The sequence below is a fragment of the Kineococcus rhizosphaerae genome (assembly GCF_003002055.1).
GTDB classification, from domain to species: Bacteria; Actinomycetota; Actinomycetes; order Actinomycetales; family Kineococcaceae; genus Kineococcus; species Kineococcus rhizosphaerae.
In genome coordinates, this window is sequence record NZ_PVZF01000019.1 from 1 (window position 1) to 45,587 (window position 45,587).

The following is a 45,587-nucleotide window of genomic DNA, read 5'->3' on the forward strand; positions in this document are numbered from 1 at the left end:
TTCAGCACTGGACCCGGCTCCGCAACCAGCAGCATCGACCCGTCACCTTCACCTGGCAACGCCCCGGGGCACCAACTTCAGCCGCAGATCACTAGAGCTGCGTTGAGCAGCGAATGTGACAGAACGAGGGCAAAATCTCTTAGATCGGCCACGGCGAGCGACACCTGTTGCTCAGTTCACGAGCTGCGCACCTAGTACGTCACCGAAGGTCACCTCACGGGCCCAGACACACACCCTGGGTGACGGTACGACGATTCTCGCGAGTGGTTGGCGAGCATCAAAACCGTTGAGAGTCGGACCAAATGAGCGCATCGGCCGCTGCCTGCGACACGTCGACGGCCACCCACTGGCTGAGACTGTCCGTGGCTTCTCGGCCAAGTCGCGACCTCGTTAGGTCGTCACTGATGACTGCGACCAGGTGTCATCCCAAGATTCGGACGATGGCCCTTGCGACTGTTGCAACTGCCGCAGAGCGTTTGCAGATTGTCGAGGTCGTTGGTGCCTCCGAGGACCAGCGGGACCTTGTGGTCCACCGTGAGACCTGCGCAGGTACCGCAGTAGCAGCAGGTGTAACCGTCTCGAGCGAACACCGTGGCCGACATCCGTTTGGCTTGTCGTTCCCACTCGCGGCGCAGTTGTTCGTGAGGTGTCGGGATGTGCGGGAGCATCGTCTGCACGTGGAGGCGGTCCATCACGTTGCTGACGAGAGTGGCGGCGTCGGCGGGAGCTATCCCGCTGCCGGCTGTTTGGCTGTGAAGTGCATCGACAAGTAGAGCAGCCAGGAGGTGGTGGGCTCGGTAGGTCGCGTCCTGCCGGGTGAGGGCTTCCGCAACGCCGGGGGCATGCTCGGGCCGAGTGATGAGGGCACCGGCCCGTTCGTACGCCTCCGAAAGACTTACCTGAGGTACCGGCATACCGAGAGCGGGATCGCTGTCGAGTAATTGGTCGGTGATCGGAGTCGGAAGGTGCTGCAGGATGTCGGCGAGGGCCTCAAGGACCGCCCCTCTGGATGTAGCCGACCCCGCGGTGGCAGCCGATTCGAAGGCGACCGCATCAAGGTCGCTCTGGGAGGCGTTGGGCGAAGCACCTGCTGGTTGCGTCACGATGCGCCTCGCTCCATGTGCTCGGCGAAATCCAACCGCTCACAGTCCTGGCACCTCGGAAGCGTCAAGTCAGGGAAGCCTGCCTCGTCCAGCGGTCGACGAGTCCGCTCGTCGCAGTGTCCACACCAGGGCGCCTTCGGTGCCTTGGACCCGCTCGAGCCTCGCACTTCGCGGTGTACTTCGCGGTCGGGAGCCGTCAACGGGACCAGGGTCGTCGCGAACAGACCGCAGGGATTGTCCAGCTGACCGCCAGGACGCAGCTTCCGCTCGACAGCCTCCAAGATCTCAGGACGGGTCCAGCCCAGCTCCATCCGTTGGACCACGAGACCACGTAGCCGTCGCGCTTCAGCCCGAGACGGCTGCAGCCGATCAGGAAGACGGCCCATCACGCGATCGACCTCATCTTGATCGACCGCAGCGCTTTGCCCAGCTTTCGGGAACGGCAGTACCGAGCGATCGTCGTGGGCAAACGGGCGCTCCTCACGCCGGGAGACCGGCTCAACCTCCATCGACTTATCCACAGCCGCCACGTCAGACGTAGACGTCACGTACTTGGTCTTCTTGAGTGGTCTTCTAAGGGGCGGATTATCCGGCGACGGGTTATCCGGTGACGGGAAATCCGCTACCGGCTCTGACCTGCGAACTTGCCGTTTCGCGGTCTCCCCAACCGGTGACGGATTTTCCGCCACCGGTCCTGAGCTGCGGCTTTGCAGTGTCGGCTCCGGAGACGGAAAATCCGTCACCGGCTCTGACCTGCGGCGACGTTGCGCAGAACGGGCAGACTCCTCGCCTTCAGGAGTGGCGCCCTGGTCCTCTGCGGACAGCTTGCCCGTCAGGACGTAGTCGACCTCGGTCATCTGCCCGTTGTCGCCGCGGTTCTGGATGACTCGCATGTAGCCGGCGTCGACAAGCTCACGCAGACCTGCCTTGACGGCATCACGGCCGTCCTTGCCCTGGGCGACAAGCTGCTGCAGCGTGAGGCGGTAGCCCTGCTGATGCGAGCAGATCGCCAAGAGGAGGCCCTTGGCCTTGTACGACAAGCTGACATCACGGGCCCAGTCGTTGGAGACCATCGTGAAGTTGTCGGTCGGCAAGGCGCCGCGGATGACCGCCATCAGCCCATCCCCCTCTGCGCCAGCAGGGGGACAAGCGCGTAGGGACCGTGGGCGACTGCAGCTGGGCGTCTGGAGCCTGCCGCTGTGATCAGGGGTACAAATGGGGTGACTGGCGTCGACACGAAGGTGTGTCGCGCGCTTTCAGGTTCCCCAAATCGGGTATGAGCGTCTACGCTCATGGTGAGCTCCTGATAGATGAACGGCTTAGAGGTGGTTCGTAGGGGCTTGACGGCGGCGGAGTCGGTCAGTACGGGAGTTGCGAGCTCCCGACCGGCGAGGCCGCCGTCGTCGTGTCTGGGGTCAGGCGGACATGCGTAGCTCCTCTTGCACCGGAGCGTCCCCGCTCGGCAGCTTGATGAAGGCGGGGTCGGCCAGGTGGTGCGCACGCGCCATGACCAGCGCGACGTAGTCGGTGAGTGGGATCCCCATCGCCTTCGCCTGCTCGACGTAGAGCTTCCGGTGATCAGCGGGCACGCGAGCAGTGATCGGCTCGCGGACACCGCGCGGCTTCGGTCCCGGCTTCCTGCGTTCGGCCATGAGCAAGTCCTACCGTGACGCAGATGCAGCATCAGGGACGATGGGCGCGACACGCCGCCACGAACGATCACGACGAGTGTCGCGGCAGCAGCACTTGGCGCGCCGGCCCCGACGTCGATGAGCTGTTTGGTCCTCACGTCGGTGAGAGCCGCGCCTCCGGCCGAATGTGACACCTCCCGGAGCAACTTCTTCTGATGTCGTTGTCACGCAAGCCGGTGTGCGGCAACTTATTAGCGCAGTCGTGATCACCGTTTCTGTCGCGATTATGAGCGAGACTCCAAGGCGGCAGGCCGTTCGGCCGCGATCACAAGTGCGCTCACAAGACCGATCACAGAGGCGCTAAAAAGAGCGGCTCGTGTGCTGCCTCAGGCGGCCACGACGCAGGCCCACCCGGCAGTTGTACATCGCCGACGCAGAGCTCACCGCGATCAGGCCCCGGCAGCGACCGCGAGCACCGACGCAAGGAGCATGTACGGCCCGAAGGCCACCCGGCTCTGCAGCCGCGTGCGCCGCAGCAGCAGCTGGGGAAGCCCAACGAGGAAGGACAGGACGAAAGCGCCGAGCGCTCCGATGAGCAGGGCCTCCCAGCTGATCCATGCCAGGGCTGCGCCCAGCACGCCCGCAAGACGTACATCCCCCAAGCCCATGAGCCCGCCGGGCATCGCGCACAGCACCAGGTAGACCCCGCCCAGGACCGCGCAGCCCAGGACCGCGTGCAGGAGCCTGGACCACTCCCCCGTCATGACGGCGTCGGCGAGGAAGGCGACCGCAGCCACGGGGTAGGCCGGGGCGATGAAGCACGTCGGCAGGCGGTGCAGGCGCATGTCGCACACCAGCAGCGGCAGCAGAACCGCGCCGAGGTAGACGTACAGGAGCAGGGCGGGACGCTCGCCGATGGTCAGGGTCGCGCCCACAGCCAGTACGGCGCCCGCGGCCACCAAGCTCCAGCGTGGCCACCGCGCCCCAGGCGAGCCCCAGGTTCCTACCCGCGCCGCCTCCGGTGCTCTCGCGCTGAGCGTTGCGGCTGCAGTCTGAGAGGGCGCGGTGGTCATGGACTCCGTCCGCGACCTCGCGAGACCTGCAGGGCTGACCCGGACGTCGGCCCCGGCTTCGGCGACCGCATGCTCGTCGCCTCGGCTGCTCGAGGAGCTGGAGGCCGAGGACTCGGTCAGCAGCTGCTGCTCCCAGCGCTGCCAGCGGTTCAGCGCGACGTAGCCGGCGGCGACGGCCGCGGCCGCCGCGACCAGCGCCGACACCAGCCAGCTCACCGTGAGACTTGTCTCACGCGCCGGCGCTCGCCGGGGGCTGTCCTCATGAGGACTGCCCGTAGCCGGTGATGAGGGCCTGGGCCTCACCGATCGGCAGGTGCCCCACGTCCTGGGTCGTCAGCGTCGTGGCGCCGGTGTCGGACCCGGTCCAGGTGACGTCCCACGTCGCGGTGGCGGTGATCGTGTACTTCAGGCCCGGCTGCTTGCGGCTGGTCTTCTGGTAGCCGTCGTACCCGCAGGTGGGCGAGGGCTCGATGCCGTTGGCCTCGGTGTAGGGGGTGCCCACGTTCCCGTTGCTCATCGGGGTGCAGCGGATGACGTGCCCATCGCCCATGTCGTAGGAGATGTGGTCCAGCGCGGCGGTGGCCGTGACCGTGAAGGGTCCAGCTGCTGCTGTCGCGGTGCCTCCGTTGAGGTTCTGAGTCCAGAACCACAGGGGCATCCCAACCAGCCCGAACGTCTCCGTCCCCTTGCGCCCGGTCATCTCGTCGGTGCCCATGGAGCTGTAGATGGTCGGGACGTCCGGCTTCAACTGCGAGACAGCCATCTGCGCCACCTCCCCCGGGGTGACAGTGACCGCCACCGGCTGAACGCCAGCGGCGGCCGGCTGCCCGGGAATCCGCAGACCAATCGCTACTGCGGCTAAACAAGCAGTTGGGGTCAGACCCGTGCACGCCGGGGGTTTCAGTGCATTGCTGACGTCAAACCGGGTCAACGAATCCGACCCAGGCGAGGACGGCGCCGCCGGCTTCGCATTGACCGGTCTCACCGGTGCGGTACTCGACTTCCCAGGAGTACCCGGGGTGTCGGCCACTAGCTGACAAGACCTAGCACTGCACACAATGTTCGCGGCAACAGGTAGGGCGGCATGGGCGGGCGCAGGCACGAAAAGCAATGCTGCGATTGAAGTACCGGCGGCCACCACAAGAGGCCAGCCCCGTCGACTACCTGTCAGCATGGAGTCTCAGTTCGCTGACCGCCGTCGACCTTCCAAGCGCCGTCCTCGTCGTAGGCCCAGAAGTTCACCACTAGACGGGTGGCGTAGATCGTCGATCCGTCCGGACCGAGGCGGACGTTGTTGCCCGCTTGGTCCAGGATGCGGTAGTCCGAGGTGTCGTAGCAGGTGGAAACGCGCACGCGAGCAGGAGCGAAAGCATCAGGCGCAGCTGCGTTGTACTCGGCCGAGATGAGCTCCGCCCGGCTGGTGCCGTCGCCTCGCGTACCGGTGGCGATCTGGTTGTCGATCCAGGACTGCTCCGACTTGATTGCGGACTCGATAGCGACGGAACTGAGATCGATGCCGCTGAGACTGTTCACGCGTTCGGCCTGCAGGGTGAGCTCGTTGTAGGCCTGCACCGACTTCCACGCGGCGTCCTTAGCAGCTTGGATTTCCTCGGCGCTGGGACCAGACGAAGCCGTCGGTGCGGCGGGGGCCGGGTCGTCGTGGCCCCCGAGAAGGTTGACGCCGGCGACGGTGCAGCCGGCTAGGAGAAGAACGGCGCCGGCCGCGGGCAGCACCCAACGACGACGCGGGCGCACCTGGGGTGCTTCGTCGCTGGAGGTGCGCAGGTTGCGGTCGGTGAGGCTCATCGTGGTCGTTCCCATCGCTGGTGGCGTCCGGTCACCGGTCATCCTCCCCGGTGCGGCCGCTGTGTGGCTACCGAGGTGGCCCCCACCGCCCTCCACGGCACCTCCCCCGCGGGTCGAGAGGTCCTCACCGACCGTGTCGCCGGCGGGCTCACCGGACTTTTCATGCCCCTGGCGGAGGGGGGTGACCAGGCCTTCCTCGATGCTGTCGAGGGGCTGACGTGGGGGTGTCATCGGGTCTCCAAGGCGGCGAGCAGGTCGGCTTCAAGGCGCAGCGTGCTGCTGGCCGGCTCGAGGTCGTCGGCCTTCAGCTGCAGGTGGTGGTCGATGATCATGCGGTTGACCTCTTCCTCATCGCCGACGGCCGCGGCCGCGCGCAGGGCGGTCTCGATGAGCAGCGTGTGGTGCGGCTCAGCGCGCAGCCCCACCGCTGAGGCACGTCGGGCGGTGGTGAAGTCCTCCCGGTGCAGAGCCACGCTGGCCACGTGCACGGCGACGTCGACGATCTGCATGCGCACCTCCTGACGCAGGTCCTCGGTCCAGGGGCCGTAGTGGGCCTTCAGGACCTGCACCTTGGCTCCCGCGCCGGAGGCATCGGCGTTCCGCTTGTGCTTGATGTCGTGAGAGCGACCCCCCTCGAAGGGCAGCCCTCGCACCAGCTGCAGCGCCTCGATGAGGTCCGGGAGCGGAGCGCTGGCGACGTCGCACCCGACCAGCTTCAAGAAGACGTCGTGGTCGGTGGCCACGCCCTGCAGCTTGATCTGCTGGTTGCGGGGCACGTACGGCTGACCGTCCTCATCCACACCCAGCCAGCGCCGCATCCGCGACAGGCTCCCCGCGCAGTTCTTCCCCGCCCCCCGGTCCATGACCGGCAGGTCCCAGAACGTCGTCGTGAACGACGCACGGGAGGGGTGCGGCATCAGCGCCAGGTAGAGCATCTGCGCGACCAGCACCGTCTTCTTGCTCGCATCCCCGCCGGTCGGCTCCTCCCCGCGAGCGCCGAGCAGGACCGGAGGGCCCATGAACGCCAGGACGGGACCGCTGGTGTGCTCGGTGAGGATCTGCTCGGCGGTCTTCGTCGTCCAGGTCGTCGACGTGGGCTCGACGTCGCAGACCCCGGCGGCCCGGGGAGAAGTGGCCGCGGCGCTCGCCGGTGAGGCCAGGTGCGGGCCGGACGCACCACCCGGACGCGCGCTGAGGTGCTCGGCGCGGGTCTCGCTGTGCGGGACGTCTTCAGCGCGCGGCGCCTCACGCAGGTCGATGGTCGGCTCAGGCGCAGGATCGGCTGCCCCATCGAGGGGGTTACCGGTGCGTGCAGCTTCGGAGGCGAGGTCGGTCTGGGCATCGGCGATGGTGTCGTGGTCCGCGCTGGGCTGGTCCGCAGCGTCCGTGTCTTCGCCAAGCTCGGGGTGGAAGGTCGGGGCGCTGTGGTCGCTCGCGGCAGCAGGGGCTGTCACCGGCGCCTCCTCGTGCGCCTCTTCGTGCGCCTCGTCCTGCGCCTCGTCCTGCGCATCGGAGAGGAGGCCGAGCGCCCAGCTGGGGCCGGACGTCCACTCGCGGCTGCTGGCCGCCTGCAGCTCGGTGAGGATCTCGGTGTAGCTGGCGTCATCCAGGCGGGTCGGGTGCAGCGGCACCGGCCCCGGGAGCAGCTCGGCGTCCTGGGTGCGCGCGTGTAGTCCCAGGACCCACTCCCCTAGGGGTTCACCGTGGGTGGTGATCGCCGCGAGACCGACGCGGGGCAAGTGATGCACGACCGCCTGAAGTCGGCGGTGCTGGTCGCTGTCCAGGGGCTGACCCAGCAGGATCAGCTGCGGTGTCCAGGCGTCGGTGTCCAGGCCGTGGGCGCGGGCGGTGGCCAGGTCCGGCACCTGGTGCGTCTTCATCAAGGTGCTGACGTCGTCCGCGCTTTGCTCTAGGGCCCGCAGCAGGTGCTCGACGTCCTCGACGTGGGCCAGGCGCTCGGTGCCAAGCACTGCGGGCAGTTCGGGAGCCAGGTCACCCACGAGGGTGACGTGGAGGTTGTCGGCCCAGCTGCTGGTGGCCAGCTCGATGGCGATGGCGCGCAGCACCTGGTGGGCCATCGCGGTGGGGCCGGTGATGGCCAGAGAGGACAGTTCCTCCAGGTTCAGCATCACGATCGCGCCGTCGGGGTCGGTGCCGATGGTCGTCAGCGTCGGGTAGGGAGCCTCGACCGAGCGCAGCGGCAGGGGCTGGGCGTACAAGTCGCTGTAGGCGGTATCCGTCAGGGACGGGTCGCCGCCGGCGGCCTCGGTCTCGGCGTCGACGAGGGCAAGCACGAGCTCGGCGGCTTCGGTCGTGGTCACCAGCCACGTGGTGCCCGCAGCTCGTCCCAGACCTTCGCCGTCCAGGGAGCTGATGGGCTCGCCCTCATCGGAGTCGTCGTCCGGCAGGCTCTGCCACGGCAGGGGCAGGACCGCGGGGTGGGCCAGGTACAGCTCGATGCCGTTGGCGTCGAGGCGGGCGGCCCGCACCGGCGGCATCGGGATCTGCTGCTGGTGGGCATCTACCGCGAGCAGTCGCAGCATGACGTCGAGGTGCAGCACCGCCTGGAGGTCAGCGTCTTGGGCGAAGGCGGTGGTGCTGGTCTGCTGCTCTTGGCTGGCGGCGGTGTAGTTGTCCAGCAGCAGGCCCTCGTCCTCGATCTCGGCCGCGGCGGCCTCGAGGTCTTCCTGCAGGCGATCCACCGCCAGCTCATCCAGATCGCTCGCTCGGCGCGCAGCGCCGCGGCCGCGGACAGCCCAACTGGTGCCTGCGCTCGCGCGCGCCGGTAGCCGGCGTCCTGCAGGCCGTGCACGTCGCTGCTGGCGACGGCGTACGGCGATGACGGTCAGAACACCAGCGGCCAGCAGTGCTCCGACTCCGATCGCAGTGGACGTCGTTGCGTCCTGCGCCGCGTCGGGTGCGGAGGTGTCCGCGGCTGGGGCGGAGGTGGGCTCTGGCCGGGGCGAGGCCGGGGAGGTCCCTGACGTGGTCGTCGGGTTGCTCGCCGTGGCAGTCGGGGCGACAGATTCGGTGTTGGTGGTGCTCGGCGCGGTGGTGCTCGAAGGGCTCGCTGCGGGAGCTGGCGCTGCGGCCGTGGAGCCCGGGATCGTCAACGTCCAACCGGGCGCGATGACGTCAGGGTCCTGCAGGTGCTGGCCCCCCGGCTGAACTCGATCGGCCGAGGCCTGCGCGATCTCTGGCCACCGGTCGCCATCGTGCAGGGTCCGCTCGGCGATCTTGGACAGGGAGTCCCCACGCTGGACGACGTAGTCGCCGCCTGTCGAGGCGGCGGGCGGCGTCCCCGCATCCGCCGGCAAGGTCAGGACCCAACCGGGAGTCAGGTACCCGTGCGCCTCCAGGTGGCCCCCATCGCTCTGGGGCCGGCCCTCATTCAGCTGGAGCAGTTCGCCGTACCGGGTGCCGTCGCCGAGGTGCTCGTGCGCCAGGTCCCACAAGGTGTCGCCTGGAGCGACCGTGACCGTCCGAGCCGCTGTGCTCGAGGGCGACGTCGTCGAGGCCGGCGCTACGGACGTGGTGGCAGGTGTCGTGGTTGAAGTCGTGGTTGAGGTCGCCGCAGATGCTGCGGCGACCACGGGTGCTGCGGGCATTTGAGCCGCTGAGGCAGCACCGATGGGACCGGCCAGCAGCACGGTGATCAGCGTCAGCAGCCCACCGGCGCTCTTGCGGGACCAGCCCAGGCCCGGGATGGCGGGCAACCGCACGCCCGGCAGGGCCTGCACCAACTCCAGCAGCAGGGAGAGGGTGAACACCGCCCACGCGACCCACACCACCAGCGCGATGAGCGCGATGACGACCTCAGGTGTGACCGCCCCGAAGGCCAGGTCCATCACCGACCCGGCCGCGGACAGCTGCTTGAAGGGGTTGCCGACCAGCCGTGCCAGCACCAGCGGGATGCCGACGACACCGGCGGTGGTCAACGCGATCAAGACGACGGCAGCCAACCGGCCCCACAGCGTGGGACCGGCAGCGACCGGAGCAGCCGGGCGCGGAGCAGGCCGCGAATGCAACGGCGTCACGTCAGTCCTGCGCGTAGAGGCGCTGGTCCGGGTCGTGTTCTTCGGGGGCGTCGGCATCAGCTCGGCCTACTTTCCACACTCTGCACGAGGGACACCTCGGCGCGACCTTCGACGTTGGAGGTACCCACACCGATGGCGCTGAGGAACTTCGGGGTCCACGGCACCGATGTCGTCACGCTCAGACTCCCGCGCCCACCAACAGCCACCGACCCTGACACTCCCGCGGCCGCCAGGTACGCGTTCGCCGCAGCCACCGCTTGGGTTCCTGAAGAGCTGCGCGCCACCCCTTGGGACTGGATGGGCGTACGCGGCACCGCCTGAGCCCCAGCGCGCGCGGCCTCCGCCGCGGCGTGGTCGGCAGCCTGGATGGCGTTCATCCGCGAGGAGCCGTCCACGACCAACCCCACCACCAGCACCACCGCGAACATCACGGTGATCATCCACACCGACGCCGCTCCACGATCCTCAGCTCCGGGCCGAGCCTGCTGAGACGGGACACGACGCAGGGCCTGGCGCAGGTGAGAGCCCAACGCCGCAACCCGCGCGCGCGAACCGCGAGGCAGGAGAAGCCGCTGCTGGCGAGTTGCCGCGCGGTGGGAGCAGATGCCTGTGCTGGAGTCCACGAGCTGTTCGGTCACTGCGTGCGCTCGCGGTAGGTGTCCAAGGGACTGATCGCCGTCTTCGTGATCGTCTTCGACCCCGGCAGGCCAGGGATCAGATCGGCCAGGGGCACCGTGCATTCCACGGTCACCTCAACCTGGGCCGGCACCCCGACTCGTTGCGCGAAGCCTGCAGTGTTGGCCTGCACCGTGTAGGAACTGCAGGTGTTGGGCTGACCTTGCAGGGACGCCTCGGCACCGCTGCGCGCTGCGGCCTGGGCCGCGGTAGCGGTCCGGCTGATGGAGGCCATCCGCGCGGAGTCGACCGCTGCGGCCTGGACGATGCCCTGGCTGACCGACAACCGCCCCGCTGCGATGACGAAGCCGATGAGCAGCCCGATCGCTGGAGCCAAGACGGCCATCTCCACCGCCATGGACCCCTCCTCCGCGCTGCCACCGGCTCCCCCGCGCAGGCGCCGCCGCAGTGCACCGGGCAGGCGCAGGCCACAGCAGGTGCGGGCGCTGGGATGCCGGCGCGCCAGCTTCTCGGCGCCGGTGGATCCGTTCAGGAGCTGGCCGCTCGTCGGTTGCGGGTTCTTCTGCGGTGTCGGCACAAGGCCTCCTCTCGGACGTCCACGACGAGGTGGTCGATGGTCAGGCGGTCGATGTCAGGTGGGTCAGTCAGCAGGCCGGTGAGTCAGCGGGTCGGCGATGAGTCGGTCACAGGGAGTGCTCCTTCATCTGCAAGAGCCGCACTCGGTGGCGAATGTGACAGGCATGATCCGATCAGTTGGTCGTGAAGCGCTCGGTGGCGCCAGTGACGGTCTGGCTGAACCTGGGCAGGGGCAGGAAGTCGACGATGGAGGTGGACTCCCCGCTGACGGTGACGCTGATGGTGAGCGGGCTGACGTCGACCTGCGTGGAGGGGTTGAGCACCGAGCCGCTGGCGGCGCGCTGCAGGAAGCTGTCGCTGGCAGCGACCGCGGCGGCACTGGAGCCGTTCTCGGCTCGCGCGGCCTGAAGGCCCTCCTCGGCGGCGTTCAAGGCAGCGCTACGGGCGTAGAACCAGATGCCGGCCTGGATGATCGCGAAGGTCAAGATGATCAAGAAGGGGAAGAGGACTGCGGCCTGGACTACCGCCTCCCCTCTGTCCTGGCCGGCACCTGCCAAGGCACGTCGAAGTCCATCTCGAAGCCCACGTCGAAGTCCACGGGCTCCTCTTCCAGCACCCTGTCCAGCATCGGCGCCGAGGTGAGCAGGGCCGCATCGGCGAGCGCCGTCCTGAGACGGCCGGCGCGATCCCAGCATCCAGAGGTGGTTCATGACGTGAGGCTCCTACGACGGCGTGAGGTCGAGTCAGCGGGAGATGAGGCGTGTCACGCCGGCCACCAGCAGAGCCAGGACACAGACCGTGAGGGAGATCCGGAGGAGCCAGTAGAGCAATTCGCCGCCTGCGGCGCTCTGGTGCCCCCAGCGGGGTAGGCGCTGCGCCGCGCGCTGTCGACGTTCTTCACGCCGGGTCGCGAGGCGTCGCTCGGGGCTCGTGTTGGTCATCGGCGGACCTCCTGCCTGCCTCGTCGGGGGGGGCTGCCTCAGGCCCCTTGCTCGCGTGGGTGGGCGCCCGTTCGCGAGGGTCAGCGCCTCGGATGCGCTGGCCCGATGAGCGGGCCGGGGAGGAGAGCAGTGGGTGCGGCTCACGAGTGCCCGCGTGCTGCTCTGCTCTTCTCGCCCGACCCTCTCGCCGGTCCTGCTCATCGGGTGGTGCACCTCAGCCGAGGCTGCCCACCTTGCTGTTGACGAAGGCGGTGATGGCGGCGATGACGATGCCCGCCACGACGACACCGCCAGCGACGATGGCCGCGGTCTGGACTGCGTCGCCGGTGTCGTCGCCCTGGCGGCTGAGGTGGTCCTGGGCCTGCTGGAGCTTGATCTGGCTTGCGGTGAGGAGCTTCAACATGGGGTGCCTCCTGGTTGAACCACTCGCTGCTCGAGTGGACGGTGTGGGTCGGGCTGTGGGTTGGGCTGCTGGTCTGGCTGTGGAGCGTCTTGCGGGTGGAGCTATGGAGTTGTCCTGCGACGACTGTGGGTGTGCACAGGTCGCCAGCGCGCACAGTCTGTTCTGTTGTGTGATCTCTGTGCCAGTGGATCCGTCACGCTGCCGGCTCATGTCGTCGGTCTGCGGTGGCGGGCCTGACCGCGCGCCGCGGCAGTACAGACCTCGCGGAGGGCCGCGGCCGGCGGCGCAGGCTGTGTCGGTCAGGGTCGTCGTCACGGCGTCTCACAGCGCGGTCTGCAGCAGCATGGGCGCCACGATGAACAGGCCGAACATCATCACCAGCAGACCCAGAGGACCGTTGATGCGTTCGGTGACGGCGTTGGCTTCGGTCTGATCGGCGGTCACCTGGGCGTTGCGCATGGAGGTCGCCCGCGCGCGCAGGGTGCGGTAGATGTGCACGCCTTCCTCGGTCGAAAGGCGCATCGTCTCGGCCAGTTCGGCCAGCTCGATCACGCCGACTTCACGGCTGAGCTCGTGCAGCCCGTCCCAGGGGCGGATCCCCGACCACGAGCAGCGCAGCAGCTGCTGCTGCAGGCGCTGGAAGGGCCAGGACTGCCCGATGGCGGCGGCGTTGGCCAAGGACTGCTCCTGGCCCATCCCTGAGCGGCGTTCCATGGCCACGAACTCGATGTAGGCGGCGATGGCCCGCTTGAACTCCGTCCGGGCCGCGCTGACACGGCCCTTCAGCTGCAGGTCCGGCACGAACCACGTGAAGATGCCCACCAGCGGGCCCAGGAGCAGCGGCAGCTGCACGGGCAAGAAGGGTGCTCCGCCGGTCGCCAGCGCCGGCAGGCAGGTGGCGACGTAGAACAGCGCGGGGCTGAGCAGACCCAGCAGGCCCCAGACGGCCTTCTCCCCGAACCACTCACTGGTCGTGGTCCCCAGCAGCCGCAGATCTTGCTGGCGTGGCTGCAAGATCGCGATGTTGCGGACCAGGTGAGCTACGCGGGTCCCGATGCGGTCGCGCAGGTCGGTGCTGGCCGCGACGCGCGAGGCCCGCTGGACACCGCGCGTGGAGGCGCCGTGTTCACCCGTCAGTGCCTGGACGGCATCCAGCGGCGAGACGTGCAGCCGCTCCATGGCCGAGGCCAGGTGCGGTGGGCTGGGTAGCAGTTGGCGCAGTGCCCAGAACACGCTGAAGCCCAGCAGGGCCCCGCCGATGATCAACACCAGGGTCATGGTTGCGGTCCCCTACAAGCCCTTGGGTCCAGCCGACGGCGGCAACAGCCGCGGCGGCGGGACGTTGGAGGCCATGCGCCGCATGAGCAGCAGCAGGCCGAAGTACGCGCCGAGGATGACCACCAGGGCGATCTGACCCACCGGTGAGGAGTAGGCCGCCAGGTAGCTGCGCCCGAAGACCGCGATGACGCCCACCGTCAGCAGGGCCACCGCGGTGACGATGCGCACCTGGCTCTGCTGCTTGTCGCGTTCGATCTCGACCAGGCGGCGGGCTCGTACGGCTTCGGAGACCGTCTCGGCCACTCCGTCCAGGACTGCCACCAGCCCGTCCACGGGCTGGCGTGAGGCGAGGATCAGGGCGCCGACGGCCAGGTCCGCGGTCACGTCGTCGAGGTCGTTGCCGAAAGCGCGCAGCGCTTCCTCGGTGCTCCAGCGCGCCCGCAGCCGCTGGGCCAGGCGCGTGACCTGGGGGCGGATGGGCTCTGGAGCTGAGCGGGCGGTGCGCCCGATGGCCTGCGCCAGGCCGCTGCCGTTGACCAGGTTGCCGGACAGTCCTCGCGTCCAGTCCTCCAAGGCCTCCATCTGCGCGATGCGCGCCTTGGCGCGCTCGTCGTTGAACAGACGAGGCAGCCAGATCACCGCGGCGGGGGCGATGAGGACCATCACCGGCCATCCGGTCAGCAGCCACCCGGCCACCGCGGCCGCGGCCAGCGTCGCGATCCGGATGCTCAGGCGCTGTCCGTGACGGCCGGCGGTGACGGCCTGGACGAACCGGGCCCCCACTCCTGTCGCTGACGCGCTGGTTCGTGCGCGGCGCGGTGCAGCAGCAGCGCCCAGGTCCGGGACCGGGGGGCGGGCCCAGCGCCAGGCGAAGAAGACCCCCACGATGAAGATGGCGGCGCCGGCCGCGGCCACCAGTGCCGGGCTCACCACTGACCTGCTTCGATGCCTGCGACCGGCTGGTCGAGCCAGGCGGGGTCGAAGCCCACCGCGACCAGTTCGTCGAGGAAGCTGGGGGTGTGCTGCGGTTCGACGTGGGTGGTGCGCAGGTGCGCACCCCGCTCCCCCGTTGCCCGTCCGAACAGGGTCGAGCGGCCGACGACCTCCCCCTCGCCCTCGCTGATCTCGAGGATCTCCCCCACCCGCCGCCAGGTTGAGCCGTCGGGCCGGGTGATGGCCTCGATGTGCACGACGACGTCGACGTGCTCACCGACCTGCGAGCGGGCGTAGGCGTCGGAGTAGCCCTCACTGGTCAAGGCGTTGACCAGACGGCTGATGACCGCGCTGGCGGTGCGGGTGTGCACCGTGGCCATCGTCCCGTGCGCGGCGTTCATGGCCTGGATCAGCACCTGGATCTCCTGGGAGCTGCGGACCTCGCCCACCACGAGCCGCGAGACGTTCTGCCGCAAGCCGGCGTACATCAGGGTGCTCACCGAGATCTCGCCCGGACGCGTTCCGTCGGGTCGGTACTCCCCGCTGCCCTGACGAGCGTGCACCGGCTTGACCAGCTGATCGCTGTTCTCGTGCAGGAACAGCTCGAAGTCGGTCTCGATGGTCATGTACAGCTCGTCGGGGTCGATCGTGGCCGCCAGCGCGCGCACGAAGGTCGTCTTCCCCGAGCCGGGGGCGCCGGAGACGATGATGTTGCGCCGGGCCAAGACGCAGGCGGCGAGGAAGCTGGCCTGGGCCTCGGTGCACATGTCGGCCTCGATCAACCGCTGCAGATCGACCTGGGTCAGGCGGTGGCGTCGGATGCTGACGATCGGGCGGTGGGAGACCTCGATGATCATCGACAGGCGCGAGCCGTCACGCAGCGGCATCTCCAGCAAGGGAGTGGCCGGGGACAGCTGCTTTTCGCCCTGACCCACCCGTGAGGCCCACATCGCGACGGTCTCGATGAGGTCCTCGTCGGAGGCGGCGATGGGGCCGACGCGTTCGATCGACCCGTCGGCCAGCGACAAGATCACGTTGTCGTACCCGATGGCGTCGATGTTCTCGACGTCGACGCGTTCGAGGTACTGCGTCAGCAGTCCGTGCTTGACCACGCGGTCGACGGCCGCGTGGATGGTGGCCTGGCGCACTGCCGGGTTGGTGAACACCGTCTCGCCTTGCGCTTCGTGCTCGGCGACGTAGTCGTTGACGACCTCCGTGGCCACCTGCTGGGCCAGCATCTCCTCATCCAGAGCAGACAGCTGCCCCAAGGTGGCGCTGCGGGCGGCCAGCCGCTCCCCGATCCCCAGCTGCAGCACCCGCACCAGCGCGTGATCGGCCAGCTGGTTGCGCCGTCGAGCGGTGGCCGCGGCATCGACTCCCCCCTGCGGCCAGGCAGCAGGCGACACAGCCTGCCCCGAGGCCTGCGAAGCAGTCGGGGTCGGACCCGCTACCGCGGCGGGCGGCGAAGAGGCTGTGCTGGTCGATCGCGCATCGAGTCGCGCGGGATGGGGCACCAACCGAGGTCCGCGAGCGCCGGAGAAGGTGGAAGTGGTGAACCCCGGGATGCTCGATGTGTTCTGAGGGTCTTGGGAGGTGAAGAGGGGCAGCGAGCTCGGGGAGACGGCGCCGAAGGCAGCCGCACTGCCGGGGTCGCCGTCGAAGTCGCCGGTGAAGTCGCCGGTGAAGGCGGTGCTGAAGTCCGTGCCGGGATCGGTCGTGAAGGTCAGCCCGGGCGTCGCGTCGTCCTCGGCGCTGGCGGCCGGCGAGACGCCGGTTCCTGGGGCGGGCGTGCCTTGGTTGCTGCCCACGTGGGGAGCAGTTACCTCCAGCCGGTTCTCGCGCTGGGCCGCGTGCGAGCCTCCGTGCGAGCCGTTGTGATCGGTCTGTTCCAGCTGCTCGTGCAACTGCTGCAGACGGTGGTCTTCAGCGTTGGGGGCGGCTTGGGCCCGGGCGCGGATGATGCCGGCCAGGGCGCGCGCAGTGCGCGGGCGAGGAGGGCTCTGGCGCTCAGACACGGCTGTTCTCCTCCCGATCAGTGGGGTACTGCTCTTCGGGTCGCGTCAGGCGGGCGCGGCGGCTTTCGATGAGCTCGCGTGCGTTGGCTCCTGCGCGGCGCACGCTGCGCAGGTAGTCGCTGTGGTCGTGGCGGCGGTCGGGGCGGCGCCCGTGGCTGTAGACCGCGGCGTCGTTGGTGGCCTGCGGCAAGGTGGCCAGGACCGGGGCTCGCAAGGTGCTGACGACTTGGGCGCGGGCGTAGGCGTCGTAGTCGCCTTCACGCACGATCAAGGCCAGCGCATCGGCGCCGGTGGCGTGAGTCTCCAGGTGCTGCTGCAGGTGGGCGACGCTTCCTCGAGCAGCGTGCAGGGCGGGCAGGCCCGCGCCGGTCAGGACCATGACGGCATCGGAGCGCTCGATCAGCGGCAGGGGCGCGTTCGTGGTGGCGTAGCGACCGGCGTCGACGATGACGTCCACTCCCCCGCGGTCCAGACCGGTCAGGACGTCGGCCAATTCGACCCAGACCCGTTTGGTGAGTTGGGCCTGGGCGAAGGTCGGGGCCGCCGAGAGCAGCGTCTTGCCCTCAGCTCCGGGTAGTTGCAGGCACTGCGACCACAGGACTTCCTCCACCGAGGAGTGAGCTGCGGCCATGGTCAGGCTCAGCAGGGAGCGCTCCTGGGAGACCTGGCCGCGGAAGAGACCGGCCATGATCGCGCTGCCGCCGCTGGAGTCGGCTTCGACCAGCAGCGCCGGTCGCGGCCAGGTCATCGTCATGGCCAGCGCCGTGGTGGTCACGCCCGGGGCACCCTTGATGCTGCACAAGGTGATGAGTGCCATCAGCGTTCCCGGGACTGCAGGACGAGCGCGACGCGACCGGTGGAGGCTTGCGCGGCGAGGCGGGCCGCGTCTCCTTCGGGAACCAAGACGTCGACGGTGACTACGCCCTGGGTGTCGGGGGTCCCCACGTTCTGCACGGTGGCGCTGGTGGTGTTCGGCGCTGCCGGCACCTGGCTGTTGGCGTCGTTGGAGTTCGGGGTGTCGACGATGGACACGGTGTCTCCGGCGACGAGGGGTTCGGTGGGCATCTGGGCGCTGGTCAGGGCCACCCCCACCAGGCTCTGGCCGTTGACCGGGACCACCGAGGAGTTCAGTGCTTCAGGAGTCAGCAGCGTTCCGGCGAACAGCGGCTGCTGGGCGCGCTGACCGATCAGGTCCTTCAGCTGTGCTGCGGGCACCGTCTTCAAGCCGGTGCCGTTGACGTCGACGGTGGTGAGGTCCTCGCGGGTGATGGTCTGCCCGCGCTGGACGCTTTCACGCACTTCTACGACCGAGGTGGTCTTTGTGGCCCCTTCGACGGCGAAGTAGACCGCCACCGCTCCCAGCCCGGCCAGAGCGACCGCCGCGAGCAGGTGGCGGGCACGACGTTGAGGGCGGAAAGCAGCCGGCTGGACGGGCACCCCCCGCGTCGTGGTGGCGGGCTCGGTGGCGGGGGCGCTGCGGCGGCCGCGGTTTGCAGCAGGGCCTCGGCCGTTGGTCGAGCCCGGGGTGGTGGTGCTCACGCGCCCTCCTGGGGGTGCTGGGTCTTCGGGTGCAGCTGCGGGCGGATCGTCGCAGGCGTCGGACTCGCGAACTGAGCTGATCTGGCGCGGTGCGGGCCTGCGCCGAGGAGCAGACGGTCGTAGGGGTGCGGCTGACCCCCGTCACGTTGTAACTCGACGTTACAACGTGACGGGGATGTTGTCACTCCTGATGTCCAGGGCGCCGGAGAGCGCCTCCGGCTGTTGGCGGAGGGCGTGGGTGGGGTGAGCAGCGGGGTGAGTCGCGGGGTGAGTCGCGACGTCCGCGGTCCGCCCTCCCCTGCCGGAGACAACAAGCAGCTCGCGGCCCTCAGGCCTTCCGGCGCCAGCCTCGACCCCGGCGCGCGGCATGGGCCTCGATGACCGCCTGGGGACGCCACACCGGGGTGCGACCGATCGTCGTGGCCGGCGCCGGAAGGATGCCGCGTGAGACATAGGCGCGCACCGACGCCCGCGAGATTCCGCAGTGCTCGGCGATCTCGGCCGTCGTCCACCACTCCTGGGCGGCATCGACCGACGAGGTCGACCTGCCGGTGGGAGTGAGCAGCGTGTCCGGCGAGATGCTGTCGGGGTTCGACGCAGCGCTGCCGGCGGGTTCGAGCGTCGCAGAGCTGTTCGTGTCGTCCTCCTGCTGCGTGCTGCGATCGGACGTTGAAGAGCTCGAGGAAGAACGCGGCACGTTCCGGCCCGCCCCCGGTGGGGACGTTCGTGGCGGGCGCGAGGGCATCGACGAAGCGTAGAGGTGAGCGACCCTGCGAAGTCAGCGCCGGAGGCGCTGCGCTGACACCGTGGCGATCGAGCACGCTGGGAGTGTAGTCAGCCATCAGGTCAACTCCTCACGATCGTAACGCGCGCAACCACTTTGGGGTGCGACACCCTGCCGACCGGCTCGACCCCGGCCCGACGCGAGCCTGGCGCCGGCCCGACGCTGGTCAGGACCCGGCCGAGCTCAGCTGTTGCCGAGCTCGGCGCGCACCGCGAGCGTCACCAGCTGGCCGCGGCTGCTGGCACCCACCTGCTGCTCCACCTCATCGAGGGTTCGCAGCTGCCCGCGCGTCAGACGCAGACCCATCTGGACCTTCACCTCGTTGGTGCGCGCCGGGGCGCTGAAGGTGAACAGGGACCCCGTCTGCGGTTTCAGGGCCTCCTCCACTAGCTGCGGCAACCGGGCGTACTGCGCCTCGATGGCCCGCAGGACGACCTCAGCGACCGTGGGCGCAGGGTCTAGATGGCGACGACGAGCGGCCACCAGCTCCCTGACCTCCACGGGGACGTAGACCGCCGTGGAGACGGGCAGGTGATCTTCTGCTGCTGATGAGGCCGACACCGCAGACTTCGGGCGGCCGATCTTGGCCGCGGGCCGTTCGGTACGCCGGCCTGAAGTGGCCGCGCGCGAGCGTTCAGCGCCCGTCGTCGATCGTGGCCGCCGGGAGCCCGCAGCGACCTCCGACGCAGGTACCGCCGCGGCAGGCGGCGAAGGTGCCGCACTCACCTCCACAGCACCGGCCGCGGGAGCAACCGCAGCGGCGTGGGCCTGATCGTCGTCCTGGGCCCGATCGTCGTCCTGGGCCCGATCGTCGTCCTGAGCGCTGGCCTTGGCCCTCGTCTGGACCCCGACCTCCGTCTTGGCCCCCGTCTCAGTCCCGTCCAAGGCTCGAGCCTGGGCCGCCCCGGCGGGAGAGGCGCCCTCTCCCCCGGGCCCCTCCCCCGCTACGGCAGGGGCCGAGTCTGTGGCGGGCTCGACCTCGACGAGCTGTGATGTCACAGCAGCGCCCAGATCAGCTGCCAGTTCACATGCCAGGTCCGCCGGCAGCTGCGAAGACAGGTCCGCGGGCACCTCGACAGGACGCTGATCCGCAGTGGGCTCGGTCGTCGACGGGGCGGCGGTGGGCGCCGCAGCAGGCAGCAGTCGTGGGCTGCGCCGACCTCTACGCCCCAGCGAGGCGGCCAGCTCCTGCGGGAGAACCGATCGAGGCTGCTCGCTCATGCGACCACGCCCTGTCCCTCACCCGAAGCCCGCCCATCCACCGTGGCCGACTCCCCTCCCCCGCTGGTCGAGTCCTGCTTGCGGTGATCCCCGCTGTCGTCCTGGTCGATCGCCTCAGCGCCTTCGTTGACGCTGTCGTTGGCGCTGTCGTCCTCGCCCGCGCTGGCGCCCTCGTCGTCAGCGGCTCCTTCGCTCTCGGCTTCCAGCAGGGTCTGTACGAACTCCTGGGCCAAGGCGGCGTAGTCCCCGGCCAGAGAGGAGGCGCTGCCGGCCAGCCGCTCGACGGGCTGGCCGCTGCGCATGGCCTCGTACCAGGCGGGCTGGGTGCTGACGACCTTCTCGAGCTCATGGGCGAGCTCACCGCGCTCGCGGGAGTCAGAGGCCGCGGCCTCGGCGTAGCGGATGCGGGACTTGAAGATGTAGGCGTCAGGGCCGAGGTCCTCGCGGACGCGGGCGTAGACGCGCTCGTGGATGCGGGTGGCGCTCTGACTGGTGCCGGTCAGGAGGACACCAAGCAGCTCGACGTCAGGGTTGACCTCTCGCACCGTCTCGACGCGTTCAGCCACCTCCGACATCCCGGCCCGGGAGCTGGCATCAGAACGAACCGGCACCAGCAGCCACCGGGCGACGCCGACGGCGACTTCCTGGACGATCGGCTCCCCCGGCGGGCAGTCGAGCAAGATCACTTCGTAGTCGCGAGCGATGTGGGCCAGCGGGATGACCAGGGCGTCGGCCGCGGCGTGACGCGACTGGCTGCGCTGGGCGGTCAGCAGGGCCCGCAGGTTGTCCAGATGCTTGCCACCCGGCACGACGTCGAGGTTGGGTCGCACGTTGCGGATCGGCAGCAGAGCGGTGGAGCCCAGCACGGCCTGGACGATGCCCAGACCCTTGTCATCGCGCGCGTCCGTTCCGTAGCCCAGGTCCTGAGCGCAGTTGCCCTGCCGGTCCAGGTCGAGGAGCAGGACCCTGGTGCCTGCCGCGGCCAGCTGGCCGGCCAGGTTCGTCGCGATCGATGTCTTCAGCACCCCGCCCTTGTTGTTGATGATCGCCACGACGCGATCCATGAGCAGGCGCAAGATCGCGCGGTCCGTGCTGTCGATCCATCGAGACAGCTCCCCCGCATCCATCTCCTCGACGAAGGCCAGCAGCTCGTCCACGGTCTCGAACTGCGGCGGGCTCTGAGGCTGTGTGTCGGCAACCATCGCGAGAGGGGTCCTTCCCTGGCGGTGTGGGTCGGTCGGTCGGTGGGTCGGTCGGTGGGTGTCGCTCACAGGGATGTGGTGCAGCCCGTCGAGCCGCAGTCGAGGCTCGGGCCGGACGATAGCGCCCGAGACGGTCACAGCCGCCGACCTACGTCGCGACCACCGCCGTGTCATAGGACGCGCCTTAGTCCGTCTCTACGAGCCCACGTATGGGCGCGCTCTCGACAACGTCATAAGCCGCGTCAGCGAACGCAACCACGAACACGCAGTAAAGCGCGGATGTCTGCACGCATGAAGCTGCAACGTACTACACGGCATACGACAAGCGCTCTAGTGCGGCAGAAACCGCAACATATAGCACGCAATAAAGTGCGCTAATAAGTGAGGAGCGTGCGGGTGTGGGCGGAGCTATCGGAAGGGGCGACGCCTGAGGAAGGGTGTCGCTCGCAGTGGACCGCCAGCAGGCCTCCTGGGCGATCCGTACCTAACAGCCCGCTCACGAGCCCGCTCACGAGCCCGCTCACGAGCCCGCTCACGAGCCCGCTCACGAGCCCGCTCACGAGCCCGCTCACGAGGCTGCTCACGACAGCGCTCGCGGTCACGCTCACAGAAACGCTAAAAACATCGCTCACAACTACGCTAACGAATACGCTCACATCGACGCTCACAGCTCAGCTGGGGAGCATACATGCAGGTCAGGGGCCCGCCATGTCCGACCGACAGGTGCGGGCATTGCCCCATCCTGCGAGGGTTGCACCTACCAACCCAGCAGCACGAGCAGACGGCAGCGGCCGTCGGGGCACGCGCAGACGGCGTCCGCATCACGCGCAGGACCGTTCGTCTTGAGGCTCGCTGGCCGCGCACACCGCCTGCGACAGACGTTGCGTTGCTCGCTGGAGCCGCTGGCGGGTTGCCTGGTGGCTCAAGCCCAGCTCGGCGGCCACCTGCTCCAGGGGGGTCCGTCGCGGACCACCTGCAGCGAAGACCATCGTCAGCAGCTCCACATCGCTCGCCGACAGCACCTGCGACGCCCAGCGCAACAGCCCCTCGGCCAAGTCCGCGGCCGACAGCGTGGAAGCGTTGACGGCAGCGGCCGGGTCTGCGCTGAAGGGCTGCATCGACTCCACCATCCGCGCCGGGTCCTCAGCCGCCGCCGCGTCCAGGAACCGCTGCCGGGAGTCCAGCCGGCGCACCACCTCGACGTCCTCACCCAGGCCCCGCAGCTCGTGGCTGGCCCTGTACTCCACCTCGTCGTGACGAATCCTCTTCTGCAGGTCCAGGCGCAGGTTCAAGGCGATGCGGTGCGGACGCCTCGTCAGGGGGTAGTCAGCGGCCAGCAGCCACAACGACGCCACGACCGAGGACATCCCCAGGCCGTAGCGCTCGGCCAGCTTCACCACCACCAGCGCCAGGCGCCGAGTCAGCACCAGGAAGGCCAGCTCACCGCCGGGGCCCCCCTCAGCGATCTCCAGCAGCAGGACCCGCAGCGCCTCGTCCATCTCATCACCACGTCGCTGCAGCCACAGCTTCCCGATGCGTGCATCCACCTCCGCCACCGAGGCCAGGCCGGCCAGAGCGATCGGTGCCTGCTTCGTCCACCGGGCCGTGCACTGCTCGGCCCAGGAGGACTCCTTCATCTCCTCCCAGCGACGCTGGACGTCCCACGGCAAGCGCGTCAGGGCCGCTTCGGCACTCTGCTGGGCACGAGAGACGGCCACGGAGGCGGTGGTGCGGGGGAGTGCGGCGATGTCTGACATGGGGTGACCTCCAGCGGAGCGGTGCGAACACCACCCACGCTGGCCAGCGGAGGTTGCCCCAGAGGTTGCCCGACAGGTTGCCCGCCATGATCTGGTGCAGAACTCGCGTGCCCGCCCCGACCGGGCAACCATCCAGTCTCAGCGCAGGCAACCCCTGAGCCGAAGGCGGACAACGACCAGCTGCAAAGCCGGCGGCCGCGGCTGCGTCGCTCACCACCGACCTCGACACGGCTGGGGCTACCCCGGGGTCTCGACCGATGACAGCTACCTCGACCCGCAGGCTCCGCCCAGATCCACCTGCCACCGCACGATCTCGACCTGCATCCGCACCCGCACCCGCATCCGTGAAGCCCGCCAGTGCGCCCCTGCTTGGACTCACCCACGGTGGACAGGAGGCGAACCCTGCGCATGCAACCCGGCGTCCTCAACGGTCAGCCGCGCCACCTCAGCGCCCAAGCAGCGTCATCCTCACGGCAGCACTCCGCTGTCTGAACGGCCATCAACGCCGGCCGGGAACCCGCAGCTCACACTTCTACGCACCAGCACGCGAGCGCCGGCTGCGACCGCGGTCATCGACGACTACCCACCCAGACCAAGCACCGGACACGACGACACGGGCTGCGCGGACATCAACGGCGAGGGGGGATGCCCAGCAGGGGCATTTAGCGCATCGCCGGATCCAGGCTCCGGTCCGGACGCTGCGCGCCACAGCCCGGAGCCTAATCTGGTGATCAAGCGGGGAGCAAGTGAGCCCACCTGCAACCACGCACCCGAACGCGACGGCGCTCGCGGGCGGCTGTGCCGCCTGTTGCGACGTTGAGGGCTTGCTCGCGAGCGCTCCCACGGTCCGGTCTTCAAGCGCGGCGGCAGGTGCGTCGATGAGCGCGTCAACGAGCGCAGTTATCAGCGGAACCGCGAGCGGGTTGATGAGCGGGACGTCGGGAGGGGATAAGTGCGCTTCTGCCACGATCGCGCGATGGCTGTCCATCACCCGGCGACGATCGCGCCCACCAAGCTGGAACTGCTGCAGGCGTGGGTGCCGCACCAGCCCTGGACCGGGAACGCCGACACCTCCGTCTTGACCAAGCTCGGGTCCTACCGCTTCGACGACCCCGACGGTGAGGTGGGGATGGAGACGCACCTGCTGGCCACCGCCGACGGGCAGGTGCTGCAGGTTCCCCTGACCTACCGCGGCGTCCCTCGCACGGGGGCTGAGGACTCACTCATCACCACGATGACGCACACCACCCTCGGCCAGCGCTGGATCTACGACGGCTGCCACGACCCCGTCTACGTCAACGCCCTGGTCACCACGATCGTGACCGGTGGCCGTGAGGCCGCCCTGTACGCCGCCACCGAGCAGGGGATGGTGCTCGAGCCGGCCACGACGCACGTGCGCGGCAGCGGCTCCTGGACCACGGCCCCGGCCCTGACCGTGCCCGTGGTCTGCCACGAGGGGACCACGACGACGATCTCCGCCGGGGTCGAGGTCGTCCTGCCGCGGGTGGTGGTCCCCGTCGCGCCGGGGACGGGTTTGGTGTTGAGCGGTACATGGCCTGGGCAGGAGACCCCTTGCGTGTTGGTGAGGGTGGACGTCGCCGGCGACAGCGCGCACAACGCGGGATGACCGTGCGTCTGACCATGCGCCGTGATCTTCCGATCACCTGGGGTCATCCATGAGCTGATCGACACCGCGACCAACGGAGGATGGAGCTCGTGGTCCCGTCGGGCAGGGTCAATCGCATGACGCAGCGACGCACCCCGCAGCAGCTGGCACCCTGGACGCAGAAGCCCGCGACGTGGATCGCCCTGGCGGTGGCCTTCCTCGCGCTCTCGACACCGCTGTGGGTCGATGCCCTCAGCGGGGAGAAGACGCTCGGCTACCTGCCGGCTGCGGCCTTCACCGTGGCGGCTGCCTGCTTCGTGGTGCAGGCCCGCCGCAGTGCCCGGCGGCGGCTGGAGCGCTGAGCTGTTGGTGCGTTCACCGGATCCGCGACGCGTGGCGCGTTGACGCCGCAGACTGCTGGCCAGAGGGTGGGCCCTCACCACGCAGATCGCGGGATGACCGTGCGCTTCGCGCGCACCGCGGGATGACCGCAAGTCCACCGGATCAACCGGGAGTGCTGCAGCTCTTTCCCCCCATCTCTGGGGTGATGGCGAAGGTCAGGTCCTCAAGGAGGTAGCCGTGGCCCGGTGTCGGGGTCCAGCGAGCTTCCCCAGGTCTGCCGTAGCTGGCTCGAGCGATCATCTGTCCCTGAGCGTTGAAGGCTGTGATGTACGCGCCGTTGACGGACTTGGTCCGCTGGGCTTGAGGTTGGCTGAGGGCCAGCACGGCCCGGGCACGGTCAGGCAGGTCGCTCGTCCGAAGGCTGGGGTGGGCGGCGAGGCTGGTGTCGATCTGCTTCGCCCAAACAGCCAGATCGGTTTGGGCGGCGTCGAGGTCAGCGACGCCGGCCTCGATTGAGCTGTAGGTGAAGCTGCTGGTGAGGTAGCAGTCGGCGGGGATGCGCTGAACCGGAGGTGCGGTGGCCGGTGCTGTCAGCGAGGCGCCGTCTTGGGCGGTGCGGTGGCTGTGCGTACCGGACAGCAGGAGGAGCGGAGCGAGGGCGGCGACGGCCATCGTCGTGCGAGTCGTGCTCGGCATGCTTGCTTATCGGTCAGGGCTCATCGGTACTTGAGGGCCTCGCCTTGAGCGCCTAAATGGGTGATGACTGCTCGTATGGAAGCGTCGCTCATCGGCAAGACCGCGAGGTCGTCGAGCGCGCGGACGGCGCTCTGACCGCCTTGCCCAGTTCACCTACGGGACGGCGGGCTCGAGTGGCGTCGCTTCCAAATCCGGGCACTAAGAGCGCCACCGCCGCCCGCGCAGATGCCCATCAGGGAACCGCGCACCCACGTCGACCAGCCGAAGCTGTCGGACAGGAATGCCCCGATGAGTGCAAGAACGACCCCCAGGACGAACCACGGCCAGGCTCGACCACGGCTCAGTGCGTCCAGGCGACGCTCAATGGGCCCAGGGTTGTCATCGCTCACTGTTCGACCATGCCAGGACTCTCAGCGCTTGGTCCTGGACATGGACCACCTCGCACCTTTCGACATGACCGCGAGGTGGGTACCGCTCCTGAGTCTCGACCCCTGCTTTTGTGGGCTCTCGACCTTGCACTGTCACGATGGGTGACCGTGGCGAGGATGAAGGGCCCGTGGTCGTGGCTGCTGGCGGTGATCTGGCTGGGTTTCGCAGCCATGGGTGCGGTGATCTTGAGTGAGGACCACACCCCTGGCGGGCTGATCATCGGCGCTGCGGTCCTGGCGATGGGGTTGTTCTGCGGGGTGCGGGCTGCGATCAGCCACGTGCGGCTGAGCGATGAGGGGCTGGTCTACGTCGGGTACGCGAGGACGCGACGTGTGCCGTGGACTCAGGTGAGCGAGGTGGTGGTCGTCGAGCTGGGGTCGGTACTGCCGATCACGACGGTGGGGGTGTCGGTGCGGCTGTACGACGACACCGAGGTTGAGTTGCCTGCACAGGCTGGTTTCGCGGTAGCTGGGCGTAACCGCCGTGTGCAGCGTCTGGTAGATGCTGCGGAGCGACACCGAGCCGGTAGTGGCTGATACGGGCGCTGAGGGAGCAGACGCGGATCGCGATGATATGTGGGTGATCGGGGGCTAACCTCCGGTCCGCGCCATGACCGAACGCACGCGCAGCGCGCTATGGGACTGCGCGAAGTGGCCGCTTTCAGGCAGCGGGCCACAGAGGTTGCGCGCGGGCCGCAGCCTGCAAGAACGGCTCGGCGTCTAGGTCGTGCGCAGAGGCGTCGATGCCTTGGTCGAGCCATTGGCACGTCAGGCGCAGGCGCCCGGCCGGGGGCAGCGGCCACAGCCAGTACTCCTGCTCGACCCACGACTCCGAGCCGCTGCCACCACCGGCGGTCAGCACTGGGGCCGGGGGCAGCCAGTCGGGGTCTGCGGCGCGCTCGTCCCAGGTCGGAGCGTCGAGGTTGCTGACCCGTCGGCCATCGGCCAGTTCCAACCCCCACCGGAAGCGTCCGGCCTCCCATTCCTCGTCCTGGGCGTGCTCGTAGGGGCCGTCGCTGATCTCGGCGAACAGGTCCCCTCGTTGTACGGGACCGCGCACGTGCGTGGTGAGGGTCAGGGACAGGCCGCTGGCGAAGGCCCGGACGACGCTGAGGGTGACCACGGTGCTCGCAGAGCGGCCCAGAACGAGCGCGATGGGTGCGATGCCGGGCAGGACGTTCGCTGGCGCCGCGTGCCACACCGGCAGGGGTGGTTCGCCGTTGGAGGGCGTGGGTTGGTCCGCAGCAGTCTTCATGGACAGTCCTTCCCGAGGCGCCGGTGCCGAGGGTCAGTGTGGCGCAGGCCGTCCGCTTTGGCGATCTTCCTCAACTCGGCATGACCGCGACGTCTAGGACGTCCACAACAGTGTCCGGCTAGCTGCAGCGCAGGCGAATTTCCCTCCGCCGTGTCACATCCGACCGTTCCCGCGGCTCTTGGCGTGCATGACCCCCCACCGGGACAGCCCGACAACCGAGGCTGACGAACAGATCGAGCAGCTGTTCCTCGACAACATCGAGGTCTGGTCCACTCTCATCAGCTCCTCGCCGACTGGTGCCACCAGCAGCGTTGGCGACGCCGTGGCGAACGCTCGACGCACTCGCGCCCGGCTGATGCGATGGGTGGCGGCGCAGTCCATCACCGCCGCCCCGGCGCCGGTACCGGCCTCGCGGTGGCGCTTCGCCGGGCTGGCCGCGGTGGTGTCATGAGGCAGGGACGGACGGTTCTGCCCGGCCCGGGGACATCCCTGCGACGCGATGACGGTCGCAAGGCGGCGAAGCCTGCAGGCGTCGGCCGCGGCCGACCCCGCGTCACCCGCTCCGACGCCCCCGGCCCGGATGGTCAGGAGCAGGGGCGTTCGAGCTCCCGGCACGAGCGAGCAGGACACGCGACTGCTGCAGCTCGTCGCTTCCTGATGGGGCCTCCACGTACCGGTGGAGTGCGCTGGAGCACCGGCTCCGCGCACGCCTCGCGGGCTCTTCGCGTCGTGCTGATCGCTGGCGTGCTGTGCGGACCGGCCAGCTTGGTCATGGCGCTGCACCAGCCGGCAGCGGTGGTCCGCGCGACCACCGACACGGGAGCGTCGGCTCCGCAGCCGCAGGAGGTGGCCGCGGTAGGGGAGTGGGCGCAGTCCTTCGTCGTGGCCTGGCTGACCACTCCGGCCGGACAAGAGCAGAGCTTGAGCTACTACCTGCCCGACGTCTCTGACCTCACCTTGCCCCAGGTTCCCCAGGTCGTCGCCAACCCAGCAGTGGCTGACCTCAGCCTGACGTCTGCCTCGCCAGCAGCCTCAGCGGCAGTTTCGTCGCAAGGCGATGCGAGCACCCAGCTCAGCACCGGTGCGCCTTCGCAGTCGGCGGTCACGGCCACCGGCGATGGCAGCGGCGACCAGGTCACACCTGGTGTGGGGGAGCCCAGCGCTTCGGCCACGACGAGCGAGGACGAGCGAATCTGGCAAGTCACCATCGGAGTCGACGTCCAGGAGCCGGGCCCGCAGGGCAACGTGTTCGTCCGCCGCTACTTCGCGGTTCCGGTGGTCTACGTTCCCGCCCAGCTGGAGCACTCGTCTGCGCTGCGCGCCTTGAGCCTTCCTGGTCCAGTCAGCGCGCCCGTCGCGGGGGAGGGGCCCGAATCCATCTACCAAGACGGCCTGCCCCTGACCGGCGCTGTGGGTTCGTCGGTGCAGGCGTTCCTCAGCGCCTACCTCACCGATCAAGGTGACGTCACCCGCCTGCTGTCGCCGAAGGCGGTCGGCATCTTCGCCGTGCGCCCAGCGGCTTACACCGCGGCGCAGCTGCGGATCCTGAAGGCCGACCGGCGCGACGTGGAGAACAAGCAGCCCACCGACGGCGAACACGTGCAGGTCCTGGCGACCGCGTTGTTGACCGGTCTGGACACCCAGACCCGTAGCGCCCAGTTCGCTCTCACCCTCACCGCCCGCGACGGGCGGTGGGAGATCAACCAGGTCCAGGCCACTGCGGCCGGCGCCGACTCCCGCACCGCTTCAGCGACCGCCGAGGGCGGCCAGAGCACCAGCCGGTCGGCGAGCGCGGACACGATCCCGCAGACCGCTGCGGGATCTCCCTCGGGAACACCGACCCAGACCGGCGGTAGGTGAGGCACGCAGCACCCACCCAGATCCGCGCACCTGACCGCGGCTTCCTCGCCGTCCTGCCGGCGCGTCCCTTCCCTCAGCTTCTCCTCATCTGCATCCCCCTCGTCCTGAAAGGACCTCCCATGTTCAGCACCTCCGCCACCGTCAACACCCTGGTCACCGCTTTGCCCGCCGGCAACGACGTCTTCACCACCGTGGACAACATCGGCTCCTCGACGGCCAACACGATCGACGGCTTGGCCGTCGCCGTGGGCTTCATCGCCGCGGCCGGGGTGCTGTGGGCGACCGGCTTCAAGTTCACGCTCCTGCGCTGCTTCCTGGCGGCCTTCGTAGGCGCCTGCGCCTACCTGGCGGTCTCGGACTGGCAGATGTTCACCGACGTCATCAAGCAGACGTTCCAGAACGCCACCGGAGGGGGGAAGTGAGTCCGCACCCTTCCTGGCCCAGGCCGAGCACCCCTACCCGGAGCCCGCGCTGGGCGGTCGCTCACCTCCTCCAGAGGCCCGCGTCCCACCAGCCTTCCGCCGTGACGTTCTGACCCCGGAGACGGTCCACGATGAGCATCGAACAGCTTCCACCGCACGTGCGGGTGACCCGCTTCTACACCGCCGTGCGCCGCATCCCCACCCTGGTGGGCAAGCTGCCCAACGGCGGCTTCATCCCAGGTGGGCCGTACACCCTGGGCCAGGTCGCCGTGATGCTCCTGGTCGCCGTCGGCGGCTTCTACACGATGCCCTGGTGGGGTGGCGGTCAGGGCGCCAACCTCGGCAACTTCATCAAGCTGGCGCTGGCCGTCGTCCTCACCTCCATGGCCTCCAGCAAGCTCCGCTGGCGTGGTCGGCAGGTGCTCCCCGCGCTGCGAGGGGCGGTGTACTCCTACACCCACGGTTCCCAGCCGCGCCAGGGGGGACGTACGCCCACAGGTACTGGGCCGCAGCGACTGCGCACCAACATCCTGATCATCGAAGAACTCCCCGCGCCGGCGACCCGTGCGCTGGCGCCCGACCCTCGAGCCCAGAAGGTCGAGGGCACCTTCGACCCGGGCAGCGAGGTAGGCCGAAGCAACTTGCAGCCCACCCGGAAGCGCCCGCTGACCACCTCACCCACCGCATCAGCGACCGCATCACCCGCCGCGTCTGCAGTTGCGGCACCGGCTCGTGCTGGTGCGCCCGCCCGGCGGCAGTCGCCGGCGGCCGCCTCCGCCAGTCTGCGGATCGGCGCGCGCCCGCGGCGAACCCTTCACGCCGGAGCAGCCGCGGCTGCCGGGGCTTCAACGGCTTCGCCGTCCCCGGGTGCCCCCACCGCACCGCGGCGACCCGCCCCGGGCTCTGGACGCCGTCAAAGCAGCAGCAGCGACCGCGACGACCGCAACGAAGTCACTGAGCTCGTCGAGCTCGTCAACACAGGGGGAGGGCGCTGACCATGGGCGTGCAGAACACCATCGAAAACCCGATCCAGACCCTCACCGGCAACCTGCTGTTCTCCGCCCACGGCACCTGGTGGGCCACCTACCGACTGCAGGGCCTGGCCTACGGCCGCCGTCCCGACGCGGAGAAGGAGAGCATCCGCGCCCTGCACCAGGGCCTGTACCGGGCCCTGGGGGGTGAATCCCTGCACCTGGGTTTGGCGGTGGACACCGACCCCGTCACCGTCGTGCAGCGCATGCTGCACAACCTCGAGCAGCCGCTGGAGCAGCTGCCGGAGTGGACCGCTGAATGCGAAGCCACGCTGGATCGCCTCGAGGACGACGTCGTGCTGGGTGAGCGCACCTACTGGCTGGCCGTCCCGCTGCGCGGTACCGGCAGCGAAGCCCTCATCGAGCCCTTGCGTGCGGTGTGGACCTGGTTCCTGACCATCATCGGCTTCCCCCGCCTTCCCCCCTCCCAGCGGATGCTCGCTGAACGTCGCCGCCGCGCCGACGAAGTCATGCGCCTGATCCCCGCCCCCTTCCGCCCACGGCCGGCCACCGCCGCCGAGCAGGCCTGGATCTACGCCCACGCCCTGCACCGGGGACTGGCCACTGACCCTTGGCTGCCGCCCACCGCAGCCGACGCCGGCACCAGCGACGCGGCAACCTTCGACCGCCAGCAGGCGCCCGACCCCGCAGATAAAGACCTCCCCGCGGCCCCCACCGCAGCCAGCCTCCTGGCCGGAGGGGCCCTGGGTGAACCGCTGATCGACGAGGGCGCACTCAGCGACGTCCCCGAAGAAGGCTGGCGACGCGGCTGGCGGCAACGACTTCGACAGCTGAAGCCGGCTGAGCGTCGTGTCCTGAAGGTCATCGACGCAGACCGCGACACCGCCTCCTACCAGTCGATGCTGGTGCTGGCCGGTACTCCTGACGGAGGCGCGGTCTTCCCCGGCACCGAGTGGCTGGGCCACGTCGAGAACGCCGGCGTCCCCGTCGACTGGGCCGTGCGCATGCGCAACAACGCTCGCGAAGCTGTCCTGGGCCGCAACCGCCGCGCGGTCACCCGCCTCAACGAGCAGTACGAGCAGCGCGCCGGGGAGACCACCACCGGAGCGCACGAGCTCGACGCCACCGGCGAACTGCTGACCGAGTACCAGCGACGACTCGCCACCGAGAAGTCAGAGGTCGAGCTGGAGACCATCACCTGCTTCTCCACCGCCGCCGAGACCCGCGACCAGGCCCTGGCCCAAGGCGACGCCCTCGTGGCCTGGTTCGCCAGCTTCGAGCACCGCCTGGCCCGACCCCTCGGAGAGCAGGCTGACACCTGGTGGGCAATGCAGCCCGGCGCGGCCTGGCCGCGCAAGCTCGCCGACTTCACCCAGATCTCCCTGTCCGAAGGGTTCGCCGCAGCGGTGCCCATGATGAGCACCGTCTTGGGCGACCGGCACGGAACGCCTCTGGCGCTCAACCAGACCACCCGAGCCCAGTCCGTCGTCTTCCTCGACCTCTTCGGCACCATCGCCGCCGACTTCTCCGGCTGCGTCGCCGTCGCCGGCGAACTCGGCTCGGGCAAGTCCTACACGATGAAGTCCATCGCCGGCGCCGAGTGCGACCGCGGCGCAAACATCATCGCCATCGACAGCTCCGGCACCGGCGAGTACGTCGACTTCGCACGTTCCCTGGGGGACTGCGAGATCGCCGACGTCCTCAACCCGCAACGATCCCTGGACCCGCTGCGCATCCTGCCCGGCGACGAAGGCGCCACCGTCGCCCGATCGCTGCTGGTCACCCTGTTCAACATCGTCTCCACCTCAGCCGATGACACCCTGCTGGGCCGAGTCCTGAAGCAGGAGTACCGCCACCAGAACGGCATCACCGGCCTGGGCAGTCTCACCGACCACCTCATCAACGAATGCCTCCTGGCCGGCGGAGCTGACCTCGGATACCGCCTCGACGCCTACCGCAGCGAAGCCTTCAGCGCTGTGCTCTTCGACGAGACCCTCCCTCCCATCCGCACCGACTCCCGCGCCCTCATCTTCTGGACCCACGGTCTGCAACTGCCCACCAGCAGCGAGCTCAACAACGCGCACCTCTTCGCCCAGCTGAAGATCGAAAAGCGTTTCGGACGCGCCATCTACGCCATGCTCATGGGACTGTCCCGGCGACTCGCCTTTGCCGACCCCACCCAGAAGGTCGTCTTCCTCAACGACGAGATGCACCGAACCACCTCCTCACCCGAAGGGCTGGAAGAGACCAAGACCTACGTGCGCGAAGCCCGAAAGGAGCTGGCCGCCGGGATCTTCGGTTCCCAGGACTGCACCAACGACTTCGGCGACGACACCCTCAAGGGCCTCATCCCCTACCGCATCGTCATGCGCCTGACCGACAAGATCCTCGCCGCCGCCGCCCTGACCTGGATCGGCCTGGAAGCCACAGCCGACCTGGTCAAGGAAGTCACCCAGCAGCTGTCCCCCCGCGACCCCCACCACCCCACCGGCGAGGTCCCGGCAGCACGCCGAGGAGAGGGCCTGTTCCGCGACAGCTACGGCCGCATCGGCCGAGTGAAGATCCTCGGACCGGCGCTCGCGGCCCGACGCAAGGCCTACAGCACCACTGCCACGAGCCGCACTGCTGATCTGCCCACTGACCTCACACCCCTCTCCACCTCCACCGGCGACCACACCCCCGGCCGGATCGACGCGCAGGTTCGACCGACTTCGCCGGCGTCCACTGCGCCGGCGTCCACCGCGGCGACGGCCTCCCTGCAGTTGAGCAAGCCGGTCATGGAGCCGACCTCGACCACCGCCGTCGGACACAACCCGCTGATGAGCACACCGGCGAGCGCACCCATGGGCACACCCGGACCCCTGACCGTCGCCAACCCGGCCGCTGAGCGCCTGCGCCGCATCGCCCGCTCGCACGTGGAAGCGGCCTTGGCCCGCAGCCGCGAGACGACGACCGCAGGCTCCAGTGCCGGCGACGTGCATCACCGCAGCGTCGCCTCAGGAAAGGGCAGCTGATGCACCCGCCCTTGAAGCTGCACCCGCCCTTCCTTGGCGGGGGAGACCACCTCGCTCCGCGAGCGCTGAGCGCCACCAAGAGGTTCGTGGCCCTGCTGATGCTCGTCGTCGCGACGGTGACCGTCGCTGCGAGCCTGCTCCTGGCTCCCGCCTCGGCTCAGGCTGCTACTGAGCCGCAGGTGTCATCGAACGCCCCTGGAGCTCGCCTGGTCGATTCCGCAGCGACTGCTCCTCCTGCTCCTCCTGCGCGTCCGGCGCCCGCACCCGGCGCGACCTCAACCTCGGGTGCCGATGCGGACCCGGGAACGGACGTGGGCACGTCGGCAGCAGTCGACGAGGCCGCCGGAGCCAGCAGCACCACGGATGCAGGCAGTGATGCAGGCAGTAGTGCAGGCAGCAGCGACGACGCTCCTTCCGCCGGCGTTCTCTCGGGCCTGGACGCGAAGGACTCCCACGGTCTCAGCGTCAGCAGCTACCAGCTGTCCACCGACGGCGGCGGAATGACCTCGCCGATCAAGCTCATCACCAACGGCTTCCTGCTGAACATGCTGTGGGAGGGCTACCGATGGCTGGTGGGTCTGGCCGCGACCATGATCAACATGGCTCTGCAGATGAGCTGGGTCGACGCACTGGCCAACGCCGTCCAGCCGGTGGCGACCACTCTGCAGGTCAACATCATCGACCGACTCGGACTCAGCCGGGTCGCACTGTCCCTGTCCGGGCTGGCCGCCGGCTGGTTCATCGCCCGCGGCAAGTACGTCACCGGCGTCGGCAAGCTCGTCTCGGCCGGAGTCTTCGCCGGCCTGGCTGCCACGCTGCTGGCCAACCCCGTCGCCAGCATCACCGGACCCGACGGACTGCTCGCTGGTGCTCGAGACTTGGGCCAAGCCACCTCCACCATCGTGGTCAGCAACGGGCAGAGCGCCGACCCTGACCCAGCGCAGATCCAGTCCCAAACCAGCGCTTCCCTCGTCGACGTCTTCGTCCGCCTGCCGCACCAGCTGCTGAACTACGGGGCCGTCATCGACGGGACCGGCTGCCAGGACGCCTACGACAAGGCCTTGAAGGAGGGGCCACGAGCCTCCGACGACGACGGAGCCCGCAAGGCCGTCGGCGACTGCGACGAGAAGCTGAAGAAGTACGCCGACGACCCAGGCTGGACCGGCGTGTGGTCCGCGCTCATCCTGCTCCCCGCGGGACTGCTGCTGGTCGTGATGGCCATCGTCTTGGCCGTCGTACTTTTCCTGGCCACCGCAGTGGCTTTGTTCTGCGCCCTCAAGCTCATCTGGGACGTCGTCATGGCCCAGGCACCGGGGGAGCGGTCCGGCTTCGCCGGATCCCTGGCCAGTCTCGTGGGCGCGGTGGTGTCGGTCATCTTCTTCATGATCTTGCTGGGTATCTACTGCGTCCTGCTCGGCAAGATGATGGGCGCCAAGGACGGGCAAGACCCCGTGGTCCGGTTCCTCATCGTCGACCTGCTCATGGTGGTGCTGATCGTCGTCACGATCATCGCCCGCAAGCGCATCGCCGAACGAGGACGAGAGTGGGCACAACGAGCCAGCAGCTGGGCCGGGGTCAAGAACGCCAAACCCGTGCAGATGCCGCGCATGTCCCAGCTCACCCAGGCCGGCAGCACCCTGGCCGCGGGCCGGATGCAGGCCCGCCGTCTGGGGCCCTCGATGCCCACCACCGGCAACGCCGCGCAACGCCTCGGCCAGCGGGTGGCGCAGTCCAAACTCGTCAAGACCGGCGTCGCAGCAGCGACCCTGGCCACCGGCGCCGGCGGTCTGGCGCTGAAGTCCACGATCGGGGCGCCGGTCTACGCACCGCGCGCCGCACGCGCCGCCTCCGCTGCCGTCAAGGCCCGCAGCGCAGCGATGCGCTCAAGGCTGCAGACCGCGCGCTCTGGCGCAGGCAGCTTCGCCAAGGAGTACGCCCACAACGTCGGCGTCGTGGCCGGGCCCATCGCCCGGCCCGTCGCCAAGGCCGGAACAGCCGCGGGTAAGGCAGCTGGGCGCAAGGCCGCACCGACCGTCACCGCGGCCGGGATCCACTTCGGCGCCGGACGCGCCCCCGGCGGACCCACGTCGCCGACCTCAACCCGCAAGGCGCCGGTCAGTGCCCCACGCCGCGCCGCCAGCGCCGGGCAGCCCACCCCCGCGAACGTCGCAGCCAACGCCGCCCGCTTGGCCGCTCGCCGCCGCGACCGCCTCGAGAACCCGGCCAGTTCCTCTAGCGACCTGCAAGCAGGGATCGCCACCCAAAGCTTCCGGGTGGCCAAGGCAGCCGCCGCAGCCGCACCTGCGAAACCGCGACCCACTGCCGCCGACGAAGCTGACGTCTCCCGGCTGTACGAGCGCATGCGGGTGCGTACCGCACGCCGCGACAACGGCCGCAGCTGATGGCGCTGCACAGCCCCCCACGAGCACCCGGGCGGCCCTACTCCTCAGCAGCCCAGGCTCGGCCCACAGCCGGCGGCTCCAGCACCGGTCGCCGGGTCCTGATTGCCGCCGGGATCACGTTGGTGCTGGCCGTCCTCGCCGCTGTCTTCGGGCCCGTCCTGCTCATCGCCTCGATGGTCGGCGGCTCCGGCGGCGGGGGAGTCTCGGCGCTGGCCCCCTCGGCGGTGCCCGGCGTCAACGCAGTCCTGCTGGACGCTATGACCAGGGCCGCAGCCGCGACCAACACCGTGGCCCCGCAGTGCACCGGGATGCGCTGGTCAATCCTGGCCGGGGTGGCGCAGGTGGAGTCCAACCTCGCCGCCGGGCGCACCATCAGCCCTACCGGTGAGGTAAGCCCGCGCATCATCGGACCAGCGCTGAACGGCTCTGGGGTCGGCGGCAACCGCACCCCCATCTACGACACCGACGGCGGCCGCTTCGATGGCGACACCGTCTACGACCGCGCCGTGGGGGCCTGGCAGTTCATCCCCTCCAGCTGGGCCATCTACGGCCGCGACGGCAACGGCGACGGCCTCGCGGATCCGCACAACGTCTACGACAACGCTCTCGGCGCGGTCGTGCACCTGTGTGGCACCGGCGCCAAGGACCTCTCGAACCGGGACCAGCTGCGCCAGACCATCTACGGCTACAACCGCTCCTGGACGTACGTCGACAAGGTCTTGGCGAACATCGACACCTTCGACCAGATCGGCGTGGCCGCCGGGGGAGCCGCCGTCCCCGAGGCCAGCGGCCGCGCCGCCGTCATCATCGCCGCGGCCCGCAAGTGGACCGGGACGCCTTACGCCTGGGGGGGTGGGTCGGGACGGCCCGGACCTGGCGGCACGGTCCTGGGCGGACCCTCGCGTGGCTTCGCGCAGGGAGCGGGAACGATCGGCTTCGACTGCAGCGGCCTGACCCAGTACGCCTACGCCGCCGCGGGTATCCAGCTGCCGCGAGTCTCCTCCCAGCAGGCCCTGCAGGGGCAGCGGATCCCACGCTCAGCCGGTCTGGAAGCCGTTGCTCCCGGTGACCTCATCTTCTTCGGCTCCAATCCCGCGGCCGGGACGGGCATCTACCACGTGGCGATCTACCTTGGCGGGGGACAGATGATCGATGCCCCTCGCACCGGCACCTTCGTGCGCGAGGAGGCGGTGTGGATGAGCAGCTACGCCGGCGCCGTGCACTTCGGCTAGGTCCCTGCCCGCGGCGCGACTCGACAGCGTGGTACCGCCCTCGGGTGGCCGGCCGCACTCGAGCGCCCAACGACGTTGAGCTTGACGCGGTACCCGTCTGATCCAACCTTGAACTGGAGCATCACGTGCCTGCCTTCCCCTCCCCTCGCAGACGCTCACGGACCGCTCATGCTGACGCCGTCGACAACTTCGAGCAGGACCTCGAGCAGGACCTCGAGCAGGACCTCTTCGTTGGGCACGACCAGGAGAACGCCCACGACCGAAGCCCGGACAGCAGCTGCTCCACGGAGGCGGAGTGGGATGAGGAACCGACCTCAGCGAGCTCCGATGAGAAGGGCCTCAGCAGCCTGCGGTACTGGCTGCTGTGGGGAGTCCCTATCGCGGCCCTGGTGCTCTTCGGTGCCCACATGATCGCGCCGGCGGTCGGCCTACCCACCTGGAACCAGGCGCTGCGCCACCGCACCCAGGCCGCCTCACCTGCCAGTGCCTCCTCTCAGCAGGTGCCCGCGACTGCGGTGTCGGCTGCTCCGGCACCGACGTCGCCGGTACCGACGTCGCCGTCGACAGACAATGGCTCGCAGGGACAGGATGGAGCCGTCGGCACCCCCTCCGCCTTGGAGGCCCCAGCAGGTACCGACCCCTCCGCCGCCTCCACCGTCGTCCCGCCTGCCGCTTCACCTGCAGACGCCTCACCTGCGGACGCCTCAGCAAGCCAGACCCCGCCGGCGGACGTCTTGGCGGGCCCGGTCGACGACGCGGTCCTGCAGCAACTGCTGACGAAATCCATGCCCGAACGTCTGGGGGTCACAGACCCCCACATCGATGAGTCGCCCTCGGCGCAGTCGACCGTCCAGGCCGCCTGGCAGGCGCTGAGCGCGGACCTGAACGCCGGTGGATGGAGCGAGGCCCACATGCAAGCTCACGAACTCACCAGCGATGAGACAGTCGAGCGCCCTGGCCAACTGCCGTCACACACGACCGTGGTGATCATGTGGTCGGCCCTCAGCGCGGCCGGAGACCTGCAGGACCGGCAGATGTCGGCCGTGAGGATGGACACCACCACGACACCGGCGACCCCCCAGCAGATCACCACGCTCTAGGACACAGCCCGCTACCTGCGGGTGCCCTCCCATCCCTGACAGGGCCGCCCACCTCCTCGGCCCGAGCGCACGCACCACGACCACGACCGTCGGCGACCGCGGATCGAAGACTGGCTTCCGGGCGAACTCCTCGTAAGGAACTTGCCGAGGCGATGTCACATCCGCCTCCGCAGTGGGCTCTTGCCTACCAAGAGGCAAGACCTGCGATCCGGCAGTCCGTGCAGTCGATGGAGGAGTCCCGTGCAAACGACGCGGTCACCACGCGGCAACGCCGCGCTGACGCTCACCGGCGTGGAGAGCGTCAGCGCACCCAGCGCCGCGCCGCGGCTTCCCCCCAGCCGCAAGACTTGGCCCGTCAGCGCCTACAGCTGCTTGGTGGGGGCAGTGGCGGCCCAAGGCGTCCTGCCCCTGGCCGGCTTCTCGCAGATGACGATTCTGGCCGGCGCGGGGGGAGTGGCCCTGGCTACAGCCACGGCCGTCAACGGGCTGCGCAAGGACCGACGCAACGAGGTACGGGACTTGCTGGCCGAGGGCCTCTACCGGCTGATGGAGTTGCCGGCCCCTCAGCGCCGGCGAGTGCGGTGCTGGCGGTGGCGCGGCCTGCTCGTGGGGCACCCACAGCGCATCCGCCTGGACTACGCCCCCATCGTCAACGACACCGACCCCCTGTGGCTGCCGTCGATCCTGGACAAGGTTGAAGCGCGTCTGGGGTTGACCTACCGCCTCGTCGCTCACGACCCCGCCCGTTGCCGGATCATCCTGGGGCTGCAGACCGAGACGGTTGAAACCGAAGAGGAAGAGGTCTTCCCCGAGGTCGTCGAACGAGCCGAACGCATCATCCACGAGCTGCTCGGTGAGAACGCCGAGATCGAGGTGACCTGGGCCGCCGCAGACCACCCGCTGGCCCGCGACGCCGCCGCGGAGGCCGCTTCTGGCGCAGAGCGCGGCAGTGGTGATGACCTGGTCACCCTTCGCGAGCGACCCGTGACCAAGGTAGCCGAGAAGCACCTCATCGCCTTGGAGGTCGAACACACCGCCGGGGCGCGGGTCGCTTCGCTGGCGGTGCGGACCCGCATCCAGCGGACCGTCTCGACGATGCTGCCCGGGCGCTGGCGGGCACTGTGGGACCTGGAGAACGAGGTCGTTCGCTTTGAGGCTCGACCCCGCATGCCCGACAACGTGCCTCATCCGCCCTTCACCCCGCAGCAGGCCGACCACCGTAGGTGGCGCCAGGTCCGCATTCCCTGGGGGGTGGACGAGAACGGCGAGACGCTCTACTGGCGGCCCGCCCTGGAGCCTCACATGGTCGTCACCGGAACCACCGGCGGCGGCAAGACGGTCCTGCTGGACGGCCTCATCCTGGAGATCTGCGCCAACGACTGGCCGTGCATTCTCATCGATGGCAAGGGCACCGAGTTCCTCGGGTTCGCCACCTGGCCCAACGTGCAACTGGTCGCGACCGAAACCTGGGAACACGTCGCTGTCCTGCACCACGTGCGGCGCCTGGTTGAAGAGCGTCGGAAGATGGTCAAGCGCGGCCAGAAGCAGGAGGCCGACTTCAGCCCTCTCTTCCTGGTCATCGACGAGTACGCCGACATCCGCGATGAGGTGACCCGCTGGTACCTGTCGGTCAAACGCTCCGGTGACCCCGCCAAGGCCCCGATGCTGCTGATGCTGGCCTCGATCGCCCGTATCGCCCGCAGCTTCAAGATTCACATCGTGCTCGGCTTGCAGCGCCCAGATACAGAGTTTCTCACCGGAGAAATGCGTGACAACATGCGCGCCCGAGTCGCCATGGGCAAGCTGTCCCCGGACGGGTCGAAGATGATGTTCGACTCCTACAGTGCCGGTGTCGCGGTGCCGAAAATCGCCGGGCGCGCCAACTGTATGGACGGGGACAACCGCATCCGAGAAGCGCAGGTGTGGTGGACACCTGACCCCCGGCGCGTGGAGCCGGACAACGTCGCCGACGTAGAGATCCTGCGGGGCCTGCTGCCGCAGTCCAACAGTCACGAGCGCCTCGTCATCGTCCCGCCCAGCGCCAAACAGAGCGAGGGGAAAGAAGCAGACGCACCGTCCTACCAGGACTATGCCAACGCCGCGCTCGTTCCGGCCCGTGAACGCCCGGACCTGGAGGAGCACGTCATCGACTACCACCGCAAGCTGTTCCTGCAGGCCGACAACCTGCGCGATGAGGCGCATTCGCAAGACATGGGGGTGCTCGTCGAGAATCCGGTCGCCGAACTGCCGGCGGGGTCCTTTGGATCTCCCAGCAACGCGACCTGGGAGGAGGACGACTTCACCACCGAGACGAGCGGCGGTCGTACCAAGGCGTCAGGTTCCGCAGCCGCCGAGGAGGACGCGCAGTGGGCCAACGCGCAACTGGACCCTGACGCGGTGGACGAGATCATCGTCCCGGCCGCCGACGTGCGCGAAGGAGACGTTGCCCAGCTGGAAGGCACGGGCTGGGTACTGATCGACGCGGTCGAGGAGGACCCGATGGACCCCGAGCAGATGTACCGGGTCCTGTCCTGGCGGGCTCTGGACGACAGTGACGCCGGCCTGCACAGCTGCGAAGGGGGACAACTCATCACCGTCCAGCGCGTCGCCTCCGGATTGGACGACCAGTGACCCTCCCAACCACCAACACGACGCAGGCACCGGGTGGAAGCCTGGTCAGGGGACCCGCGTGGCTCAACAAGCCCAGAAGTACCTGCGAGCGCACGAAGGGCCAGCGAGCATGAGCGGCCCGCAGAGCGCGAACTCTGAACCCGACGAACGCATGCAGGTCACGCTGATCGCGATGGCTGTGGCCTCAGCAGTGGGGGTGACAGCGATGTGGAAGGCCGTACTGACCTTCCTCATCGGCTTCGCCGTCCTGGTCCCCGCCGGCGCTGACGTCCTCGTACGCATGCCTGGTGGTGCAGGCGTCGGCCTCGACGCACCCCGGTGCTGGATCGCCGCCGCACTGGTCATGGCCCTCGTCGGACTAGGCGTGAAACATCAGCGCCACCGGCGGCAGCTCGAAAGCCTCTGAGTCGGCGCGTCGAGTCGAGCCACCAGCGGGCAACGCCGCACCGCTCAGACAGCGACTGTCGCAACCGTAGACGAGCATCTCGAAAGGACCCACCGTGATCGATTCCACCCCAGCCGCTACCAGCACACCGAGAACGGCCGGCCGGCGCCTGCCTGAGGCCGGGCCGCGGCGCCAGATGCGCGTGCACTGGTCGGTGCAGTCCGCCTCTCGAGACGCGATCCTGCGCCAAGTCAACGTCCAGCGAGCTGCCTCACTGCTGACCCGCCGCGTCGCGTGTGAGGCAGACCCGGAGCTGTTCTTCGACGACGCCCCGACAGCCCAGCGCGAGGCCCAGCGCATGTGCTGGGACTGTCCTGTACGACGCTCGTGCTTGCTGGTAGGGCTGGAGGCCGAGGCCAACGCTCAAACCAGCAACGGCACCTACAGCAACGGCACGATCGGTGGAGTCACCGCCGCGGTGCGCGAGCCTTGGGTCCGGGCACGACGAGCCCGCCGAACAGGACGAAGAGCCGCCGTCTCTGCAGCGGGCGCGGCGAAGGCAGTACCCGGGGCACTTCCCACACCGTCGTCGCGCTCGACGTCGGAGACGACATCGCGCACCGGGACGCAGCATGCCGGCGAGTCCGCCGTGAGCCCCACCTGGACGAACCAGGCGCCGCACATGCGTAGGTCGGCGTGAACGGCCACGGTGCGCGCATCCCCCTGGCGTTGAGGCAGGGGTGGGCCACCGGCCAGCAAGACCACCCGCGAGTTCACACCACCTCGGAGGACGTCATGCGCACCCCCGCCCCCACGATCGCGTCGAACCGTCCGGAAGGGGTCGATCCCCGAACGGACGCCTGCGGCCAGCAACGGCGTGTGCGCGAACTCAGCTCTGGCGAACGCGCGGCCCTGGGTATCACGTCCAACCTCGACGACCTGGAAGCGCTGCTCGACGACGCGCACTACTTGGCGGCTCGTGAGGATGCGACCTACTGGAACGAGGAGGGCCAGGAGATCGATCCCGATGACTGCGTCGGGGTGGCTGGCTCACCAGCGCTGGAACCAGTGGACCGGGACCACTCGCACACCGGGCCCTTCTCGCTGCGTACCCGGCACGCTCGGCAGTGAGGAAGCGGCCCGGCCAGTTCAATGTGCGCCCGAACATGGGGAGTGAGACGGCCTCGGCGCCGAAGATGAGGTCGCCCAACGCCTGCCGCAGCCTCCAGCGGACTGCCCTCACCCGGCTGCTGGTAGGTAGCAGCGACCAGGACGACGTCGGTAAAGAGGTAGCTGCTCCCGCTCAGCGAGGCGCTGGCGGTCAGGCCCAGGCGGTGGGCAGGTGAGTCGTTGTCGCCGCCGGTCGCCACCGGGCCGAACACTCCACGACCGACGCCGGCGCCGGTTGAGCACTCACCGGTCGCACCCGGCCGTCACCAGAGGGAAGGTGCAGGTGAACGTCAGGCCCTCAGGCCAGGCAGAGTCGTTGTCCCCTGAAGAGGTGGCCCGCGGCCTGCAGATCGCGGCCGGCTACGACCACGCCGCCGCAGGAGACCCGGTCAGTGACGACCCCTCCTACATGCGGTTCGTCAACGCATGGGGCCTGTGTCTGCGCCGTGACCCCTACGGTGCGGGTCTGCGCTGCACACGGCATCGGGGACACGGAGGGCCGCGCTGTGTCGCCGAGGGAGCGCTGAAGGTCCAGGCCGTCTGGCCTGTCCAGGAGGCGTTCCCTGAGCGCTACAGCGACTTCTCCGGTGCCTGACGTGCTCGGAGAAGGCGCCGTTCCAGCAAGGGTCTACGCGCAGCTGTAACCCTCAAACCGCGCGGCTGTGTCGTTGAGGTCGCAACCTCACACGGGCTCGGGAGCCGGATGGGCCGTGCGGGCAGGATGGGTGCCGAGACGATGAGTCAAGCCGCTCGTGCCGGCAGTCGAGTCGGGGCCCAGGATTGCCTCGTGGCCGCGACCCAGCCGTCGTTCCAGCTGCTGCAGCTGTTGAAGCATGGCGATCGCTGTCTCTCGTGCGGCCGGTGACAAGGCCGCGGCGTTCAGGGCGATCTCGCGGACGCTGGGGTCGTTCACCGCTCGAGCGAGGGCAAGGTCGGTTTGGGCCTGTACGCCATCGCGCTGACTGAAGAAGTAGCCGATCCCGACGTCGAAAACGGCCGCGATGGCGAAGAGAGCTTTCAAGGTTGGGTTGACCTTGCCGCCGCGTCGCAGTTCGTAGAGGTAGTTGGATGAGAGCGAGTAGCCCAGTTGAGCCGCACGGGCCGAGATCTCAGGCATCGAGTACGGGCCGCGGTGCGGTGGGTGGACGGTGGAGATCAGCTGGTTGAGGCGTTCGGTGATCAGACGGATCTCGGCCTGGTCTTCATCGCGTGGCTGCGCCTCGAACTTATTCACAGCCTCTTCCTCCACGAGCAGCCATCAGCTTCCTTCTGTCGACCGGCGCTGGGTTGACGCACGCAGCGCCTTGCCGGCATGCCGGTGTGGTCGCAGAGCGTGAGGATCCTAGCGGTCGCCGACCCAGACGTGACCCAGGTCACGTCATCTTGTCCCCCGAAGGGGGGCAGGTAGGTACGCAGCCTACTGCGACACCTACGCAGAGTGGTGGTGGTCAGCTGTGGGTGAGGGCAAGGGTCTGTGCTGACAGCGTGATGTCGGACTACACTCACAGGGTGGATAGAGGCGGCGGGCTGCGAACCCCCACCTACCGAATCCGGTGACGACGGTTGCTGGTTCGGCCACACACCCATGAAACCGATCGATCGCCAGGAGCTCCGCATGGCTGACACCGCTGCCCAGACATCCCCTGCAGCACTTGACGATGCTCACGAGCAGCGTTCTGGTGGACCTGCAGCTGAACGCCAGCCGCAGACTCCTTCTCGCACGCCACGACCGACTCCTGGAGTGCGCTCGGGGTCGCGTCGACCGCTGAAGCCCGCTGCTTCGCGCCCGGACGGTGCCGCGACTTCGACGCAGGCGGCCTCGAGCGAGGCTCCGGACGCGACAGTGGCACTGAGTGCGGTGCGCGGTGGCTCTGAACCCGAGGTGACCGAGGCCGCTGAGTCTTCGGACGACTTCGCCCAGGAGATGGAAGGCGTCCCTGCCGAGCCGGTCGACCAGGTCCAGCGGATCGATCTGACCGCGCTGGAAGGCGTCAGAGAAGCAGCTCAGGGCGAGCACAGCCCCTCCGACCACCTTGCCGGACCCGCCTCGGCGCAGGCGATGGCTCTCGCCAATCGCCTCCGGGTGCGCCGGCACAGCGCAGCGACGGCATCGCTGGCGACGACGGATGTGGAGCGCACGGACGAGCCCACCGAAGTCGCTGCCTCTCCTGAAAAGTCCGCGCCGCGCAAGGTCCCGGCGCGCACACCGGGGGTCACCGCCTTCGCGCCCGCCGCAGCGACCGGTTCAGCGGTAGACGGTGAGATCACCACAGAGCCCGATGACGCGACCGACACCGCATCGGAACCTCAGGAAGCCAGCTCCGCCGCGGCGGCCTCGGTGGTGGCACCCGATGTGGTGGCAGCTGGCGCCGACCTTGCCGAGTCCCAGCTCACGCCAGACCCCAGCGAAGCTCCGGCTGCGGTCAGCGCCGAGGACCAGGGACGGGTTCCTTCATCCGCCTCCGCTCGGGTCTACGTCTTCGACGCCGCGGCCGGTAGCGCCTCGCTCACTTCGACGAAGGGTGCTGCCGCCGCACAAGCCGACAACGGTGAGGGCGGCGACGATGTCGAGGTGGAGGAGGACGTCCAGGCGGGGGACGTCCAGGCGGGGGACGTCCAGGCGGGGGAGTACGTCAACCTCGCCGCCGTGATGGACGGCGTCGACGTCGTCGACCTGCGCGTTCAGCAGGGGACAGAACTCGACGCCATGAAGTACACGCCCAACGACAGCGCTGAGCACTCGCCTGAGACGACGCACGAGGCGCCGTCGGCCCCGCAGAGCCTCCGGCCGTCCACGCCCGTACGCGGAGCCGACGCGGAGGCGAGTTCGCCGGCTGGCGTCGAGGGGCCGAAGCGTGGGGCGAGGCACGGTGAGGACACGACCGAACTCGCGTTGCCGTCCGACGTTGACCTCGATCGACGGTTCCAGAACTGGCAGGCGGGCGAACTCGACGGCGCGGTGGACCTTGAGTTGCCTACCGCGCGTCCCACGGGCGGATGGCGCAAGGCCGTGCTGAGTCTGAGTGACTGTTTTAGATGTGCGGTGAGGGCTGCGCCGGCCTGGTCAACCGGCGCAGCATCATCCGCGTGTAGGCAATCTCAACCATGGCGACCGCC

General features: G+C 69.1%; 41 protein-coding genes. 17 read left to right on the forward strand and 24 right to left on the reverse strand.

Annotated elements, in window-relative coordinates; translation table 11 throughout:
- Positions 1-398: 398 nt before the first annotated feature.
- The 21 genes from CLV37_RS28220 to CLV37_RS24870 all read right to left on the reverse strand — a co-directional run bounded on the left by CLV37_RS28220 (position 399) and on the right by CLV37_RS24870 (position 22,935).
- Positions 399-1,103, reverse strand: coding sequence for an HNH endonuclease (locus CLV37_RS28220; RefSeq protein ID WP_211298936.1), 705 nt, complete (start codon positions 1,101-1,103; stop codon positions 399-401).
- Positions 1,100-2,218, reverse strand: a complete 1,119-nt coding sequence (locus CLV37_RS24760) for a hypothetical protein (protein WP_106215423.1) — start codon at positions 2,216-2,218, stop codon at positions 1,100-1,102. The genes CLV37_RS28220 and CLV37_RS24760 overlap by 4 nt, the downstream gene beginning before the upstream one ends.
- A 300-nt stretch (positions 2,219-2,518) precedes the next feature.
- Entirely contained in the window at positions 2,519-2,755 is a 237-nt protein-coding gene (locus CLV37_RS24765) for a hypothetical protein (protein WP_106215424.1), read from the reverse strand.
- 428 nt (positions 2,756-3,183) lie between these two features.
- Positions 3,184-3,669, reverse strand: coding sequence for a prepilin peptidase (locus tag CLV37_RS27865; RefSeq protein WP_170127488.1), 486 nt, complete (start codon positions 3,667-3,669; stop codon positions 3,184-3,186).
- 397 nt (positions 3,670-4,066) lie between these two features.
- Complete coding sequence (locus tag CLV37_RS24775; RefSeq protein ID WP_106215426.1) at positions 4,067-4,570, reverse strand: hypothetical protein; 504 nt, start codon at positions 4,568-4,570, stop codon at positions 4,067-4,069.
- Positions 4,571-4,974: 404 nt separating this feature from the next.
- The gene (locus tag CLV37_RS24780) at positions 4,975-5,613 is read right to left on the reverse strand and encodes a hypothetical protein (RefSeq protein ID WP_146149576.1); all 639 of its coding nucleotides are present in this window, start codon (positions 5,611-5,613) and stop codon (positions 4,975-4,977) included.
- Positions 5,614-5,840: 227 nt separating this feature from the next.
- Positions 5,841-9,575, reverse strand: coding sequence for a LysM peptidoglycan-binding domain-containing protein (locus CLV37_RS24785; RefSeq protein ID WP_170127489.1), 3,735 nt, complete (start codon positions 9,573-9,575; stop codon positions 5,841-5,843).
- Positions 9,576-9,706: 131 nt separating this feature from the next.
- Entirely contained in the window at positions 9,707-10,090 is a 384-nt protein-coding gene (locus CLV37_RS24790) for a pilus assembly protein (RefSeq protein ID WP_170127490.1), read from the reverse strand.
- A 194-nt stretch (positions 10,091-10,284) separates the two neighbouring features.
- Positions 10,285-10,863, reverse strand: coding sequence for a TadE/TadG family type IV pilus assembly protein (locus CLV37_RS24795; protein ID WP_211298937.1), 579 nt, complete (start codon positions 10,861-10,863; stop codon positions 10,285-10,287).
- Between the two features lie 172 nt (positions 10,864-11,035).
- Positions 11,036-11,572 (reverse strand): TadE/TadG family type IV pilus assembly protein, encoded by a 537-nt coding sequence (locus tag CLV37_RS28925; RefSeq protein ID WP_106215431.1) that lies wholly within the window; start codon positions 11,570-11,572, stop codon positions 11,036-11,038.
- Positions 11,573-11,605: 33 nt separating this feature from the next.
- Positions 11,606-11,803, reverse strand: a complete 198-nt coding sequence (locus tag CLV37_RS24805) for a hypothetical protein (RefSeq protein ID WP_106215432.1) — start codon at positions 11,801-11,803, stop codon at positions 11,606-11,608.
- Positions 11,804-12,017: 214 nt separating this feature from the next.
- Positions 12,018-12,206 carry a hypothetical protein gene (locus CLV37_RS24810; protein WP_106215433.1) on the reverse strand — a complete coding sequence of 63 codons (189 nt, stop codon included), beginning with the start codon at positions 12,204-12,206 and terminating at the stop codon, positions 12,018-12,020.
- A 321-nt stretch (positions 12,207-12,527) separates the two neighbouring features.
- Positions 12,528-13,484 carry a type II secretion system F family protein gene (locus CLV37_RS24815; RefSeq protein WP_106215434.1) on the reverse strand — a complete coding sequence of 319 codons (957 nt, stop codon included), beginning with the start codon at positions 13,482-13,484 and terminating at the stop codon, positions 12,528-12,530.
- A 12-nt stretch (positions 13,485-13,496) separates the two neighbouring features.
- Positions 13,497-14,414, reverse strand: a complete 918-nt coding sequence (locus CLV37_RS24820; protein ID WP_211298938.1) for a type II secretion system F family protein — start codon at positions 14,412-14,414, stop codon at positions 13,497-13,499.
- Positions 14,411-16,432 (reverse strand): CpaF/VirB11 family protein, encoded by a 2,022-nt coding sequence (locus CLV37_RS24825; RefSeq protein WP_146149577.1) that lies wholly within the window; start codon positions 16,430-16,432, stop codon positions 14,411-14,413. Before CLV37_RS24825 ends, CLV37_RS24820 begins: the two co-directional genes overlap by 4 nt.
- Positions 16,425-17,249, reverse strand: a complete 825-nt coding sequence (locus CLV37_RS24830) for a hypothetical protein (RefSeq protein WP_106215436.1) — start codon at positions 17,247-17,249, stop codon at positions 16,425-16,427. Before CLV37_RS24830 ends, CLV37_RS24825 begins: the two co-directional genes overlap by 8 nt.
- Positions 17,249-17,971 carry an SAF domain-containing protein gene (locus CLV37_RS24835; protein ID WP_106215437.1) on the reverse strand — a complete coding sequence of 241 codons (723 nt, stop codon included), beginning with the start codon at positions 17,969-17,971 and terminating at the stop codon, positions 17,249-17,251. The genes CLV37_RS24830 and CLV37_RS24835 overlap by 1 nt, the downstream gene beginning before the upstream one ends.
- Positions 17,972-18,299: 328 nt before the next feature.
- On the reverse strand, positions 18,300-18,716 hold the full coding sequence (locus tag CLV37_RS27190; protein ID WP_146149578.1) for a helix-turn-helix transcriptional regulator: 417 nt from the start codon (positions 18,714-18,716) through the stop codon (positions 18,300-18,302).
- Positions 18,717-18,938: 222 nt separating this feature from the next.
- Positions 18,939-19,256, reverse strand: a complete 318-nt coding sequence (locus tag CLV37_RS24850; protein ID WP_106215440.1) for a hypothetical protein — start codon at positions 19,254-19,256, stop codon at positions 18,939-18,941.
- A 716-nt stretch (positions 19,257-19,972) separates the two neighbouring features.
- Complete coding sequence (locus tag CLV37_RS24860) at positions 19,973-21,133, reverse strand: ParA family protein (protein ID WP_170127492.1); 1,161 nt, start codon at positions 21,131-21,133, stop codon at positions 19,973-19,975.
- A gap of 866 nt (positions 21,134-21,999) precedes the next feature.
- Entirely contained in the window at positions 22,000-22,935 is a 936-nt protein-coding gene (locus CLV37_RS24870; protein WP_106215444.1) for a helix-turn-helix domain-containing protein, read from the reverse strand.
- 976 nt (positions 22,936-23,911) lie between these two features.
- Here CLV37_RS24870 and CLV37_RS24875 point away from each other — a divergent pair.
- Both CLV37_RS24875 and CLV37_RS24880 read left to right on the forward strand, forming a co-directional pair.
- Positions 23,912-24,562, forward strand: coding sequence for a CG0192-related protein (locus tag CLV37_RS24875; RefSeq protein ID WP_106215445.1), 651 nt, complete (start codon positions 23,912-23,914; stop codon positions 24,560-24,562).
- 116 nt (positions 24,563-24,678) lie between these two features.
- Positions 24,679-24,903 (forward strand): hypothetical protein, encoded by a 225-nt coding sequence (locus CLV37_RS24880; protein WP_146149580.1) that lies wholly within the window; start codon positions 24,679-24,681, stop codon positions 24,901-24,903.
- Positions 24,904-25,045: 142 nt separating this feature from the next.
- Here CLV37_RS24880 and CLV37_RS24885 read toward each other — a convergent pair whose 3' ends face one another.
- Complete coding sequence (locus CLV37_RS24885) at positions 25,046-25,579, reverse strand: hypothetical protein (protein ID WP_146149581.1); 534 nt, start codon at positions 25,577-25,579, stop codon at positions 25,046-25,048.
- Between the two features lie 536 nt (positions 25,580-26,115).
- Between CLV37_RS24885 and CLV37_RS24890 the strand changes: the two genes are divergently transcribed.
- Positions 26,116-26,544 carry a PH domain-containing protein gene (locus CLV37_RS24890; protein ID WP_106215448.1) on the forward strand — a complete coding sequence of 143 codons (429 nt, stop codon included), beginning with the start codon at positions 26,116-26,118 and terminating at the stop codon, positions 26,542-26,544.
- Positions 26,545-26,668: 124 nt separating this feature from the next.
- Here CLV37_RS24890 and CLV37_RS24895 read toward each other — a convergent pair whose 3' ends face one another.
- On the reverse strand, positions 26,669-27,262 hold the full coding sequence (locus tag CLV37_RS24895; RefSeq protein ID WP_106215449.1) for a hypothetical protein: 594 nt from the start codon (positions 27,260-27,262) through the stop codon (positions 26,669-26,671).
- A gap of 187 nt (positions 27,263-27,449) precedes the next feature.
- Here CLV37_RS24895 and CLV37_RS27875 point away from each other — a divergent pair, with 187 nt between their 5' ends.
- The 13 genes from CLV37_RS27875 to CLV37_RS24950 all read left to right on the forward strand — a co-directional run bounded on the left by CLV37_RS27875 (position 27,450) and on the right by CLV37_RS24950 (position 43,065).
- Entirely contained in the window at positions 27,450-27,713 is a 264-nt protein-coding gene (locus CLV37_RS27875) for a hypothetical protein (RefSeq protein ID WP_170127493.1), read from the forward strand.
- A gap of 278 nt (positions 27,714-27,991) precedes the next feature.
- Complete coding sequence (locus tag CLV37_RS24900) at positions 27,992-29,122, forward strand: conjugal transfer protein (protein ID WP_170127494.1); 1,131 nt, start codon at positions 27,992-27,994, stop codon at positions 29,120-29,122.
- A 119-nt stretch (positions 29,123-29,241) separates the two neighbouring features.
- A complete protein-coding gene (locus tag CLV37_RS24905) occupies positions 29,242-29,544 on the forward strand; it encodes a hypothetical protein (RefSeq protein WP_106215451.1) in 303 nt (100 codons plus the stop codon).
- Between the two features lie 131 nt (positions 29,545-29,675).
- The gene (locus CLV37_RS27195; RefSeq protein ID WP_146149582.1) at positions 29,676-30,539 is read left to right on the forward strand and encodes a hypothetical protein; all 864 of its coding nucleotides are present in this window, start codon (positions 29,676-29,678) and stop codon (positions 30,537-30,539) included.
- A 2-nt stretch (positions 30,540-30,541) separates the two neighbouring features.
- Positions 30,542-33,550 carry an ATP-binding protein gene (locus CLV37_RS24910; protein ID WP_106215452.1) on the forward strand — a complete coding sequence of 1,003 codons (3,009 nt, stop codon included), beginning with the start codon at positions 30,542-30,544 and terminating at the stop codon, positions 33,548-33,550.
- A 311-nt stretch (positions 33,551-33,861) separates the two neighbouring features.
- The gene (locus CLV37_RS24915) at positions 33,862-35,952 is read left to right on the forward strand and encodes a hypothetical protein (protein ID WP_170127495.1); all 2,091 of its coding nucleotides are present in this window, start codon (positions 33,862-33,864) and stop codon (positions 35,950-35,952) included.
- Positions 35,953-36,074: 122 nt separating this feature from the next.
- Positions 36,075-37,184 carry a C40 family peptidase gene (locus CLV37_RS24920; RefSeq protein ID WP_245885819.1) on the forward strand — a complete coding sequence of 370 codons (1,110 nt, stop codon included), beginning with the start codon at positions 36,075-36,077 and terminating at the stop codon, positions 37,182-37,184.
- Positions 37,185-37,309: 125 nt separating this feature from the next.
- Positions 37,310-38,284 carry a hypothetical protein gene (locus CLV37_RS24925; protein WP_106215455.1) on the forward strand — a complete coding sequence of 325 codons (975 nt, stop codon included), beginning with the start codon at positions 37,310-37,312 and terminating at the stop codon, positions 38,282-38,284.
- A gap of 240 nt (positions 38,285-38,524) precedes the next feature.
- Positions 38,525-40,915, forward strand: coding sequence for an FtsK/SpoIIIE domain-containing protein (locus tag CLV37_RS24930; RefSeq protein ID WP_106215456.1), 2,391 nt, complete (start codon positions 38,525-38,527; stop codon positions 40,913-40,915).
- A 109-nt stretch (positions 40,916-41,024) separates the two neighbouring features.
- Positions 41,025-41,321: a hypothetical protein gene (locus CLV37_RS24935; RefSeq protein WP_170127496.1), complete on the forward strand. Its 297-nt coding sequence runs from the start codon at positions 41,025-41,027 to the stop codon at positions 41,319-41,321.
- A gap of 175 nt (positions 41,322-41,496) precedes the next feature.
- The gene (locus CLV37_RS29100) at positions 41,497-42,000 is read left to right on the forward strand and encodes a WhiB family transcriptional regulator (protein WP_106215463.1); all 504 of its coding nucleotides are present in this window, start codon (positions 41,497-41,499) and stop codon (positions 41,998-42,000) included.
- Positions 42,001-42,095: 95 nt separating this feature from the next.
- A complete protein-coding gene (locus tag CLV37_RS24945) occupies positions 42,096-42,431 on the forward strand; it encodes a hypothetical protein (RefSeq protein ID WP_146149586.1) in 336 nt (111 codons plus the stop codon).
- A gap of 370 nt (positions 42,432-42,801) precedes the next feature.
- The gene (locus CLV37_RS24950) at positions 42,802-43,065 is read left to right on the forward strand and encodes a hypothetical protein (protein ID WP_146149587.1); all 264 of its coding nucleotides are present in this window, start codon (positions 42,802-42,804) and stop codon (positions 43,063-43,065) included.
- A gap of 87 nt (positions 43,066-43,152) precedes the next feature.
- Here the strand turns inward: CLV37_RS24950 and CLV37_RS24955 are convergent, their stop codons facing one another.
- Entirely contained in the window at positions 43,153-43,704 is a 552-nt protein-coding gene (locus tag CLV37_RS24955; protein ID WP_146149588.1) for a helix-turn-helix transcriptional regulator, read from the reverse strand.
- A 648-nt stretch (positions 43,705-44,352) separates the two neighbouring features.
- Here CLV37_RS24955 and CLV37_RS24960 point away from each other — a divergent pair.
- On the forward strand, positions 44,353-45,587 hold a 1,235-nt coding region (locus CLV37_RS24960), incomplete at its 3' end, for a hypothetical protein (protein WP_211298940.1).

Coding starts and splice junctions, on each gene's coding strand:
- CLV37_RS24760 (WP_106215423.1), bottom strand. CDS start 2,218: ATGGCGGTCATCCGCGGCGCCTTGCCGACCGACAACTTCACGATGGTC.
- CLV37_RS24765 (WP_106215424.1), bottom strand. CDS start 2,755: ATGGCCGAACGCAGGAAGCCGGGACCGAAGCCGCGCGGTGTCCGCGAG.
- CLV37_RS24775 (WP_106215426.1), bottom strand. CDS start 4,570: ATGGCTGTCTCGCAGTTGAAGCCGGACGTCCCGACCATCTACAGCTCC.
- CLV37_RS24780 (WP_146149576.1), bottom strand. CDS start 5,613: ATGAGCCTCACCGACCGCAACCTGCGCACCTCCAGCGACGAAGCACCC.
- CLV37_RS24790 (WP_170127490.1), bottom strand. CDS start 10,090: ATGATCACCGTGATGTTCGCGGTGGTGCTGGTGGTGGGGTTGGTCGTG.
- CLV37_RS28925 (WP_106215431.1), bottom strand. CDS start 11,572: ATGAACCACCTCTGGATGCTGGGATCGCGCCGGCCGTCTCAGGACGGC.
- CLV37_RS24805 (WP_106215432.1), bottom strand. CDS start 11,803: ATGACCAACACGAGCCCCGAGCGACGCCTCGCGACCCGGCGTGAAGAA.
- CLV37_RS24810 (WP_106215433.1), bottom strand. CDS start 12,206: ATGTTGAAGCTCCTCACCGCAAGCCAGATCAAGCTCCAGCAGGCCCAG.
- CLV37_RS24815 (WP_106215434.1), bottom strand. CDS start 13,484: ATGACCCTGGTGTTGATCATCGGCGGGGCCCTGCTGGGCTTCAGCGTG.
- CLV37_RS24830 (WP_106215436.1), bottom strand. CDS start 17,249: ATGGCACTCATCACCTTGTGCAGCATCAAGGGTGCCCCGGGCGTGACC.
- CLV37_RS27190 (WP_146149578.1), bottom strand. CDS start 18,716: ATGCCCTCGCGCCCGCCACGAACGTCCCCACCGGGGGCGGGCCGGAAC.
- CLV37_RS24870 (WP_106215444.1), bottom strand. CDS start 22,935: ATGTCAGACATCGCCGCACTCCCCCGCACCACCGCCTCCGTGGCCGTC.
- CLV37_RS24875 (WP_106215445.1), top strand. CDS start 23,912: ATGGCTGTCCATCACCCGGCGACGATCGCGCCCACCAAGCTGGAACTG.
- CLV37_RS24880 (WP_146149580.1), top strand. CDS start 24,679: ATGACGCAGCGACGCACCCCGCAGCAGCTGGCACCCTGGACGCAGAAG.
- CLV37_RS24885 (WP_146149581.1), bottom strand. CDS start 25,579: ATGCCGAGCACGACTCGCACGACGATGGCCGTCGCCGCCCTCGCTCCG.
- CLV37_RS24895 (WP_106215449.1), bottom strand. CDS start 27,262: ATGAAGACTGCTGCGGACCAACCCACGCCCTCCAACGGCGAACCACCC.
- CLV37_RS27875 (WP_170127493.1), top strand. CDS start 27,450: ATGACCCCCCACCGGGACAGCCCGACAACCGAGGCTGACGAACAGATC.
- CLV37_RS24905 (WP_106215451.1), top strand. CDS start 29,242: ATGTTCAGCACCTCCGCCACCGTCAACACCCTGGTCACCGCTTTGCCC.
- CLV37_RS27195 (WP_146149582.1), top strand. CDS start 29,676: ATGAGCATCGAACAGCTTCCACCGCACGTGCGGGTGACCCGCTTCTAC.
- CLV37_RS24910 (WP_106215452.1), top strand. CDS start 30,542: ATGGGCGTGCAGAACACCATCGAAAACCCGATCCAGACCCTCACCGGC.
- CLV37_RS24935 (WP_170127496.1), top strand. CDS start 41,025: ATGAGCGGCCCGCAGAGCGCGAACTCTGAACCCGACGAACGCATGCAG.
- CLV37_RS29100 (WP_106215463.1), top strand. CDS start 41,497: ATGCGCGTGCACTGGTCGGTGCAGTCCGCCTCTCGAGACGCGATCCTG.
- CLV37_RS24945 (WP_146149586.1), top strand. CDS start 42,096: ATGCGCACCCCCGCCCCCACGATCGCGTCGAACCGTCCGGAAGGGGTC.